At 68.7% G+C, this 57,671-nt stretch carries 49 protein-coding genes and 1 tRNA gene (1 of these 50 only partly in view); 33 read left to right on the top strand and 17 right to left on the bottom strand.

Annotation, left to right across the window (positions count from 1 at the left end; all coding sequences use genetic code 11):
* A protein-coding gene (gene def, locus AAHA49_RS06680; protein ID WP_342037698.1) for a peptide deformylase crosses the window boundary here: on the bottom strand, window positions 1-256 show its start. 317 nt of this gene lie to the left of the window's left edge; 256 of the gene's 573 nt are visible here — the first part of the coding sequence; its start codon is at window positions 254-256; its stop codon lies off the left edge, out of view.
* Window positions 257-781: 525 nt separating this feature from the next.
* On the opposite strand from def, the gene cysK reads away from it, so the two are divergent.
* The 11 genes from cysK (at window position 782) to AAHA49_RS06625 (ending at window position 12,155) form a co-directional block, all read left to right on the top strand.
* Entirely contained in the window at window positions 782-1,711 is a 930-nt protein-coding gene (gene cysK / locus AAHA49_RS06675; protein ID WP_342037697.1) for a cysteine synthase A, read from the top strand.
* A gap of 219 nt (window positions 1,712-1,930) precedes the next feature.
* Window positions 1,931-2,644, top strand: coding sequence for a serine O-acetyltransferase EpsC (gene epsC, locus AAHA49_RS06670; RefSeq protein ID WP_342037696.1), 714 nt, complete (start codon window positions 1,931-1,933; stop codon window positions 2,642-2,644).
* 319 nt (window positions 2,645-2,963) lie between these two features.
* A complete protein-coding gene (locus tag AAHA49_RS06665; protein WP_342037695.1) occupies window positions 2,964-3,917 on the top strand; it encodes a hypothetical protein in 954 nt (317 codons plus the stop codon).
* A 442-nt stretch (window positions 3,918-4,359) separates the two neighbouring features.
* Window positions 4,360-5,562: an LLM class flavin-dependent oxidoreductase gene (locus AAHA49_RS06660; protein WP_342037694.1), complete on the top strand. Its 1,203-nt coding sequence runs from the start codon at window positions 4,360-4,362 to the stop codon at window positions 5,560-5,562.
* Window positions 5,559-6,266 (top strand): CE1759 family FMN reductase, encoded by a 708-nt coding sequence (locus AAHA49_RS06655; RefSeq protein ID WP_342037693.1) that lies wholly within the window; start codon window positions 5,559-5,561, stop codon window positions 6,264-6,266. The genes AAHA49_RS06660 and AAHA49_RS06655 overlap by 4 nt, the downstream gene beginning before the upstream one ends.
* Window positions 6,267-6,268: 2 nt before the next feature.
* Window positions 6,269-6,748, top strand: a complete 480-nt coding sequence (locus AAHA49_RS06650) for a MarR family winged helix-turn-helix transcriptional regulator (RefSeq protein ID WP_342037692.1) — start codon at window positions 6,269-6,271, stop codon at window positions 6,746-6,748.
* A 29-nt stretch (window positions 6,749-6,777) separates the two neighbouring features.
* Window positions 6,778-7,737, top strand: a complete 960-nt coding sequence (locus AAHA49_RS06645) for a 2-hydroxyacid dehydrogenase (protein WP_342037691.1) — start codon at window positions 6,778-6,780, stop codon at window positions 7,735-7,737.
* A 167-nt stretch (window positions 7,738-7,904) separates the two neighbouring features.
* The gene (ilvD, locus tag AAHA49_RS06640) at window positions 7,905-9,617 is read left to right on the top strand and encodes a dihydroxy-acid dehydratase (protein WP_342037690.1); all 1,713 of its coding nucleotides are present in this window, start codon (window positions 7,905-7,907) and stop codon (window positions 9,615-9,617) included.
* A gap of 20 nt (window positions 9,618-9,637) precedes the next feature.
* Window positions 9,638-10,579: a D-2-hydroxyacid dehydrogenase family protein gene (locus AAHA49_RS06635; protein WP_342037689.1), complete on the top strand. Its 942-nt coding sequence runs from the start codon at window positions 9,638-9,640 to the stop codon at window positions 10,577-10,579.
* Between the two features lie 41 nt (window positions 10,580-10,620).
* Window positions 10,621-11,595, top strand: a complete 975-nt coding sequence (locus AAHA49_RS06630; RefSeq protein WP_342037688.1) for an SDR family NAD(P)-dependent oxidoreductase — start codon at window positions 10,621-10,623, stop codon at window positions 11,593-11,595.
* A gap of 2 nt (window positions 11,596-11,597) precedes the next feature.
* Entirely contained in the window at window positions 11,598-12,155 is a 558-nt protein-coding gene (locus AAHA49_RS06625; RefSeq protein WP_342037768.1) for a MerR family transcriptional regulator, read from the top strand.
* A 152-nt stretch (window positions 12,156-12,307) separates the two neighbouring features.
* Here AAHA49_RS06625 and AAHA49_RS06620 read toward each other — a convergent pair whose 3' ends face one another.
* From AAHA49_RS06620 to AAHA49_RS06605, 4 genes are all read right to left on the bottom strand, one after another.
* Window positions 12,308-13,129 (bottom strand): aldo/keto reductase, encoded by an 822-nt coding sequence (locus AAHA49_RS06620; RefSeq protein WP_342037687.1) that lies wholly within the window; start codon window positions 13,127-13,129, stop codon window positions 12,308-12,310.
* Between the two features lie 285 nt (window positions 13,130-13,414).
* The gene (locus AAHA49_RS06615; RefSeq protein WP_342037686.1) at window positions 13,415-13,933 is read right to left on the bottom strand and encodes an adenine phosphoribosyltransferase; all 519 of its coding nucleotides are present in this window, start codon (window positions 13,931-13,933) and stop codon (window positions 13,415-13,417) included.
* A 56-nt stretch (window positions 13,934-13,989) separates the two neighbouring features.
* A complete protein-coding gene (locus AAHA49_RS06610) occupies window positions 13,990-14,550 on the bottom strand; it encodes a hypothetical protein (protein ID WP_342037685.1) in 561 nt (186 codons plus the stop codon).
* Window positions 14,547-14,945 (bottom strand): helix-turn-helix transcriptional regulator, encoded by a 399-nt coding sequence (locus AAHA49_RS06605; protein WP_342037684.1) that lies wholly within the window; start codon window positions 14,943-14,945, stop codon window positions 14,547-14,549. Before AAHA49_RS06605 ends, AAHA49_RS06610 begins: the two co-directional genes overlap by 4 nt.
* Window positions 14,946-14,967: 22 nt before the next feature.
* On the opposite strand from AAHA49_RS06605, the gene AAHA49_RS06600 reads away from it, so the two are divergent.
* Window positions 14,968-15,558 (top strand): protein-L-isoaspartate O-methyltransferase family protein, encoded by a 591-nt coding sequence (locus AAHA49_RS06600; RefSeq protein ID WP_342037683.1) that lies wholly within the window; start codon window positions 14,968-14,970, stop codon window positions 15,556-15,558.
* Between the two features lie 45 nt (window positions 15,559-15,603).
* On the opposite strand, the gene AAHA49_RS06595 is transcribed toward AAHA49_RS06600, so the two are convergent.
* Both AAHA49_RS06595 and AAHA49_RS06590 read right to left on the bottom strand, forming a co-directional pair.
* Window positions 15,604-17,430: an ABC transporter ATP-binding protein gene (locus tag AAHA49_RS06595; protein ID WP_342037682.1), complete on the bottom strand. Its 1,827-nt coding sequence runs from the start codon at window positions 17,428-17,430 to the stop codon at window positions 15,604-15,606.
* A complete protein-coding gene (locus AAHA49_RS06590; protein WP_342037681.1) occupies window positions 17,427-19,286 on the bottom strand; it encodes an ABC transporter ATP-binding protein in 1,860 nt (619 codons plus the stop codon). The genes AAHA49_RS06595 and AAHA49_RS06590 overlap by 4 nt, the downstream gene beginning before the upstream one ends.
* Before the next feature lie 367 nt (window positions 19,287-19,653).
* Between AAHA49_RS06590 and AAHA49_RS06585 the strand changes: the two genes are divergently transcribed.
* The 3 genes from AAHA49_RS06585 to ilvC all read left to right on the top strand — a co-directional run bounded on the left by AAHA49_RS06585 (window position 19,654) and on the right by ilvC (window position 23,282).
* Window positions 19,654-21,591, top strand: coding sequence for an acetolactate synthase large subunit (locus AAHA49_RS06585; RefSeq protein WP_339392618.1), 1,938 nt, complete (start codon window positions 19,654-19,656; stop codon window positions 21,589-21,591).
* Window positions 21,588-22,100, top strand: a complete 513-nt coding sequence (ilvN, locus tag AAHA49_RS06580) for an acetolactate synthase small subunit (protein ID WP_339392617.1) — start codon at window positions 21,588-21,590, stop codon at window positions 22,098-22,100. Before AAHA49_RS06585 ends, ilvN begins: the two co-directional genes overlap by 4 nt.
* A 153-nt stretch (window positions 22,101-22,253) precedes the next feature.
* Window positions 22,254-23,282 carry a ketol-acid reductoisomerase gene (gene ilvC, locus AAHA49_RS06575; RefSeq protein WP_339392616.1) on the top strand — a complete coding sequence of 343 codons (1,029 nt, stop codon included), beginning with the start codon at window positions 22,254-22,256 and terminating at the stop codon, window positions 23,280-23,282.
* A gap of 172 nt (window positions 23,283-23,454) precedes the next feature.
* Here ilvC and AAHA49_RS06570 read toward each other — a convergent pair whose 3' ends face one another.
* The 4 genes from AAHA49_RS06570 to AAHA49_RS06555 all read right to left on the bottom strand — a co-directional run bounded on the left by AAHA49_RS06570 (window position 23,455) and on the right by AAHA49_RS06555 (window position 28,936).
* Window positions 23,455-25,218 (bottom strand): dipeptide ABC transporter ATP-binding protein, encoded by a 1,764-nt coding sequence (locus AAHA49_RS06570; RefSeq protein WP_342037680.1) that lies wholly within the window; start codon window positions 25,216-25,218, stop codon window positions 23,455-23,457.
* A gap of 4 nt (window positions 25,219-25,222) precedes the next feature.
* The gene (locus AAHA49_RS06565; RefSeq protein WP_342037679.1) at window positions 25,223-26,893 is read right to left on the bottom strand and encodes an ABC transporter substrate-binding protein; all 1,671 of its coding nucleotides are present in this window, start codon (window positions 26,891-26,893) and stop codon (window positions 25,223-25,225) included.
* 91 nt (window positions 26,894-26,984) lie between these two features.
* On the bottom strand, window positions 26,985-27,980 hold the full coding sequence (locus tag AAHA49_RS06560) for an ABC transporter permease (RefSeq protein WP_342037678.1): 996 nt from the start codon (window positions 27,978-27,980) through the stop codon (window positions 26,985-26,987).
* Window positions 27,977-28,936 (bottom strand): ABC transporter permease, encoded by a 960-nt coding sequence (locus tag AAHA49_RS06555; RefSeq protein ID WP_342037677.1) that lies wholly within the window; start codon window positions 28,934-28,936, stop codon window positions 27,977-27,979. The genes AAHA49_RS06560 and AAHA49_RS06555 overlap by 4 nt, the downstream gene beginning before the upstream one ends.
* 103 nt (window positions 28,937-29,039) lie before the next feature.
* On the opposite strand from AAHA49_RS06555, the gene AAHA49_RS06550 reads away from it, so the two are divergent.
* The 3 genes from AAHA49_RS06550 (at window position 29,040) to AAHA49_RS06540 (ending at window position 32,882) form a co-directional block, all read left to right on the top strand.
* Window positions 29,040-30,422 carry a GNAT family N-acetyltransferase gene (locus AAHA49_RS06550; protein WP_342037676.1) on the top strand — a complete coding sequence of 461 codons (1,383 nt, stop codon included), beginning with the start codon at window positions 29,040-29,042 and terminating at the stop codon, window positions 30,420-30,422.
* A gap of 134 nt (window positions 30,423-30,556) precedes the next feature.
* On the top strand, window positions 30,557-32,149 hold the full coding sequence (gene serA, locus AAHA49_RS06545; RefSeq protein WP_339392610.1) for a phosphoglycerate dehydrogenase: 1,593 nt from the start codon (window positions 30,557-30,559) through the stop codon (window positions 32,147-32,149).
* A gap of 160 nt (window positions 32,150-32,309) precedes the next feature.
* Window positions 32,310-32,882, top strand: a complete 573-nt coding sequence (locus AAHA49_RS06540; RefSeq protein WP_342037675.1) for a DUF805 domain-containing protein — start codon at window positions 32,310-32,312, stop codon at window positions 32,880-32,882.
* 33 nt (window positions 32,883-32,915) lie between these two features.
* Here the strand turns inward: AAHA49_RS06540 and AAHA49_RS06535 are convergent, their stop codons facing one another.
* Window positions 32,916-33,539, bottom strand: coding sequence for a phosphatase PAP2 family protein (locus AAHA49_RS06535; protein WP_342037674.1), 624 nt, complete (start codon window positions 33,537-33,539; stop codon window positions 32,916-32,918).
* 74 nt (window positions 33,540-33,613) lie between these two features.
* Window positions 33,614-34,465 (bottom strand): HpcH/HpaI aldolase/citrate lyase family protein, encoded by an 852-nt coding sequence (locus tag AAHA49_RS06530; RefSeq protein ID WP_339392607.1) that lies wholly within the window; start codon window positions 34,463-34,465, stop codon window positions 33,614-33,616.
* Window positions 34,466-34,780: 315 nt separating this feature from the next.
* On the opposite strand from AAHA49_RS06530, the gene AAHA49_RS06525 reads away from it, so the two are divergent.
* From AAHA49_RS06525 to AAHA49_RS06475, 11 genes are all read left to right on the top strand, one after another.
* Window positions 34,781-35,821 (top strand): 3-isopropylmalate dehydrogenase, encoded by a 1,041-nt coding sequence (locus AAHA49_RS06525; RefSeq protein WP_342037673.1) that lies wholly within the window; start codon window positions 34,781-34,783, stop codon window positions 35,819-35,821.
* A gap of 123 nt (window positions 35,822-35,944) precedes the next feature.
* Window positions 35,945-37,036, top strand: a complete 1,092-nt coding sequence (locus tag AAHA49_RS06520) for a branched-chain amino acid aminotransferase (protein ID WP_342037672.1) — start codon at window positions 35,945-35,947, stop codon at window positions 37,034-37,036.
* Between the two features lie 222 nt (window positions 37,037-37,258).
* The gene (locus tag AAHA49_RS06515; protein WP_342037671.1) at window positions 37,259-38,767 is read left to right on the top strand and encodes an MFS transporter; all 1,509 of its coding nucleotides are present in this window, start codon (window positions 37,259-37,261) and stop codon (window positions 38,765-38,767) included.
* Window positions 38,768-39,071: 304 nt separating this feature from the next.
* On the top strand, window positions 39,072-40,802 hold the full coding sequence (locus tag AAHA49_RS06510; RefSeq protein WP_342037670.1) for an HNH endonuclease: 1,731 nt from the start codon (window positions 39,072-39,074) through the stop codon (window positions 40,800-40,802).
* Between the two features lie 112 nt (window positions 40,803-40,914).
* A complete protein-coding gene (locus AAHA49_RS06505; RefSeq protein WP_339392602.1) occupies window positions 40,915-41,565 on the top strand; it encodes an N-acetyltransferase in 651 nt (216 codons plus the stop codon).
* Between the two features lie 20 nt (window positions 41,566-41,585).
* Window positions 41,586-43,805 carry a prolyl oligopeptidase family serine peptidase gene (locus AAHA49_RS06500; RefSeq protein ID WP_342037669.1) on the top strand — a complete coding sequence of 740 codons (2,220 nt, stop codon included), beginning with the start codon at window positions 41,586-41,588 and terminating at the stop codon, window positions 43,803-43,805.
* 89 nt (window positions 43,806-43,894) lie between these two features.
* Entirely contained in the window at window positions 43,895-44,974 is a 1,080-nt protein-coding gene (lplB, locus tag AAHA49_RS06495) for a lipoate-protein ligase small subunit (RefSeq protein WP_342037668.1), read from the top strand.
* Entirely contained in the window at window positions 44,953-45,708 is a 756-nt protein-coding gene (locus AAHA49_RS06490; protein ID WP_342037667.1) for a Type 1 glutamine amidotransferase-like domain-containing protein, read from the top strand. Before lplB ends, AAHA49_RS06490 begins: the two co-directional genes overlap by 22 nt.
* Before the next feature lie 52 nt (window positions 45,709-45,760).
* A complete protein-coding gene (locus tag AAHA49_RS06485; RefSeq protein ID WP_342037666.1) occupies window positions 45,761-46,201 on the top strand; it encodes a hypothetical protein in 441 nt (146 codons plus the stop codon).
* A gap of 99 nt (window positions 46,202-46,300) precedes the next feature.
* Complete coding sequence (gene thyX / locus AAHA49_RS06480) at window positions 46,301-47,086, top strand: FAD-dependent thymidylate synthase (protein ID WP_339392597.1); 786 nt, start codon at window positions 46,301-46,303, stop codon at window positions 47,084-47,086.
* Between the two features lie 32 nt (window positions 47,087-47,118).
* Window positions 47,119-47,697, top strand: coding sequence for a CG0192-related protein (locus AAHA49_RS06475; RefSeq protein WP_342037665.1), 579 nt, complete (start codon window positions 47,119-47,121; stop codon window positions 47,695-47,697).
* Window positions 47,698-47,747: 50 nt separating this feature from the next.
* On the opposite strand, the gene AAHA49_RS06470 is transcribed toward AAHA49_RS06475, so the two are convergent.
* The 4 genes from AAHA49_RS06470 to AAHA49_RS06455 all read right to left on the bottom strand — a co-directional run bounded on the left by AAHA49_RS06470 (window position 47,748) and on the right by AAHA49_RS06455 (window position 53,659).
* The gene (locus tag AAHA49_RS06470; protein WP_342037664.1) at window positions 47,748-48,803 is read right to left on the bottom strand and encodes an alcohol dehydrogenase catalytic domain-containing protein; all 1,056 of its coding nucleotides are present in this window, start codon (window positions 48,801-48,803) and stop codon (window positions 47,748-47,750) included.
* A gap of 166 nt (window positions 48,804-48,969) precedes the next feature.
* Window positions 48,970-49,893 (bottom strand): 3-methyladenine DNA glycosylase, encoded by a 924-nt coding sequence (locus tag AAHA49_RS06465; RefSeq protein WP_425286504.1) that lies wholly within the window; start codon window positions 49,891-49,893, stop codon window positions 48,970-48,972.
* Window positions 49,894-49,904: 11 nt separating this feature from the next.
* Entirely contained in the window at window positions 49,905-52,580 is a 2,676-nt protein-coding gene (gene hrpB, locus AAHA49_RS06460; protein ID WP_342037662.1) for an ATP-dependent helicase HrpB, read from the bottom strand.
* Window positions 52,581-52,639: 59 nt separating this feature from the next.
* Entirely contained in the window at window positions 52,640-53,659 is a 1,020-nt protein-coding gene (locus tag AAHA49_RS06455) for an FAD-dependent monooxygenase (RefSeq protein ID WP_342037661.1), read from the bottom strand.
* A 79-nt stretch (window positions 53,660-53,738) separates the two neighbouring features.
* Here AAHA49_RS06455 and AAHA49_RS06450 point away from each other — a divergent pair, with 79 nt between their 5' ends.
* The 4 genes from AAHA49_RS06450 to AAHA49_RS06435 all read left to right on the top strand — a co-directional run bounded on the left by AAHA49_RS06450 (window position 53,739) and on the right by AAHA49_RS06435 (window position 57,636).
* Complete coding sequence (locus AAHA49_RS06450) at window positions 53,739-54,545, top strand: fumarylacetoacetate hydrolase family protein (RefSeq protein WP_342037660.1); 807 nt, start codon at window positions 53,739-53,741, stop codon at window positions 54,543-54,545.
* Between the two features lie 65 nt (window positions 54,546-54,610).
* Window positions 54,611-56,077 (top strand): glutamate--tRNA ligase, encoded by a 1,467-nt coding sequence (gene gltX / locus AAHA49_RS06445; protein ID WP_342037659.1) that lies wholly within the window; start codon window positions 54,611-54,613, stop codon window positions 56,075-56,077.
* Between the two features lie 41 nt (window positions 56,078-56,118).
* Entirely contained in the window at window positions 56,119-57,372 is a 1,254-nt protein-coding gene (locus AAHA49_RS06440) for an alpha/beta fold hydrolase (protein ID WP_342037658.1), read from the top strand.
* A gap of 192 nt (window positions 57,373-57,564) precedes the next feature.
* Window positions 57,565-57,636: transfer RNA gene (locus AAHA49_RS06435), tRNA-Gln, on the top strand.
* The last annotated feature ends 35 nt before the right edge of the window (window positions 57,637-57,671 follow it).

Here is a 57,671-nt window from a genome sequence, read left to right as displayed (position 1 = left end):
GGATCCGTGAGGACACGAGCACCGGGTTGATGAAGGTTCCGCGGCGGCGCACGCCTGCGTCGTCGTCGGCGTGGTAGACGAAGATCCGCTTGCCCACGCCGATCTGCGGTGCCGCAAGCCCGACGCCGTTGCTCGCATCGAGGGTCTCGTGCATATCGGCGACGAGTGTGCGCAGTTCGTCGTCGAAGTCGGTGACGGTCTCGGCGGGACGGTGGAGCACGGGTTCGCCGTAGATGACGATGGGATGAACGGTCATGGACTCCATCGTATCCAGAGAGACGGCGGCAGTCCCTGCCGCCTGCACGTGAGCGTGGCCACCGACACGATGCAGGGCTGCGCGCTGTGCCCCATCCGCGGCTCGCCTCCCCGCCCCGAGACGCTGCCCCGCGCCTCGAGACGCTGGCCTCCCGCGCATCTCAGATTCCGGCGCCGGGAGCCCGCCCCGGCGCCGCGCGGTCGGAACGCGGGCACGGTCGGTGACCCGCCTCGGCGAGGGGTGATTGCTCAGCGGTTCCGGCGTGATCGCGGGGAGGTGCACGCGCCGCCCGAGCCGATGTCGCCCAGGTGACCTGGCGATGACGTGAATGTGTCGCCATGTGTCGAACTATTTCGCCCCCAGCGAACACAGATTGTTGAGCAACCTGTGAGGAGGCGAACGTTCGGGTCGCGTGGTTAAGATGGGCCGTACGACGTCTCGTTCCACGAGATGACAGGGCCACGTGCCGCGGACCGGCGCGCTGGTGCACAGCACCGCAGGCAAGCACACCTGGAAGGACTTGACTTGACCATCTACAGCAACGTCTCCGAACTGGTCGGCCGCACGCCGCTGATCCGCCTCAACAAGGCGAGCGAGCGCACGGGCGCCGAGATCATCGCGAAGCTCGAGTCGTACAACCCCGCGAACTCCGTCAAGGACCGCATCGGTGTGGCCATGATCGACGCCGCCGAGGCGTCCGGTCAGCTCCAGCCCGGCGGCACCATCGTCGAGGCGACCTCCGGCAACACCGGCATCGCCCTGGCCATGGTCGGAGCCTCGCGCGGCTACAAGGTCGTGCTCACGATGCCCGAATCGATGTCGAAGGAGCGCCGGGCGCTGCTGCGTGCCTTCGGCGCCGAACTCGTCCTCACCGACAAGGCCCTGGGTATGAAAGGTGCTGTCGAGAAGGCCGAGGAGATCGCCGCCGACGGCGCCGTCCTCGTCCGCCAGTTCGAGAACCAGGCCAATGCCGCGATCCACAAGGCGACGACCGGACCTGAGATCCTCGCCGACACCGACGGCGACATCGACATCTTCGTCGCCGGCATCGGCACCGGCGGTACGATCTCCGGAGCCGGTGCGGCCCTGCGCGAGGCGAAGCCCGACGTCACGATCGTCGCCGTCGAGCCCTCCGCTTCACCGCTGCTGACCGAAGGCAAGGCCGGACCGCACACGATCCAGGGCATCGGGGCGAACTTCGTGCCCGCGATCCTCGACACGAAGATCTACGACGAGGTCGTCGACGTCGACAACGACGCCGCCTTCGATCGAGCCCGCAACGTCGCCCTCGAGGAGGGCCTGCTCGTCGGCATCTCCTCGGGTGCCGCCCTCGTCGCCGCCGAGGAGGTCGCCTCGCGTCCGGAGAACGCCGGCAAGCGCGTCGTCGTCATCCTCCCGGACTTCGGCGAGCGCTACCTCTCGACGCCGCTGTTCTCCGAGTACCTCGACGACTGAGTGAACGAGGACCCGGGTGCTCGCGTGACCGAGTGCTCGGGCGTACCGGGTGCGTGAACGCGCGGACCGCACCGAGGGGGCGTCGGACTCCGACGCCCCCTCGGTCGTTCGGATCGGTGCTCACCCACGGAAGTGGGGCTCGACCGTCGGGCGGACGGGATCGCTCGCCGAGGCGGTCGCTGGGTAGGGTCGAGAAGAGAGGCGAAGGAGAGAGCTGAGATGAAGGCACTGTGGACGGTGGCGGCGGCAGCGGCAGGAGCGGCGGCCTACGGGTTGAGTCGGAAGGGCGTCCGGGAGGCTCTGCGCGAGGACCTCGATACGGTGCAGCGCCGTGACCCGGCGGCATCGAACGACTTCGTCTCGATCCTCTCCTATCCCGGACTCCATGCGATCTGGGCGCATCGGGGGCTCCACCGGATGTGGCAGCACGATGAGCTCAAGGTTCCCGCGCGCCTCCTCTCCCAGGTCGTGCGCACTCTCACGGGTGTCGAGATCCACCCGGGCGCGACGATCGGCAGACGCTTCTTCATCGATCACGCGAACGGCGTCGTCATCGGGGAGACCTCGGAGATCGGCGACGACGTCATGCTCTACCACCAGGTCACCCTCGGCGGGACGTCGATGGAGAAGACGAAGCGGCATCCGACGCTCGGCAACCACGTCCTCGTCGGTTCGGGGGCGAAGATCCTCGGTCCCGTCGTCGTCGGCGACAACTCCTCGGTGGGAGCCAACGCCGTCGTCGTCAAGGACGTCCCTTCCGACTCAAGCGCGGTCGGCATCCCCGCCACCGTCCGTCCCAAGCGCACCGGTGCCGCGCCGACCTCCGTGCCCACACCGGCGAAGGCCGACACCGAGGCGGGACGCACAGACGCCGACCAGCGCACCTCCGACGAGGCGGACTTCGAGCTCTTCGACCCCGCCATCTGGATCTGAACAGGCGCGTTCTCGCGCGACGACGCGCCCTCGTGCGCGCACGTCGCTTGGTGGAGAATCCGCCTCGCTGAACGGGCCGATTTCAATTCGGATCCTCCACTCATCGCCTGCGCGTTCGCCGACTCATGTGCTGAGAGCCTGTGGACGAGGAGGGGCGCCGGCACCGGTCGTCACGAGCTGATACCGAACCAGCCGCCGGTGAGCGGACTGCCAAGGCATCGCACCCACTCGTGCTCTCCGTGCTGTGGACCGGGCGAGGCTGTCCACAGGCCCCTGATCGGCAGTGGTCACAGGCGGCGATCCGGTGGACGCTTCGCTCATGTGGAACTCACGCAACGGACCGGTGGCCTTGCGCCCCGTGCCGACACCGTTCACCGCGAAGGATCTCCCTCGCAGGGGCGTCACGCATTACGCCCTGTCATCCGAGCCCCGGTACGAGCAGGTCTTCCGGGGCGTGTGGATCGACACCTCGGATGCCGACGCAGTTCCAGTGCCGGCGTGGGCGGACAGCCGATGGAACCGCGCATGGATCGAGCTCCGCAGCATCCGCCTGCTGCATCCTGGGCTCGCCGGGGGCCACGCGACCGCGGCGCGGCTCTACGGGCTGCCGCTGCCGAATCGGATGAACTCAGAGGACCTGCACGTGAGCACCGGCGATATGGCGATGCGTATCGAGCGCCCCGGTGTTCGCCTCCATCGGCGACGTCGCTTCGCATCCGAACACATCGCACTCCTCGACGTCTCGCTGGTGACCGTTCCGCTGCTGCTTGTCGAGCTGGCGCCGGACCTCACGCGCGACGAACTCGTCCAGCTCGGCGACGCGGCGATCGGGCGGCAGGCAGGTGCTCCCTACATTTCGCTCGACGAGCTGAAGCGCAGTGTCCTTGACCATCCGAGACTCCGATCGCGTGACAAGCTCGAGGCAGCGCTCTCGCTCATGCGTCCGACCGTCGATTCACCGCGGGAAACGTGGCTGCGCCTCTGGCTGATCGCCAACGGCTTCCCCGAACCCGCCTTGCACCCGGCCGTGCCGAGTGAGGTCGGGAGGTGCGTCCTCCACCCGGACCTGGGCTACCCGGATCTGCGGATCGCCATCGAGTACGAGGGCGACCACCACCGCACCTCTCCCGATGCCTTCGCCGCCGACATCCGCCGTCGCGAACTCCTCGAAGCCGAAGGGTGGGTCGTTCTGCGGGTGGCCAAGCGAACCGACATGGGCGCGTTCTCACGGTCGCTGTCCACCCACATGGCTCGCCGAGGCGGCATGCGGTGACCGCGTCCCGAACCGGTCGTGCGCGGGCGCACGAGCCTCGGCTCATGCTGCAGTGTTTAGCCGTGCCCGGTCACGAGTTGAGTGGAGGATCCACCGCGAATTCCGGCCGTGGCTCGACGCGGATCCTCCACCTAAGCATCTGGCGGCGCGGGAACGGGGGCCGGAGGCTCGGGATCGGCGTCCCGAATCGTTCGGGCTGCGCACGACTTGAGTGGAGGATCCACCGCGAAATCCGGCCGCTGATCGACGTGGATCCTCCACATAAGCATCTGGAGGCGCGGCCGGGAGCGGTGCTCGGGGCCGCCTCGGCGAAGGAATTCCGACTGCGGGAATACATCCGGAACCTTGACTGTTAAGATTTCAACAAGTTACTTCAAAACTGAAGTTTTAACCACTGTAGGCTGGCCCCACACGAGGCTGACCACAGAGACGAGGAGCAGTCATGGAATTCGGAATCTTCACCATCGGGGATGTCACCACCGACCCGACGAACGGCGAGACCGTCTCGGAGCATCAGCGCATCAAGAACACCGTCGAGCTCGCGAAGAAGGCCGAAGAGGTCGGCCTCGACGTCTTCGCCACCGGTCAGCACCACAACCCGCCGTTCGCGGCACCGGCCAACCCGCCCGTGCTGCTGGCCAACATCGCCGCCCAGACCGAGAAGATCAACCTCTCGACGGCGACCACGCTCATCACGACGACCGACCCAGTGCGCATCGCCGAGGACTACTCGTACGCCCAGCACCTCGCCGACGGCCGCCTCGACCTCATCATGGGCCGTGGCAACACCGGGCCCGTCTACCCGTGGTTCGGCAAGGACATCCGCGCCGGCATCCCGCTCGCGGTGGAGAACTACAACCTCCTCTACCGCCTGTGGCGGGAGAAGAACCTCGACTGGGAGGGCAAGTTCCGCACCCCGCTCAACGGCTTCACGGTCACCCCGTGGCCGCTCGACGACGTCCCGCCGTTCGTGTGGCACGGGTCGATCCGCAGCCCGGAGATCGCGGAGCAGGCCGCCTACTACGGCGACGGCTTCTTCCACAACAACATCTTCTGGCCGACCTCGCACACCGCGCGCATGGTCCAGCTCTACCGCCAGCGGTACGAGTACTACGGCCACGGCACCGCGGAGCAGGCGATCGTCGGACTCGGCGGTCAGGTGTTCATGCGCAAGAACTCGCAGGACGCGATCAAGGAGTTCCGCCCCTACTTCGACAACGCCCCGGTCTACGGCCACGGCCCCAGCCTCGAGGACTTCGCGTCCCAGACCCCGCTGACCGTGGGCTCGCCGCAGGAGGTCATCGAACGGACCCTGAGCTTCCGCGACTGGGCCGGTGACTACCAGCGCCAGATGTTCCTCATCGACCACGCCGGCCTGCCGCAGAAGACGGTGCTCGAACAGCTCGACATCCTCGGCGAGGAGGTCGTGCCCGTCCTGCGCAAGGAGTTCGCGAAGAACCGTCCGGCCGACGTCCCCGACGCCCCGACCCACGAGTCGCTGGTCATCCGGCACCGTGAGGGCAAGGACCCCATCCCCGGAGGCGGCCCCGGTTCGCGTGCCTACGCCGACCGTGAAGCCCGTGCCGCCGAGGCGAAGAAGGCCGAAGAGGCCCAAGCAGCTGAGACAGGAGCGCAGAGCGAATGAAGATCCTCGCAGTCACGACCTCGCTGAGCGAGGACTCGACGACGCAGAAGCTCGCGGACAGGATCATCGAGGCGGCCGCCTCGGCGGGGGAGGCCGCAGGCATCGAGACGACCACGGACAGCATCAACGTCCGCGCCCTGAGCACGGCACTCACGGACATGGCCCTGACCGGGTTCCGGTCCGAGGAGCTCGAGGAGGCGTACCGGAAGGTCGCCGAGGCGGACGCGATCATCACCGTCACCCCGGTCTACAAGGTCGCACCTGTCGGACTGCACACCCTGTTCTGGCAGCTCATCGACGAACAGGTGCTCGCCGGGACCCCGGTGCTCATCGCCTCGACCGGCGGCACCGCCCGCCATTCGCTGGCCGGGGACACCGGGATGCGGCCGATGCTCACGTACCTCAAGGGCATCGTCGTGCCGACCACGGTGTTCGCCGCGACCGACGACTGGGGCAGCGCCGAAGGGGCGCGCGCACTCACCTCCCGAGTGCGGCAGTCCGCGGAGGAGCTCATCGACCTCACGGCGGCCGTCCGCGGGTACACCGGCACCGAGGCGGCCTCCACGGACACCTCCGAGGGCAATGAGGGACCCGACAGTCTGGCCCCGCACCGGATCACGATCGGCCGCGGTGGGAAGCGCGGCGGCAGCGACGAGTTCGATCCCGACCGGATCACCCCGTTCGCGCAGCTGCTCGAGGGCTGAGCGTGTCCGAGACGGCGGCCGCCCCCATCATCCGGTTCGGGCGCGGCCGAGAAGAACGTGCCCAGCAGGCGTGGCGGACGTACTTCGAGACCTCGCAGCGTCTGCGGCAGGTGCTCGACGACCGACTCAAGGAGCAGGCGGGGCTGAGCGTGAGCGACTACAACGCCCTCCTGCTCCTGTGGGAGGCGCCCGAGAGGACGCTGACGATGGGGGCACTGGCCAAACGGCTCGTGTTCTCGCCCTCGCGGCTGAACTACCGCATCAAGGTGCTCGAGGACGCCGGCCTGGTGGAGAAGCTCGCGTGCGCCGAGGACCGGCGGTCCCACAACATCCGCCTCACCGAGGCGGGGGGACGTCGGTTCCTCGACGCCGCCCGACTCCACAGCAGGGCCATCGCCGAGGTGTTCCTCTCCCACGTCGACGACGCGGAGCTCGAGGTCATCGAGACCGTGTTCTCCCGGATCGCGAAAGACCTCCCGTGAGCCTCTGAGACTCGTGTCACAATGGCCCTATGACGGACACCTCGACGATCACGACCATCGCCTTCCCCGACTCCGAGCTGCGCAATCGCGTCATCGCCAGGATCCCCGCGCACCAGCGGGCCAACGTCGACCTGGTCGTCTACTCCGACAAGGAGAAGTCGGCGAAGCTCAGCCGCGATGACGTGGACGTCGTGGTCCTGCCGTACATGGATTCGGCGGGGACGATCGAACTCCTGCCGCAGCTGCCGAACCTCCGGCTCGTCATCACCCAGACGACGGGCTACGACCCGGTCGCGCACCTGCCCGAACAGGGCATCCAGGTCGCCACGGCCTCCGGTGTGCACACGGGCGGGACGGCGGAGCTCGCGCTCGCGCTCACCCTGGCGAGCCTGCGCGGGATCGACGACGCAGTGCGCAGCCAGGTCTCCCGGACCTGGGACCACCGGCGTCACCGTTCGCTGCAGGACCGACGGGTCATGATCATCGGGGTCGGGGAGATCGGGAAGGCCATCGCCGATCGGTTCGCGCCCTTCGAGGTCGAGCTCACCCGGGTGGGCACGACGGCCAGGGAGGACGAGCGCGGCGTCGTCCACGGCGTCGACGAACTCCCCGACCTCCTGCCCCACACCGACGTCGTCGTCCTCATCACCCCGCTCACCGAGTCGACGCAGCACCTCGTCGATGCGGAGTTCCTCCGGCAGCTGCCCGACAACGCGCTCATCGTCAACGTCGCCCGCGGCAAGGTCGTCGACACCGAGGCGCTCGTCGCCGAACTGTCGACCGGCCGACTCCATGCCGCCCTCGACGTCATGGATCCGGAGCCGCTGCCGGAGAACCACCCGCTGTGGGGGACCCCGAACACGCTCATCACCCCGCACGTCGGCGGCGACACCTCGGCGTTCGAGCCTCGGGTCGTCAAGATCCTCGCCGAGCAGGTGCGGCGGATCAACGACGGAGAGCGCCTGCTCAACGTCGTCGTCGAGGACTGAGCGCCGGGGCCTGAAACCGCCCGGCAAGGACCGAAGCCCCACGTCAGCGCCGGTGAGAACCGGCGAGTTCCCGCCCGTGCTCGGGCGGTACAGAGCGGTCCGAAACCCTGGTTCCACGATGCGAGAATGACGCCGACGGATAGCGGACAGGGGCGTAGAGTGCCCCCATGAGCATCGATACCGACACTTCTCGACCGGACATCAAACCCCGTTCCCGCGATGTCACCGACGGACTCGAGAGCACCGCTTCGCGCGGCATGCTCCGGGCCGTCGGCATGGGCGACGACGACTGGGCGAAGCCGCAGATCGCCGTGGCCTCCTCGTGGAACGAGATCACCCCATGCAACCTCTCGCTCCAGCGCCTCGCCGGAGCCGCGAAGGAGGGCGTGCACGCCGCAGGCGGCTACCCGCTCGAATTCGGCACGATCTCCGTCTCCGACGGCATCTCCATGGGACACGAGGGCATGCACTACTCGCTCGTCTCCCGTGAGGTCATCACCGACTCGGTCGAGACCGTGATGAGCGCAGAACGCCTCGACGGCTCCGTGCTCATGGCCGGCTGCGACAAGTCGATCCCCGGCATGCTCATGGCAGCCGCCCGCCTCGGACTCTCGAGTGTGTTCCTCTACAACGGCTCGATCATGCCCGGCACCGCGAAGCTCTCCGACGGCACGGAGAAGGAAGTCACCCTCATCGACGCCTTCGAAGCCGTCGGCGCGTGCCGTGCGGGCACGATGACCAGGGAGGACGTCGACGCCATCGAACGCGCCGTCTGCCCAGGTGAGGGGGCCTGCGGCGGAATGTACACCGCGAACACGATGGCCTCGGCCGCCGAGGCGATGGGCATGTCCCTGCCCGGTTCCGCGGCCCCGCCGGCCATCCACCGCAACCGCACGATCTACGCCCGCCAGTCCGGCGAGGCCGCCGTCAACCTCCTGCGCAAGGGGATCACGACGAAGGACATCATCACGAAGGAGTCGCTGCACAATGCGATCGCCGTGGTCATGGCCTTCGGCGGGTCGACGAACGCAGTCCTCCACCTTCTCGCGATCGCCGCGGAGGCCGGGGTCGACCTCGAACTCGACGACTTCAACCGGATCGGAGACAAGGTCCCGCACCTCGGCAACGTCAAGCCCTTCGGCGAGTACGTCATGAACGACGTGTTCAAGATCGGCGGCGTCCCCGTCGTCATGAAGGCCCTCCTCGACGCGGGTCTGCTCAACGGCGACTGCATGACGGTGACGGGCAAGACCGTGGCGGAGAACCTCGCCGCGATCAACCCGCCTGACCCCGACGGCAAGATCCTCCGGGCCCTGAACAACCCGATCCACGCGACCGGCGGCCTCACCGTGCTGCGCGGAACGCTCGCCCCCGAGGGCGCCGTCGTCAAGTCCGCGGGCTTCGACGCCGACGTCTTCGAGGGCACCGCCCGCGTCTTCGATCAGGAGCAGCCGGCGATGGACGCCGTGCTGAACGGCGAGCTGAAGAAGGGCGACGTCGTCGTCATCCGCTACGAAGGCCCCAAGGGCGGTCCCGGCATGCGCGAGATGCTCGCGATCACGGGAGCGATCAAGGGCGCCGGCATCGGCAAGGACGTCCTCCTCATCACCGACGGCCGCTTCTCCGGCGGGTCGACGGGCCTGTGCATCGGCCACGTCGCGCCTGAGGCCGTCGACGGCGGTCCGATCGCCCTCGTCGAGGACGGGGACAGGATCACCGTCGACATCGCCGCCCGCTCGATCGACCTCCACGTCGACGAGGAGGTCCTGGCCGAACGCCGAAAGTCGTGGACGATCCCGGAGAACCACCGCCTCACCGGCGTCCTCGGCAAGTACGCGAAGCTCGTCCAGTCGGCCTCGACCGGCGCCGTGTGCCGCTGACCGTCCGTCAGGATCGCTCGATGCGCGTCGTCATCCTCGACGACTATCAGAACGTGTCTCGCACGTTCGCGGACTGGTCGACCCTTGACGCCGAGGTCGAGGTCGTCACCCGTCCCATCGTCGACACCGCTGACCTCGTGTCCGTGCTCACCGGCGCCGAGGCGGTCGTCGCGATGCGCGAACGCACCGTCTTCGACGCGGACCGTTTTGGTCGGCTGCCCGACCTGCGGCTGCTCGTGACCACAGGGGCGGCGAACGCGTCGATCGACCTCGAGGCCGCCCGGCAGCATGGCGTCACGGTGTGCGGCACCGAGGCCCCGCGCACCGCCACACCGGAGTTGACCTGGGGGCTCATCCTCGCCGTGCTCCGCCACATTCCTGCGGAGGATGCCAGGCTGCGGGCCGGCGGGTGGCAGGAGACGGTCGGGGGAGACCTCGCCGGGTCCCGCCTCGGCGTCATCGGTCTCGGTCGGCTGGGGTCGCAGGTCGCCCGGATCGGGCAGGCCTTCGGGATGGACGTCGTCGCGTGGAGTGAGAATCTCACTCCGGAGCGCGCCGCCGAGGTCGGTGTGCAGGCGGTGTCGAAAGCCGAGCTGCTCGCCACCTCCGATGTCGTGACGATCCACTACAAGCTGGGCGAACGCAGTCGAGGGCTCATCGGGGCGCCGGAGCTGGCGCTGATGAAGCCGAATGCGATCCTCATCAACACCTCGCGTGCGGGCCTCGTGGACACGGATGCGCTGGTCAGAGCGCTCGAGGCCGGGCGGATCCGCGGGGCCGGCCTCGACGTCTACGACACGGAGCCTCTGCCTGTCGACCACCCGCTGCGCCGCACGCCGCGCACCGTGCTCACCCCGCACCTCGGCTACGTCACCGAGGGAACCTACCGGATCTTCTACCCGCAGGCGCTCGAGGACATCGCGGCGTGGATGGCGGGGGAGCCGATCCGGGTGCTCACGTAGGGCTTGCGTTCGAGCGCGCTCGAACTCGTAGCGTCATCGTCATGACCACGAATGACATGACCCCAGACCCCACCCACACCTCGACCGCAGCGACCACAACCTCGGGCACTATCACCTCGGCGACCGCCACTCGGGACGCCGCACCCAGCCGACCCGCGCGCTGGGCGATCACCGGCGCCTCGCAGGGCTTCGGCCGGGCGCTGACCGACGAGGTGCTGCGCCGAGGACACGACGCCATCGCAGTCGTCCGCTCCCGCGAGTCCCTTGACGACGTCGCCGCCGAGGTCGGCGACCGACTCACGGTCCTCATCGCGGATCTGCGCGACCCGGAAGCGGTCACCGAGGTGGGTGAGGCGATCGCGGCTCGTGATCTCGATGTTCTCGTCAACAATGCCGGGCGGGCGATCGTCGGGGCGGTCGAGGAGATCAGCATCGGCGAACTGCGAGAGCAGCTCGAGCTGAACTTCTTCGCGGCGGCCGCCCTCACACGGGCAGTCCTTCCAACGATGCGGTCGCGGGCCCGCGGAGCGATCGTGCAGATGAGCAGTCAGGGCGGCCGGGTCTCGTTTCCCGCGGCCGGAGCGTACTCGGCGAGCAAGTTCGCGCTCGAGGGCTGGTCGGAGGCGCTTGCCGCCGAAGTCCGGCCGCTGGGCGTCGGCGTGATGCTCGTCGAACCCTCGCGGTTCCGGACCGGGTTCAACACGGCGCATTCGCTTCGCACGGTCGCCGAATCAGGTGCCTATGCCGCCACGGTCGGACCTGCCCGCGCGGACCTCACCGCGGTCGACGGCAGGCAGGAGGGCGATCCCGTCCGTGCCGCCCGGATCATCGTCGACCTCGTCGAGGAGGAACTCGCGAATCGCAGTGAGCTGCCCCTGCGCCTTCCCCTCGGCGCCGAGGCGGTGCGGCGTCTGCGTGCGGCGTACAGTGGGAACGCGGCCGAGGTCGACCGCTGGGCCGAGGTGGCCGCCAGCGGCGACTTCCCGGGGATGCCGCCATCGAGAAGGGCGGTGTGAGCATGGCGACGGACGATCTCATGAGCCGGATCCTCGCCGATCTGGGCGACTTCGCCGAGGTCGACGGGACGCTGCCGGTCGAGGTCATCCACCGCCTCGTCGATTCGGGGGAGAGCGGTGCGCCCATGTCGATCGCCGAGGTGGCCCAGATGCTCGGCCTCTCGGCCCACACCCTGCGGTACTACGAAAGCCAGGGTCTCGTCAGGGTCGACCGTGACTCGGCCGGGCACCGGGTCTACGATTCCGCGGCGCAACGGCGTCTCGTCTTCCTCACCCGGATGCGGCTGTCCGGGATGCCGATGCGCGATCTCGCGCACTACGTCGAGCTCGTCGAGCAGGGAGAGGAGACGGTACCGGAGCGGCTCGACCTCCTGCTCGAACACCGTGACACGGTCCGGCGGCGGATCCGCGAACTCACGCTCTCGCTTGCGGCGACGGAGTACAAGATCGCGACCTACGGCGGACGCACGGGAGACGATCCCGGGCTGGACGAGCCGGCACGGGGTGAACCCGCGCCGCCCGAGCCCCCGGCGACCGAGCCCGCGCCTGAGACCCCCTGAGCTTCTGCGCCCGAGAACGCCGAACGCGGACGATGCCGCAGCATCGCCCGCGTTCTGCGGTTTTCGTCATTTCACCTCGGCGAAGCCTGTCACCTCAGCCGACCTCGGCGAGGATTCACAGCCTCGGCGCGGACAGACCCGAAACGGACCGGTCAGTTCACCTCGGCGGGATCAGCGGAGACGCGACCGCCGTTCTCGAGGGCGTCGATCGAGGCCATCTCGTTCTCGGTGAGCTCGAAGTCGAAGACGTCGATGTTCTGGGCCATGCGCTCGCGGTTGTTCGACTTGGGGAAGAGGATGTGGCCGCGCTGCAGGTGCCAGCGGATGATGACCTGGGCCCACGACTTGCCGTGTGCGGCCGCGATCTCACCGATGGCGGTCGACGCGTAGTCGACGTTGCCCTGGCCGAGCGGTCCCCAGGCCTCGATCTTGATGTCGTTGTCGGCGAGCAGGGGGCGGGTGTCGATCTGCTGGAACTGCGGGTGGAGCTCGATCTGGTCGACGGCCGGGATGATGCCGGTGTCGAGGATCGCCGGCAGGTAGCGGTAGTCGAAGTTCGACACGCCGATCGACCGGGTCAGGCCCGCGTCGCGGTAGCCGGGGAAGGCCTCCCAGGTCTCGACGGCGTTGTTCTGCGCCGGGGTCGGCCAGTGGATGAGGTAGAGGTCGACGTAGTCGAGGCCGAGCTTGGTCAGGCTCTCCTCAAGCGCGCGGCGCGACTCGGCGGCACCGTGGCGGTCGTTCCACAGCTTCGTCGTGACGAAGAGGTCCTCGCGGGCGATGCCGGAGTTCTTCAGGGCGCGGCCCACGCCCTCCTCGTTGCCGTAGACGGCGGCGGTGTCGATGTGACGGTAGCCGACCTCGAGAGCGTCGGTGACGATGCGCTCGGTCTCGGCGGGGTCGACCTTGAAAACGCCGAAGCCGAGCTGGGGGATGGTCTTGCCGTCGTTGAGAGTGAGAGTGGGTACCGACATGGTGTCGCCTTTCGTCACGGATGGGAGTCTGGTCGGCGCCCGCTGGGGCGCTTCGACAGGACGGCTGCCGTTCTCCGGCACCCGTCCGAGCGTACAACGACACAAGGCTCCTGGGGCATTCCCCGATCCAGCCGATTTCTCCAGGTTTTCCGTTGAATGGGAAGAGGTGGTCCTGTCCTCGCCGAGGTGGTCGGTGCGTCCCGTGCCGAACCTCGGCGAGGTGGTTCCTGCGGTCGTCGGCGACGGTTCGGTTCGGCGGTCACCCGGGTCAGTCGGTGGACCTGGTCAGGCGGTGAACACCGTGTGGACGTCTCCGGTGTGGGCGCGGCCGACCAAGTCGGTGAGTTCGAGGACGACGGCTGAGCCAACCACCTCGGCGCCGAGTTCCGTGACGAGTGCCTGGGCGGCGGTGAGCGTGCCGCCGGTGGCGAGGATGTCGTCGACGAGGAGGACACGGTCGCCGGGGTGAAGCACATCCGGGGCTTCGATCGTCGCGGTGCCGTATTCGAGCGAGTAGGACACGGCGGCCGCGGGTTTCGGCAGCTTGCCGGCCTTGCGGATGGGGAGGATGCCGGCGCCGGTCATCGCGGCGATCGCCCCGGCGAAGAGGAAGCCGCGCGCTTCGAGTCCGCCGACGAAGTCGAAGCGCCCGACGAACGGGGCGACGAGCGCCTCGGTGACGGCGGTGAAGGCGGGCCCGTCGGCGAGCAGCGGAGAGATGTCGCGGAAGTTCACCCCCGGCTCCGGGTAGTCGGGGATCGAGGTGATGAGGGCCTGCGCGCGGCCGAGATCTGCGTTCGTCACGGGTCAACCCTACTCGGACGGAATCTTCCCGATGATGCGAGCGGTCCTCACACTGATCACTCGAGCGAAGCCAAATACCGTCTCCGCCGGAGCCGCCAGCCGAAGAATGCCCCGATCGCGGCACCGACGAAGGGGATGATGAGATAGACGTCGAACGACTCGAACTCGAATCGCCACGACCACGGAATCAGGGGGTGGCCGAACGCGGCATTGAAAGCGATGAGACCGGCGACCACACCGATGTAGAGAAGTGAGGCGATGAGCTCGATCGGCCGGGCGGCGTTGCGCGCGAGGCCTGACTGCGACTGGAGCTCGACGCCTCGACGTCGCGCATAGCCGGTCGCGATGAGGCGCGGAATATCGGCGGTGACCATGATGAGCACGGCGGCGAAGAGAAGCCCGGACGCGAGGAGGACGAGCGCAACTGCAAGGGCGATCCAACGGAATGCCGAATAGCCGACGGCCAGAGCTCGAACGATGACCTGTTGCTCGCGTTCGTCGCTCAAAGGCATGTGATCGATGCCGGCGCTGCGTTCGAGAGTGTCGTCGATCCGCGACCACGATGAGCGGCGCCCGCCGGAGGCAGTCTCGTCTGGGTTGCGACCATGCGAACTCATGGGGATCGGTCCTTCCTTGTCGGAGTCGGCGGGTCCTGGGTCGAGAACAGCTCCTCGACGCTCGACTTCAGGGTCGCGGCAATGCGCAGTGCGAGGTAGACGCTCGGTGAGTAGTCCCCGCCTTCGATCGCGATGATCGTCTGTCGGGAGACACCGACCGCCTCGGCGAGGTGGGCCTGAGTCAGGCCGAGCTCACGGCGCCGCGCGCGCAGGCAAGTGAGCATATTCGGCACCTTTTCTTCCGCATTGCCGAGATCGTCAGTTGCGTTGAACAAGTCAAAGATCTTTGACATTGTCACCGTTTCACAGTTCTTGCGCGTCCACAAACAGGCGGCCGTCCCGAGTCCACGAACAGAGGCATTACGCAGGGCGGCATGCAGGAGTATCGTCGTCATCACCGGGTCCGGAGGAGGTCGTATGAATGCTGAGCACGATCCGATCTCCCTCGCCGAGGCGTTCGCGCGGGTGCCCCGGAGACGCTTCCTTCCCGATGATCAGCAGGGGTGGGCTGAGAGCAACATCCCGCTCGAGATCGGATGCAATCAGACGAACTCGCAGCCGAGCACCGTCGCCGATATGCTCACGCTCCTCGACGTCTCTCCGGGGCAGAGGGTCCTCGACCTCGGCTCGGGTTCGGGCTGGACGACGGCGCTCCTCGGTGTCCTCGTCGGTGAGACAGGAAGCGTCGTCGGGGTCGAACGGCTCCGGGAGCTCCTCGACGGTGCGATCGCTGCCTGTGCCGGTCTCGGGATCGAGTCGATCGAGTTCGCCGAGGCGGTTCCCGGGACCCTCGGCCTGCCCGAGCGAGCCCCGTTCGATCGGATCCTCGTCTCCGCCGGTGCCGCCAGCCTGCCTGACAGCCTCGTCGCCCAGCTGGGTGTCGGGGGAGTGATGGTCATCCCGGTCGCAGGCGAGATGCTGCGCGTCGAACGCACCGGCGAGGCCGATGATGCCGTGTCGATCACCCGACATGGCCGCTACCGCTTCGTCCCCCTCATCGTGGAGTGACCGCACTTCGAGCGGCAGGCCACTCGTGGCCCCGCCGGCCCGCCGCTAGACGAGCGAGTCGCGCCACGCGCGGTGGAGCTGCGCGAACCGGCCCGTGCCGGAGATGAGTTCGTCGGGAGTGCCGTCCTCGACGATGCGCCCGGCATCCATGACGAGCACCCTGTCGGCGATCTCGACGGTCGAGAGGCGGTGGGCGATGATGATCGCCGTCCTGCCCTCGAGCACCGTGGCCAGCGCCTTCTGCACGAGCCGCTCGGACGGGATGTCGAGGTGCGCGGTCGCCTCGTCGAGGACGACGATGTCAGGATCGGCGAGGAAGACACGGGCGAACGACACCAGCTGCCGCTGTCCCGAGCTCAGCCGCCCGCCGCGCTTCTTCACATCCGTGTCGTAGCCGTTCGGCAGCCGACGGATGTAGGCGTCGAGGCCGACGGCTGTGGCCGCTGCGACGACCTCCTCATCGGTGGCCTCGGGGTTGCCGATGCGGATGTTGTCCGCGATCGTGCCCGCGAAGAGGAACGACTCCTGGGTGACCATGACGACGCTCGAGCGCAGCTCCGCATCGTCGAGGTCCCGCAGGTCGACCCCGTCGAGACTGACTGTGCCCGCGGAGGGATCGTAGAACCGGGTGACGAGCTTGACCAGCGTCGATTTGCCCGCCCCGGTCGCCCCGACGAGCGCGACGATCTGGCCGGCCGGGATCGTGAGATCGAAGCGGGGGAGCGCATCGGGTCCGTCCGCGTACGCGAAGCGGACGTCGGTGAGTTCGATGGATCGTCCCGTCGCCGAGGCGGCACCCCCGGCCGCCGGATGCGCGGGTAGGTGCTTCGGCGAGGTCGGGGGCGGCACGCCCGGGTCGGTGTCGAGGACGGCGGCGATCTTCTCGAGCGCCGCCGAGGCCGACTGGTAGAGGTTGAAGGACTGGACGAGTTCGTCGAGCGGACCGTAGAAGCGGCGCAGGTAGAGGATGAAGGCCGCGAGCACGCCGACCTGCGTCCACCCTTCGATGACGAGCCACGCGCCGACGACGATGATCACCGTCTGCGTGAGGTTGCCGACCAGGCGCGTCCACCCGGCGAACCACGCGACTCCCCGCAGAGCGTCGGTGTTGGCATCCCGGTACGCCGAATCCTGCTCCCGCAGCGTGCCCCGCCGGTCGGGCTGGCGCCGATAGGCCTGGACGGCGCGGATGCCGCCCATCGTCTCGACGAAGTGGACGATGACCTTCGCGATCGACGTTCGGGTGCGCCGGTAGGCGGCCCGCTGCGTCGAATGCGCGGCCTTCGTGATGAAGAACAGCGGCACGAACCCGGCGAAGACGACGATCGCCAAGGGCACATCGAGGACGATGAGCGTGACGGCGATGAAGAGCATCTGCAGCACCGCGAGCGCGGTCTCGAAGAGCGAGTACGAGAGGAACTGCTGCACCGACTCCATGTCCGAGGTCTGCCGGGACACCAGCCTGCCCGAGGTCGACTTCTCGTGATAGCCCAGGTCGAGCCGCTGGACATGCGTGAAGACCCGCGAGCGCAGCGCGAAGAGGATCTTCTGCGCGGTGATCCCGACCAGCCGGGTCGCCGTGAACGAGCACAGGGCCGCAGCCACCGCCGAGGCGACGAAGAGCACGACCGCCCGCACGAGCGGTCCCGTGTCCCCGTCGACGGCGGCCGGGATGCCCGTGTCGAGGGCATCGGCGATGAAGATGGGCCCGGCCACGAGCGCGGCCGAGGTGAGCACGACGATGACGAGGAGGAAGATCGCCATCGGCAGGTGCGGGCGCACGAGCGAGAACAGCAGCGCCCTGGCCTTCGCCGCGATGTCCGGCGGCAGCGCCTCGACCTCGTCGTCGGCGGCGAGTCGCGGAGCGCTCATGCCCGGCCCCCTTCCCTGCTGTCGCTGCCCCCGCCAAGACTGTCCCCGGGCAGGTCGGCACCCGCCGGGCAGCGTCCCGCCGAGGCGGTCGCTCCGGTGCCCCGCGCCGAGGCGGTCGCCTGCATTCCCGCCCCCATGAGTTCGCGGTAGAGGTCGGAGGTCTCGAGCAGCTCCTCGTGCGTGCCCTGGGCGACGATGCGCCCGGAGTCGAGGACGGCGACGACATCGGCGAGTGCCGCCGTCGAGGGGCGGTGGGCGATGATGAGTGTCGTCGAATCCGGAAGGATCTCCCGCAGCGCCTGCTGCACCCGGTCCTCGGTGTCGACGTCGACGGCCGAGAGCGGATCGTCGAGGACGAGGATGCGCGGCTTGCCGATCACCGCTCTCGCGAGCGCGAGCCGCTGTCGCTGACCGCCGGAGAGGGAGAGCCCCTGCTCGCCGACCTGCGTGTCGAGTCCCTCGGGCAGACGGGAGACGAAGTCGGCGGCCGCGGTGATCTCGAGCGCCTCCCGGACCGCGTCGTCATCGGCACCGGGGGAGCCCATGACGACGTTGTCGCGCACGCTCGCGGAGAAGAGGATCGGATCCTCGAAGGACACGGACACGAGGTGACGCAGCTCGTTGACGGGCAGGTCGCGGATGTCGGTGCCGTCGATGCGCACGGCCCCGGACGTGACGTCCTGGAGGCGGGGGACGAGAGAGGCGAGCGTCGTCTTGCCCGACCCCGTGGACCCGACGAGCGCCAGGGTCTGACCGGGAGCGATGCGCAGATCGAGGTCCTCAAGCGTGAGCCGGTCGGTGTCGGAGAAGTGGAAGGAGACGTCGTCGAAGGTCAGCTCCCCGCGGAAGCGGCCGACGTCCGGGTCGTCGTCGATGCCGCCGCCGGAGTCGGTGATGTCATGGCGGATGTCGATGACCTCCCAGTACCGGCCGGCGGCGGTGATCGACATGAGCGCATCGGCGAGGAGGAAGCCGAGCATCTCGATGGGCATCCGCAGGACCATCGAGATCGTCACGCCCGCGACGACCGTGCCGATCGTCGTCCACCCCTGGACCACACCCCACGTCCCGACGCCGACGATCCCTGCCTGCCCGAGCGTGGGCAGGAGGATGAGGACGGCCCAGAACCACGAGTCGAGCTTCGCCTTGCGCACCTCGAGGCCCTGGAACCTCCGGGAGAGGAGGGCGAAGCGCTCGGCCGCCCAGGGCGAGCGGCCGAAGGACTTGAGGATCCTGATGCCCTGGATCGACTCCTCGACGTCCGTCGTGATCTCCCCGACCGTGTCCTGCGAGAGGCGCGAGGCCTCCCGGTACCGGCGTTCGAACATCGCCGCCGAGACGATCGTCGGCACCGCCATGGCGATGACGATGATGCCGAAGACCGGCTGGAGGGCGAAGAGCATGATCGTGCCGACGAGGAGGACGACCGGGGTGGCCAGCAGGAACGGCAGGCCGAAGGCGAAGAACCGCCGCAGCTGCGAGAGGTCGTTCGTCGCCCGCGAGAGCAGCTGACCGGACTCCCACGAATCGTGGATCGCCACCGAGGTGTATTGGAGGCGATCGAAGAGCCGGGCCCGCCACCGGATCTCCCAGGCGGAGACGACGGGGGCGACGATCATCCGCCGCGCCCACATCGCCACCGCCTCGGCGATGCCGATCGCCAGGACCCCGAGCACGGGCAGCCACAGTCCCGAGAGGTCGCCCTCGGTGATCGGACCGTCGATGATGTAGCCGGTGATGACCGGGACGACGAGCTGGATGCCGTTCGCGAGCAGGGTGAGCACGAGGACGACAGCGTAGATGCCGATCCGCGATCGCAGATCGGGCCAGAAGCGGAAGAGGGGGCGCACGGACATCAAGCCTAGTCCCGCGGAACCCCTGCGTCTATGGTCTCGCGATGCGGAATTCGGGCCTCCTGAAGTGCGGTTTTATTTATCCGCAGGAGACGGCGGACGGCCTCGCCGAGGTGGTCGCCGGGTCCCGATCTCACCAGACAGGCGCTCGATGTCCCAAGATGTGAGACATTCGTTTCTGCAGTTTGACTCACTGAGAGGGGCGGTGAACCATTGAGGCATGACTCACCTTCTCGTCGTCGTCATTAGCCAGCGCGCGGATCATCCGTAGCCTGTCATCACGACACGTTCCGCGCGCCCCTACCGAAACCGGAGGGGCTTTTTTCATGCGGGGAACGGTGCGAGCGGGTCAAACCAGGAAGGAAACGAGATGGCAGCCACGCCCCCGGCCCAGAAAGCGGCCGCCGGGACTGCGCAGAGCGCAGCGCCTGCGAAGCCGACCCCGTCCAGCGTGCGAAGGAACTCGGCCCCCGAGGTCCTCACCGGAGCGCAGGCGATCGTCCGCAGCCTCGAGCGCCTCGGCGTCGACACCGTCTTCGGCCTGCCCGGCGGAACCATCCTTCCGACCTACGATCCGCTGTTCGAGACCGACAAGATCCGCCACATCCTCGTCCGCCACGAACAGGGTGCCGGCCATGCCGCCGAAGGGTACGCGGCCGCCTCGGGGAAGCTCGGCGTGTGCATCGCGACCTCCGGTCCCGGGGCGACGAACCTCATCACGGCGCTTGCCGACGCCCACATGGACTCGGTGCCCGTGCTCGCGATCACCGGTCAGCAGTCGTCGAAGCTGCTGGGCACCGACGCCTTCCAGGAGGCCGACATCGTCGGTATGACGATGCCGGTGACCAAGCACAGCTTCCTCATCACCAAGCCTGAGGACATTCCCGCGGCGATCCTCAACGCCGCCCACATCGCCACGACCGGCCGGCCCGGCCCCGTGCTCGTCGACATCACGAAGGACGCCCAGACCGGCACGGCCCCGTTCGTCTGGCCCGAAGAGGCCCAGCTGCCGGGCTACCGGCCCATCCTCAAGCCGCATGCGAAGCAGATCCGCGAGGCCGCGCGCCTCATCTCCGAGGCCCATCGCCCCGTCTTCTACATCGGCGGCGGCGTCATCCGCTCGGAGGCGGAGAAGGAGCTGCTGCGCCTGGCCGAGGCGACGAACATCCCCGTGGTCACCACGCTCATGGCTCGCGGCGCCTTCCCCGACTCCCATCCGCTCCACTTGGGCATGCCGGGCATGCACGGCAGCGTGCCCGCGGTGACCGCGTTCCAGAAGGCCGACCTGCTCATCGCCATCGGGGCCCGCTTCGATGACCGGGTGACCGGCAACCTCGACTCGTTCGCCCCGCACGCGCAGGTCATCCATGCCGACATCGACCCCGCGGAGATCGGGAAGAACCGGGCCGCCGAGGTCGCGATCGTCGGCGACGCCCGTGAGGTGCTCTCGGAGATCCTCACCGAGCTGCGCGGCAAGTACCCGCAGGCCCTCGATCGCCAGCGCGAACCGTGGTGGCGCTTCCTCTCCCGCCTCAAGCGCACGTACCCGCTCGGCTACGAGAAGCACGGCGAACTCTGCGATCCGCAGTACGTCATCTCCCGCATCTCGGCACTCACCGGCCCCGAGGCGGTCTACGCCGCCGGCGTCGGCCAGCACCAGATGTGGGCGGCGCAGTTCGTCGAATTCGAACGGCCCCGCTCGTGGCTGAACTCCGGGGGACTGGGCACGATGGGGTACTCGGTGCCCGCGGCCATGGGCGCGAAGGTCGCCGAACCCGACCGGGTGGTGTGGGCGATCGACGGCGACGGCTGCTTCCAGATGACCAACCAGGAGCTCGCGACCTGCGCCCTCGACGGCATCCCCATCAAGGTCGCGATCATCAACAACTCCTCCCTGGGCATGGTGCGCCAGTGGCAGACCCTGTTCTACGACGGCCGCTACTCGAACACCGACCTCAACACGGGACATGAGACGATCCGGATCCCGGACTTCGTCAAGCTCGCCGAGGCGTACGGCTGCTTTGCGCTGCGCGTGGACAGCAACGACGACGTCGATGCCGCGATCCAGCAGGCCCTCGAGGTCAACGACCGGCCCGTCGTCCTCGACTTCACGGTCCCGCCCGATGCGATGGTGTGGCCGATGGTCGCCGCCGGGGTCTCGAACGACGAGATCGAATACGCCCGCGGCATCCGCCCCGAGTTCGACGGCGACGGGGACGAGCCCGTGGAATCGGTCATCGAAGAGGGCGATCCCGAGGACAATGACACGCTGCGCTCCGTGGCTCAGATCGAAGGAGGCCTGGAATGAACAGCCGGCACACCCTCTCCGTGCTCGTCGAGAACAAGCCGGGCGTGCTCACGCGCTTCACCGGGCTCATCGCCCGCCGCGGCTTCAACATCCACAGCCTCGCCGTGGGCGTGACCGAGCACGACGAGCTCTCCCGGATCACCGTCGTCGTCGACGTCGGCGACGTCCCGCTCGAGCAGGTGACGAAGCAGCTGAACAAGCTCGTCAACGTCATCAAGATCGTCGAACTCGAACCCGCCTCCTCGGTGCGCCGGGCCCACGTCATCTACAAGGTCAAGGCCAACGCCGCGACCCGGCCGCAGGTCGCGGCCGCCGTGGAGATGTTCCGGGGCTCGATCGTCGACGTCTCGACGGACTCCGTGTGCGTCGAGGCCACCGGTGAGCTCGGCAAGGTCGAGGCCCTGCGCGAGGTGCTCGAGCCCTTCGGGATCAAGGAGATCGTCCAGTCGGGCACCGTGGCGATCGGCCGCGGACCGAAGTCGATCACCGACCGTGCCCTCCGCAGCTGAGAATGCCCTGCGCGGCTGAGCGCGGCCGGCACCGCCGCGGCACCGAGTCCGCGTTCCATTCCGTGGAACGACAGTCGTCTCATTAAATGAACATCTGTACCGAACTGTGAAACAATGGGGTCATCACCCCGAAACCTCGAAGGAGCACGAACCATGGCAGAACGCTTTTACGACGACGATGCCGACCTGTCCCTCATCCAGGGCAAGAAGGTCGCCGTCATCGGCTACGGCTCGCAGGGCCACGCCCACGCACTGAGCCTGCGCGACTCCGGCGCAGAGGTCCGCATCGGACTCAAGGAGGGGTCGTCGAGCCGTGACAAGGCCGCCGCCGAAGGGCTCGAGGTCGGCACCCCCGCCGAGGTGGCCGCCTGGGCCGATGTCATCACCATCGCCGCCCCCGACCAGGTGCAGGCCGAGATCTTCGAGAACGAGGTCAAGGATCAGCTCACCCCGGGCAAGGCGCTCGTGTTCATCCACGGCTTCAACATCCGCTACGGCTACATCAAGGCCCCCGAGGGCGTCGACGTCGTCATGATCGCCCCGAAGGGCCCCGGTCATGTCGTCCGTCGTGAGTACGTCGACGGCCGCGGTGTGCCCGTGCTCGTCGCTGTCGAGGTCGACGCGAGCGGTCAGGCGTGGCAGCTCGCGCTCTCGTACGCGAAGGCCATCGGCGGTCTGCGCGCCGGCGGCATCAAGACGACCTTCACCGAGGAGACCGAGACGGACCTCTTCGGCGAGCAGACCGTGCTCTGTGGCGGTGTCTCGCACCTCGTCCAGTACGGCTTCGAGGTCCTCACCGAGGCCGGCTACCAGCCGGAGATCGCGTACTTCGAGGTCCTCCACGAGCTCAAGCTCATCGTCGACCTCATGGTCGAGGGCGGCATCGCCAAGCAGCGCTGGTCGATCTCCGACACCGCCGAGTACGGCGACTACGTGTCCGGTCCCCGGGTCATCACGCCCGAGGTCAAGGAGAACATGGAGAGCGTGCTCGTCGACATCCAGAACGGCACCTTCGCCGAGCGCTTCATGACCGACCAGAAGAACGGCGGCACGGAGTTCAAGGAGCTGCGCGCCAAGGAGGAGAAGCACCCGATCGAGGCCACGGGCCGTGAGCTGCGGAAGATGTTCGCGTGGCTCAAGGACACCGACGACGACTACACCGAGGGCACCGCCGCTCGCTGATGAGTCGCCGGTGATCGGCAGCCGCTGATCGGCAGCCGCTGATCGGCACTGTCCGAACCGAGGCCGAAGGCGCCGATGGATTCCATCGGCGCCTTCGTCATGTCCTGGCATCGTTCGGCCACCGACGGCAGCCGCGCGCGGGGCGCCACCGGCGAGCGCCGGCCGCGGGCCCCTACGCCGCGAGCCGCGCCGCCCGCCTGGCCGCTTGGATCCGCGGGTCGGGCACGGGCGCGGACTCGATGAGCTCCCGGGTGTAGGCCTGTCTGGGGTCGGTGAGCACCGTGAGGCTCGGGCCCTCTTCGACGATGCGCCCGTCCCGGAGGACGACGACGCTGCTCGCGAGCTGTTCGACGACGGCGAGGTCGTGGCTGATGAACAGGCACGCGAAGTCGTGCGCCTCATGGAGGTCGGCGAGCAGGCGGAGGACCCCGCGCTGGACAGACACGTCGAGGGCCGAGGTCGGCTCGTCGGCGATGAGCAGCTTGGGGTCGAGGACGAGCGCTCGGGCGATCGCCACCCGCTGCCGCTGCCCGCCGGAGAGCTCATGCGGGTAGCGCTCGGCGAAGTCGGCGGGCAGCTGGACGTCGTCGAGCAGGGTGCGCACCCGGGCCTCGATCTCCCGGTTGGGGAGATCGGTGTGGACGCGCAGGGGTTCGGCGATCTGGCTGCCGACCGACCGCCGCGGATTGAGCGAACCGCGCGGATCCTGGAAGACGACCCCGACCTCGGCGCGCAGTCTCCGCTGCCGCCGGTTCGGTCGCGTCGACACCCGAGTTCCGGCGACGAACGCCTCACCCGAGGTCAGCGCCTGACCGCCGGTGAGGACGTTCGCGATCGTCGACTTCCCGGACCCGGATTCGCCGACGAGACCCATGATCGTGCCCGCCGGGATGCTCAGGCTGACATCGTCGAGGGCGACGACCTGCCGGCCTGAGGTGCGGTGGACGACCGTGGCGTTGCGAAGCTCGGCCGCAGGGACCGGTTCCGAGCCGGTGGTCGACTCCGCGCCGGCGCGGGACCCGGCGTCACCCGAGGACCCAGCGTCCGCCTCGGCGGGGGAGGACTCACCGCGGTCGACGACGGCCGAGAGCCGGGGGACGGCGGCGAGGAGCTGACGCGTGTACTCGGTGCTCGGGTGGTCGAAGACCTCCGTGACCGAGCCGGTCTCGACGATGCGGCCGTCCTTCATCACGGCGACGCGGTCGGCGATGTCGGCGACGACGCCCATGTCATGGGTGATGAGGAGGACCGCCTGCCCGGCCTGCGCCTGAGCCAGCAGGAGGTCGAGGATGCCGGTCTGGACCGTGACATCGAGGGCGGTGGTCGGTTCGTCGGCGATGAGGACCTGCGGGTCGTTGATCGTCGCCAGCGCGATCATCGCCCGCTGGAGCTGACCGCCGGAGAGCTCGTGCGGGTAGGCGCGGGCGATCTGCTCGGGATCGCTCAGCCCCACGGTGCGCAGCTGCGCGAGCACCCGCTCCCGGACGTCCGCGGACGACCCCGACCGGCCCGCCGACTCCGCGGCCCGACCGCCAGAGGACCCAGCGCTCGCGGCATGCGCCCGGACCGCCTCGGCGATCTGATGACCGATGCGGAACATCGGGTTGAACGCACTCATCGGCTCCTGGAACACCACGCCGATCCGCTCCCCGCGGATCGGACGCAGCGCCTCGGCGTCGAGGCCGACGAGCTCGATCGCGCCCCCTGCCGGGGTGGGACCGACCGGATCGCGCAGGAGCACCGACCCCGCCTGGCTCGCCCCGGGGACGAGACCGAGCGGGGCGAGCGCGGTGACGGACTTCCCCGACCCCGACTCGCCGACGAGCGCGAGGATCGAACCGGGGACGAGGTCGAAGGAGACCTCCCGGGTGACCTGGCGCGCGCCGAAGGCCACCGAGTAGTCCCGGTAGCTGAGCGCGGGGATCGGTTCGCTCATCGACTCAGCCCTTCAGGGAGGCCTTGAAGTACACCGGGTAGGCCGGGAACTCGCCGATGATGAAGTTCTCGACGTTCGAGCCGTGGAGGAACGAGTTCCTGTTGTACGTCAGCGGCACGACGGGAGCGTCCTCCATGATCCGCCTGTCCGCTTCGGCCCACACCTTCTGCGCCTCGGCCGGGTCGACGGTCTCGGTCGCCTTCCTGATGAGGGCGTCGACGTCCTTGTTCGAGTAGCGGGAGATGTTGTAGTTCCCGCCGCCGATCTGCGAGGAGTCGAAGAGCGGCTGGATGTTGCCGTTGGCCGAGGGGAAGTCCGGCTGCCAGGATCCGAGCGCAAGATCGTAGTCGCCCTGGTCGTCCGTGGCGTCGGCGGAGTACGTGTTCGAGTCCACGGACTTGATCTTCACGTCGATGCCGGCGCGTTTCAGTCCCTGCTGGATGGCCTCGGCCTGGGCGACGAAGGTCGCGGAGTTCTGCGTGAGCAGGGTGAGCGTGCCGAGGTCGGCCCCTGACTCAGCGAGCAGGGACTTCGCCTTCTCGACGTCGCCTGCTGGTTCGGCCGGGTAGAGGTCGTAGTCGACGCGGCCGGGGATGCCCGGGGTGATGAGCGTGGTTGCGAAGTCACCGGAGATCTCCCCGCCCCCGGCGATGCGGAACGTGTTCTTGTCCACCGCGTAGTTGATGGCCTGCCGGACCTTGACGTCTTTCAGCGCCCCGCGCTGCGTGTTCATCGCGAGGTAGGCGAGCGCACCGGGACCCGAGGTCACGAGCCGCGACTTCGCGTTCGGGTCGCCCTGGACCTGCGCGAGCTGGGAGGCGGGGACGAAGCTGGCGGAGAAGCCGTTCTTCGCATCCCCGGAGTCGGAGATGAGCGCCTGCGAGGTCACCGAGGCGTCCTGGCCGAGCTTGAACACGACGGAGTCGGGTCCGGCGGTGCGCACAGGATCGGTGTCCTGGTTCCACTGGTCGTTGCGGGTGAGCACCGCCTCGGCGCCCGAGCGGTTCGATTCGACCTTGTACGGGCCCGAGGCGATCGGATCGAGACCGTATCTGCTCGGATCGTCCTTGTCCTCGGGCACGGGGGAGAACGCCGGCATCGAGACGATCCACGGGAAGTCGCCGAAGGACGAATTGAGCCTGAAGACGATCGTCTTGTCGTCCGGGGTCTCGATCGACTTGAGGTCCTCGCCCTTGAACGGTCCCTGGTATTCGGCACCGCCTTCGAGGAGCCCCTTGTGGTAGCTCAGGCCGCCGGAGAGCTCGGTGGAGAAGGAGCGTTCGATGCCGTACTTGATGTCCTTCGTCGTGATCGGATCACCGGTCTCGTACTTGAGTCCGTCCTTGAGCGTGAACGTCCACGTCTTCCCGTCGTCGCTGACCCTGCCGGTGTCCGTGGCGAGGTCGGGCACGACCTTGCCCGGCTTGTCCGGCTGGATGTCCCACGTCGTCAGACGCCGGTGGACGAGGGAGAGCGAGGTGATCGCCAGGCCCTGGCTCTTGCCGGGGTCGAAGTCGATGTCGGGGTCCTCGGAGAAGATGTTGAGCGTGCCGCCCTTCGTCGTCTCGCCCAGCGTGTTGCCCTGCGAGTCGTCGTTCAGCCCCGGGTTGGCGTTGCATCCGGTGAGGACGAGGCCGAGGGCGAGGGTGGCGGCGGCGAAGCCGATGCGTTTCATGATGGTCCTTTGCGTGGAGTGGGGTCTGAGGTCGTCGGAGGCTGGGGGCGCGGACATCGGCGCCGGTCGGGGGCGCGTCGAACCTGAGGTCTCATCGTGCGGCCCCGATCCGCGGGTCGAGGAGCGAGTAGCTCAGATCAGCGAGGAGGTTGGCGATGATGACGACGGCCGCGGCGAAGAGCGTGACCCCGACGATGACCTGGATGTCGAGGGCGGAGACGGATTCGAGCAGCAGCGTGCCCACCCCGCCGAGGGCGAAGACCTTCTCCGTGATCACCGCCCCGCCCAGCAGACCGCCGATGTCGATCGCGAACAGCGTGGTCAGGGGCACGACGAGGTTGCGCAGCCCGTGCTTGCCGACGACGACCGTCTCGCTCAGTCCCTTCGCCCGGGCCGTGCGGATGTAGTCCTGGCTGAGCACCTCGAGCATCTGCCCCCGCGTGAGCCGGGCGTAGATCGCCCCGTTGGCGATCGCGAGCACCACCCACGGCAGGATGAGGTGGAAGGCCCACAGCGCCGGGTTCTCCGTGAGCGGGACGTACCCGCCGATCGGCAGGACGTTGAGGGTGAAGCCGAAGAGGAGCACGCCGAGGAGGCCGAGCAGGTACGTCGGGGCCGAGATCCCCGTGATCGCCGCCCCCATGACCGCGGAGTCGGTGAACGTGCCCCGCTTCAGCGCCGCGATGAGGCCCGCGGCGATGCCGCCGATCGCCCACAGCACCGCGGCGCCGAGGGTGAGCGAGAGCGTCACCGGCAGACGCTGGATGATGAGGTCGGTGACCGAGTCGCGCAGCCGGAACGAGTACCCGAAGCACGGGGCGTTGCAGTGGATGGCGGTGGTGCCCTCACCGAAGGTGCGCCCGCCGATGATGCCGGCGAGGAAGTCTCCGAGCTGCTTCCACCAGGCCTGGTCGACGCCGAGGTAGCGCTCCACCTCGGCGAGGCGCTCCGGGGAGCAGGGTTTGCCGCACGAGAGCTGGGCGGGGTTGGTGGGCATGAGGTAGAAGATCGCGAAGCACGCGGCGGCGATGAGGATGAGGACGACGAGCGCCCCGAGGATCCGGGAGACGATGAAACGCAGCTTCACGGCTGACCTCCCGCGCTCATGGGGTCGATCCGGGCGGCCTCGCCCGTGCGGTTCTCGGCGGGGTCGAGGGCGTCGCGGAGGCCGTCGCCGAACATGTTGAACCCGAGGGTGACGAGGAAGAGCGCCATGCCGGGGAAGATGAGGTACATCGGGTCGACCTGGACCCAGGAGATCGCATCGGAGATCGACCGACCCCACGACGGGGTGGGCGGGGAGACGCCGACGCCGAGGAAGGACAGGGCCGCCTCGGCGCCGATCTTGCCGGGGATCGAGACGGTCGTGAAGACGATGACGGTGGCGACGATGTTCGGCAGGATCTCCCGGACGATGATCCGCGCGCTGCCGGTGCCCTGGGCGGCCGCGGCCCGGACGAAGCCGCGTTCGCGCAGGGACAGGGTCTCGCTGCGCACGACGCGGGCCACCGGCGGCCAGCCGAAGAACCCGATGACGAGGATGAGCAGGAGCGGACGCGGGAAGCTCGCGGGCACCGTCGCCGAGAGCGCGATCGCGAAGATGAGGAACGGGAAGCCGAAGACGATGTCGGTCAGCCGGGACAGCAGCCGGTCGGCGAGGTGACCGTAGAAGCCGGCGATGAGTCCGATCGCCACGCCGACGATGACGGAGACGACGGTCGCGGCGAGGCCGATGAGCAGGGAGACCTGCGCGCCGTAGCTGACGATCGCGAAGAGGTCGCGTCCCGTGCGCGGTTCGACCCCGAACCAGTGCTGAGCACTCATCCCGCCCAACGGTCCCGCGGGAGCCGTGTCGGGGCCGAGCAGCTCGGGGTTGTAGGCGTACGGGCTGTTGCCGGTGATGGCCGCGAACACCGGGGCGAGGAGTGCGAGGAGGACGAAGACGACGACGAGTCCGAGGCCGATCATCGCCGGCCGGGAGCGCTTGAGCCGCGACCATACGCCGTCTGCGCGGCGGCTGCGGCCGGGTAGGGCTGTCGTCATCGTGGTCCTTCGATTCGTGGTCGCTCGGACGGTCGGTGGGCGTGCGTCCGGGATCGCCGAACTGCTCAACAATTATGCGCCTGATCGTCCTCTGTGCAAAGTCATGAAGTTCCGTGACAAGGTCCAGGTCAGCGTGCCGGTGCTAGAGTCGCAGGCAGGGAACGGCAGGCCGGTCGACGAGGAAGGCGACATTGTGACGAACTACCGCTTCGAGAGCTTCACCCCCGCCTTCGACGCCGCGACCGGCGAACCGGACGAGCGGACGAAGGGCTACTTCGCCTCGACGAGCGTCGGCTTCCACGACTCCCGGTCCACCGAGGCGGCGCTGAAGAACCGCGTCCAGCGCGCGATCGACGACGGCCGGCATCTCACCGCGGTCTATGCGGACAGCGAATACGAGTACGCGCTGGGCGCCGATATCCCCGTGGCGACCTTCGCGTGGTTCGACAAGCTCGTCAACGTCGGCGGCGGCCGGCTCGTCCCGGCCCACCTCATCACGTGGGTGACGGTGCGGCCCACGCACCGCAGGCGCGGTCTGCTGCGGTCGATGATGACGACCGACCTCGCCGAGGCGAAGGCCGCCGGCTACCCGTTCGCCGCACTCACCGCGACCGAGGGCGGCATCTACTCCCGGTACGGCTTCGGGGTCGCGACGTGGTCGCATGCGATCGAGGTCGACACCTCGCCGGGCTTCCAGATGATCCGCGAACCCGACCGGCGGGTCGAGATGTGCCTGCCGAGCGTCCTGCGCGAGCTCGCCCCGAAGATCTACGGCGAGTTCATGCGCACTTCGCCCGGGGCCATGGAACGGCAGCAGACCTACATCGAACGCGCCACCGGCGATCTCAACCCGGAGACCGGGGAGGCCGACCGCGGGGTGCGGGCGGCCCTCCACTTCGGTGAGGACGGGGAACCCGACGGCTATGTGTCCTACAAGTTCGCCGGCTGGTCGGTCAAACCGCCGACGATCGAGCTCATCGACTTCGTCGCCGCCACGGATGCGGCCTATGCCTCCCTGTGGTCGTTCCTCGCAGCGATCGACCTCTCGAGCCGGGTGACGTTCGGCGAATCCGCCGAGGACTCGCCGCTGCCGTGGCTGCTCACGGACTCCCGGCGGGTGCGCACGACGTCGACGGAGGACAACATCTGGATCCGCATCCTCGATGTCAAGGCCGCACTCGAGGCCAGGCCCTGGTACGTCGCGGGCGAGCTTGTGCTCGAGATCGACGATCCGCAGGAGCTGGCCGGAGGGAAGTTCCGGATCACCGCGGACGGGGAGAACGCGATCGTCGAGACCGCCTCGGAGTCGACGCCGGCCGACCTCAGCCTCGGCATCGCCGAACTCGGCTCCCTCTACTTCGGCGGCGCCGACCCCGTCATCCTCGTCCGCGCCGGACGCATCGAGGAGAACACGCCCGGGGCCGCCGTGCAGGCGAGCGCGATGTTCAGCCTCGGCCGGATGCCGTACTCGCCCAACGGGTTCTGAGGGACGCGCGCGGAGAGCGCGGGGAGGACCACTTCTCTCGGCTCCCGGACGACGTTCCCAGATCCTGAGACTTTGTGAAAGCTTTCACTCACTCTCATAGGATGAACCCGTCCCGGATCCCTAAGGAGTAACCAGTGCCCAAGCCCATTGTGCTCATCGCCGAAAACCTGTCACCGGCCACCATCGACGCACTCGGAGGCGACTTCGAGATCCGTCACACCGACGGCGCTGACCGCTCCCAGCTTCTCTCCGCCATCGCCGACGCCGATGCCATCCTCGTCCGCTCGGCCACCCAGGTCGACGCCGAGGCGATCGCGGCAGCCAAGTCGCTCAAGGTCATCGCGCGCGCCGGAGTCGGACTCGACAACGTCGACGTCCCCGCTGCCACCTCGGCGGGCGTCATGGTCGTCAACGCCCCGACGTCGAACATCATCTCCGCCGCCGAGCTGACGATGGCCCACATCCTCGCCTCCGCCCGGTACTTCGGCGCCGGCAACTCCTCGCTCAAGGCGGGGGAGTGGAAGCGCTCGAAGTTCACCGGCGTCGAACTCTACGAGAAGACGCTCGGCATCATCGGCCTCGGCCGCATCGGCGGACTCGTCGCCGAGCGGGCGAAGGCCTTCGGGATGCGCCTGGTCGGCTACGACCCCTACATCACGCAGGCCCGCGCCGCGCAGATGGGCGTCGAGGTGCTCGACCTGCCGGGTCTGCTCGCGGTCTCCGACTTCGTCACCGTGCACATGCCCAAGACGCCGGAGACCCTCGGCATGATCAGCACCGAGCAGTTCGCGCAGGCCAAGCCCGGTGCCCGCTTCGTCAACGTCGCCCGCGGCGGCATCATCGATGAGGAGGCCCTCGCCGAGGCGGTCGCCGCCGGCACCGTGGGCGGGGCCGGCATCGACGTGTGGAATGTCGAACCGCCCGAGCACTCGACGCTCATGGAGCTCGACGCCGTCAACGTCACCCCCCACCTCGGCGCCTCGACTGCCGAGGCCCAGGAGAAGGCCGGCGTCGCGGTTGCGAAGTCCGTGCGCAAGGCGCTCGCCGGGGAGCTCGTGCCCGATGCGGTCAACGTCGCCGGCGGTGCGATCCACGAGGACGTCCGTCCGGGCATCCCGCTCGCCGAGCGTCTCGGGCGCGTGGTCAACGCGCTCGCGGAGTCCTCGGTCACGCACTTCAAGGTCGAGGTCAACGGCGAGATCGCGGACAAGGACGTCTCCGTCCTCAAGCTCTCGGCGCTCAAGGGACTGTTCAAGGACGTCGTGTCCGACCAGGTCTCCTACGTCAACGCCCCGCTGCTCGCCGAGGAGCGGGGGATCGGCGTCGAGCTCACCACGGATCCGTACTGCGAGTCCTTCCGCAACATCACCCGCCTGACCGCGACGACCGGCGACGGTCAGCGGATCACGGTCGCGGGCACCGTGACGGGGCCGAAGCTCGTCCAGAAGCTCACCGAGGTCGACGGCTTCGACCTCGAGATCGAGCTCACCGACAACCTGCTCATCTTCCGCTACGAGGACCGTCCCGGCATCATCGGCCAGCTCGGCCTCGCGCTCGGGGCGAACGAGATCAACATCGCCGGCATGCAGGTCTCGCCGTCGGACGAAGGCAATGAGGCGCTCTCGGTCATGGCCGTCGACTCGGCTGTGCCCGAAGAGGTCGTCCGGACCGTGGCCGGGGCCGTCAACGCCTCGGCGTTCTCCGCGGTCTCGCTGCAGGAGGACTGAGCGGTCTCAGTGCAGGAGGACTGAACCGCGCGGGTCACCGCTCAGGCGCGGGTCACCGCCTATGATGGTCTGCGCACGACGATCGTCGTGCGCAGACCATCGCCGGTCCGGTGATGTGCGTGCGCGTCACCGCGCCTGCGAGCACACCACGGAGGAACCCATGACCGACTCAGCACCGTCCCCTCAGTCCTCGACCGCACCGACCCGCCGTTCCGCCAACGGCCTCGGCGACCTCTCCCAGCCGCTGCCGGGCGCGAGCCTCAAGCAGGCCGCCGGACGGTTCTTCAAGAAGTACACGACCTTCACCGGTCGGGCATCGCGCAGCGAGTTCTGGTGGTCCTACCTGCTCGTCGCCGTGCTCACGCTCGTTCCCTACATCCTCGTCATCGTCGGCGTGTCGATCGGCACCGCCTGGGCGGCGGCCAACCCGAAGGTCACCGAGCTCGGCGTCGATGCGAACGGCGAAGCGGTGACCTTCGAACAGTCCCCGGGCATCATGAACCATGCCCCTGCGGCGACGCTCATCATCATCGGCCTCGTCCTGCTGTTCCTCGTCTTCCTCGCCGTCATCGTGCCCTTCCTCGCCGTCACGGTGCGCCGCCTCCACGACGCGAACATGCCCGGGCCGATGATCTTCCTCATCCTCATCCCGTTCGTCGGTTCGCTCATCGTGCTCATCCTCATGTTCTTCGCCTCGAAGCCCGAAGGCGCGCGCTTCGACGTCCGGAGCTGAACAGGCCGGACGCGCCGAGCCGCCGCCGCCGAACTACCGGCGCAGGGCGGGCAGCCGGGTCCGCGCGGCGATGACCGTCCAGAACGCATCGGCGAGGACGACGACGGTGAGCCCGAGCAGCACCCCGGCGATCGTGTCGGTGAGCCAGTGGACCTGGAGAGCTGTGCGCGACCACATCATCGCCAGGATCCACACCGCCGCCAGCGCGAACGGCCAGCGGAACCTCCACCGGGTGGGATCGGCGCTGCGGTCCATGTGCGCGCGGGTTGCGATGAGCGCAAGGCTCATCGCGAGCGCCGTCGCCCCCATCGCATGCCCCGACGGGTAGGAGAAGCCGAGCGAGTCATAGAGCTGGTCGTGCGGTCTGGGCCGCATGACCAGCGCTTTGATGATCTCGGACAGGGCCACGCCGAGGAGCATCGTCGTCACGAGGACGACCGCGGCGCGGAAGCGGCGCAGGAGGACGAGCAGGGCGGCAGCCAGACCTGTGCAGATCATGGCACCGTTGGCCCCGCCCACCTCGGCGAGGGTGACGGCGATCCAGTACGGCACGGAACCGACGTCGAGGCCGACGAGGTGGAGCCAGCGTTCGTCGACGACGGTGCCCGCGGTGCCGCTCAGGCGCAGCCACAGGCCGAAGCCGAGGACCACCGTCATGGCCGGCAGGGTCGCCCACAGCGTCCAGCTGGGCAGGGGGACGATGGGGCGAGAGGAGTCTGCGGGCGGGCGGATCAGGCGTTCCAGAGACCGTAGGTGTCGGCGAGCGAGGCGATCTTCTTCGCCCTGGCCAGACGCGGCAGGTACGAGCCGTCGGTGATCTCGGTTCCGCCCTCGGCGGCGGCGAGCATCTGGCGGGCCCACGTGCGCTCGTCCTCGCTCGGGCTCATCGCCTCGTTGAGCGCATTGACCTGGTCGACGTTGAGCACGAGCTTGCCGGTCATGCCCATCATGTGGGTGACGTCGGCGTCCTTGCGGACCTGCTCATCGCTGGCATCGGCGGCCGAAGGGCCGTCGATGGCGCCGGGCAGACCGCCCATGCGCGAGGCGATGGTCAGCCGCGAGCGGGCGTAGGCCAGTGCCATCGGATCGCCGGAGAAGCCGGTGTCCTTGCGGAAGTCGTTCGTGCCGAAGGCGAGGCGGAAGGTGCCCGGCGCCTCGGCGATCTTCGTCGCGTTCTCCACTCCGCGGGCGGATTCGAGGAGGGCGATGACGGGCAGGCCGGCCTTCGCGCGCATTGCGGAGTACGAGACCTGCTCGGGGCGCTCGGTCTCGGGCAGCATGACGCCGCGCAGCCCCGGCAGGGTGGCGACGGCGGCGAGGTCGTCGTCCCAGAACTCCGATTCCATCTTGTTGATCCGCACCCAGGCCGACATGCCGGATTCGAGGGCGCGCACGACGTTGTCGCGGGCTTCGAGCTTGTTGTCCTCGGCGACCGAGGCCTCGAGGTCGAAGATCACCGAATCGGCCTCCGAGGCCTGGGCCCGCGCGAAGATGTCCGCCTTCGCCGCGTTGACGAGCAGCCACGAGCGGGAGAGTTTGGCGGGAAGGGAAGCGGCGCGACGATTGCGGATCGTGTCTGTCAAGGATCGACTTTCTCTCGGAAGCGGTGAGTCGGCGAGTCAGCGGTCGCGATCGACCGGCAGAGCGACCGCGGCGGCTGAGAGTCGACCGCGGCCGGAGCGACCGCGGCGGCTGACCTCCATTTTCGTCGGTCGACCGAGGATTGTGTAGTCGGAGTCCAAGATTGGGACGTGAAATTGTCCACGTCGCAGTGTGTGGCATCATCGATCCGCCGAGGCGGTCCGCAGGTCCTGCGCACGCTGCCTGCCCCGCCCCGCCGCTTGTCCATATAGTAGGACGGCGTAGTTGCATAATGAGATGAGCTCTAGTCTGGCGGCATGAAGACGTTCTCAATTGCGGTCATGCCCGGCGATGGAATCGGCACCGAGGTCGTCCCCGAAGGGCTCAAGGTCCTCCAGCGGGCGATCGAGGTCTCCGGGGAGCCTGTCGCACTCGAGCTCACCGACTACGAGGTCGGCGCGAAGCGCTGGCATGCCACCGGCGAGACGCTCACCGACGAGGAGCTCGAATCGCTGCGCAGCCATGACGCGATCTTCTTCGGCGCGTGCGGCGACCCGAGCGTGCCCTCCGGGGTGCTCGAGCGCGGCGTCATCCTCAAGATGCGCTTCGGCCTCGGCCATGCCGTCAACCTCCGGCCGGCGAAGCTCTTCGCCGGTGTCGAATCCCCGCTCGCGGCGCGACCGGACATCGACTTCGTCGTCGTCCGCGAAGGCACCGAGGGTTCGTACACGGGCATGGGCGGATCCGTGCGCACCGACACCCCGCACGAAGTCGCGACCGAGGTCTCGGTGAACACGTGGTACGGCGTCGAACGCGCCGTCCGCGACGCCTTCGAACGCGCGCAGTCGCGGCGGAAGAAGCTCACCTACGTCCACAAGCACAACGTCATGGTCCACGCCGGCCACCTGTGGCGCCGGGTCGTGGAGAAGGTCGGCGAGGAGTTCCCCGAGGTCGCCGTCAACTACGAGCACACGGATGCGTGCACGATCTACATGGTCACCGATCCGCAGCGCTACGACGTCATCGTCACCGACAACCTCTTCGGCGACATCCTCACCGACCTCGCCGCCGCCGTGACCGGGGGCATCGGGCTGGCCGCCTCGGGCAACCTCAACGTCGAAGGCACCGCCCCGAGCCTCTTCGAACCCATCCACGGCTCGGCCCCGGACATTGCGGGCAAGCAGATCGCCGACCCGACGGCCTCGATCCTCTCCGGTGCCCTCATGGCCGCCCACCTCGGCCTCGACGACGTCGCGAAGTCGATCGAAGCCGCCGTCGAAGCCGACCTCGCCGAACGCGGGGACGCGAAGCGGTCCACCGCCGAGGTGGGCGACGCGATCGCCGCGCGACTGGGGTGAGGCGGCGGCCGCCTCGGCGAGGGAATGCGCAGGCGTCGGGAAGGCGGACCCCCGGTGCGCGCGGGCGGAGGGGATCGACTACCCTGAGACGTGTTACGCCTCACACACGTCGAAAGAGCACTGATGACTGAATTCGCCATCCTCAAGAACATCCAGCCGCAGCCCGAGCTGGTGCGCGAGGACATCAAGAAGGATCCCGGTTTCGGGCAGTACTTCACCGACCACATGGCGCACATCCGGTACACGAACGAAGACGGGTGGCAGGCGCACCAGGTCAAGCCGTACGGTCCGCTCGTGCTCGATCCCGCGGCCGCCGTGTTCCACTATGCGCAGGAGATCTTCGAGGGCCTCAAGGCCTACCGTCACGCTGACGGCTCGGTGTGGACGTTCCGTCCCGAGCGCAACGCGACGCGGATCAACCGCTCGGCCGAGCGGCTTGCGCTGCCGCAGATCTCCGAAGAGGACTTCATCAACTCGCTGAAGGCCCTTGTGTCGACCGACGAGGCCTGGGTTCCGACGCCGGGCACCGACGGCGACGAGTCGAGCCTCTACCTGCGTCCGTTCATGATCGCCTCGGAGCGGTTCCTCGGCGTGCGGGCCAGCCATGAGGTCGACTACTACGTCATCGCCTCGCCGGCCGGACCGTACTTCGCCGGCGGCATCAAGCCGGTGTCGATCTGGCTCTCGAAGCGCCTCAACCGTGCCGGTTCGGGCGGAACGGGCTTCGCGAAGTGCGGCGGCAACTACGCCTCCTCGCTGCTCGCGCAGAAGGAAGCCGCGGACAACGGCTGCCAGCAGGTGCTCTTCACCGATGCCGAGGAGCACAAGTACATCGACGAGCTCGGCGGCATGAACCTCATGCTCGTGACCAAGGACGGGCAGCTGCTCACCCCGGCGCTCAGCGACACGATCCTCGACGGTGTGACCCGCCGCTCGCTGCTCGACCTCGCTCCGGAACTCGGCCTCGAGCCGGTCGAGCGTCAGCTCACCATCGACGAATGGCGTGAGGGCGCGGCCAGCGGCGACATCGTCGAGGCCTTCGCGTGCGGCACCGCCGCCGTCATCACCCCGATCAGCAAGCTCGTCTCCGACGACTTCACGATCGACCACGGGGACACCCCGGGGGAGAAGACGATGGCCCTGCGCAAGGCCCTGCTCGACATCCAGTACGGCCGGGTCGAGGACACGCACAACTGGCTCGTCCGCCTGGCCTGAGGTCTGTGGGGCGGGTGGCCGGAAGCTGACGTTGCCGCGCGCTGTGCGTCGGCGCCGGTGGGTGACGCTGCGCTGTGACGTTGCCCCGACCGCCTCGATGGTGGGTTGTGCTCGAATGATCGCCGATACTCGAGCGGAACCCACCATTCTGCTGTTCGGATGCACTTACGCTAGAAGCAATGTTTTTGCGCGGAAGTGCGTTAAACGTTGTAATGTGTGCTCGTGACTGCAGCCTCCTCGACCTCGACGCCCACCGCGTCCGACGTCATCGCCAACCTGCCATGGAAGTGGAACACCCAGGGTGCGATCTTCATCATCGGCGGCCTCGGCTTCATGTTCGACGCCTGGGACGTCGCGCTCAACGGGTTCCTCATCCCGCTGCTGAGCGAGCACTGGAACCTCAGCCTGGGCCAAGCCGCGTGGATCGCGACGGCCAACCTCATCGGCATGGCCCTCGGCGCGTTCATCTGGGGTGGTATCGCCGACGTCATCGGACGCAAGAAGGCCTTCACCCTCACGCTGCTCGTCTTCTCGATCTTCACCGTCGCCGGGGCGTTCTCGCCCGAGTTCACGTGGTTCATCGTCTTCCGCTTCCTCGCCGGATTCGGGCTGGGCGGCTGCATCCCCGTCGACTACGCCCTCGTCGGGGAGTTCACTCCCAAGCGCCACCGCGGCCGCGTGCTCACCGCGATGGACGGCTGGTGGCCGATCGGCGCCTCGCTGTGCGCCTTCGTCTCCGCCTGGCTGCTGACCATGGGGGACTGGCGGCTCATCATGCTCGTCATGATCGTTCCGGCCCTGCTCACGGTCGCCGTGCGCTTCGGGATCCCCGAATCCCCGCTCTACCTCGCCTCCGTCGGCAGATACGCCGAGGCGGACGCGATCATCTCCCGGCTCGTCGAACGCACCGGGGCTGACGTGCGCGAATGGACGCACGACGCTCCCGCCTCGGCGGGACCGCTGACGGCGGACAGCCTCGGCGAAGCGGGACCGCTGACGGCCGACAGCCTCGGCGAAACGGGACCGCCGACGGCGGACAACCTCGGCGCAGGCAGCACTCCTGTCGGTTCCTCTGGTGGTGTCATCACCTCCGTCAATGGGCAGCTGCGGGCTGCCAGCGGTCAGCTCGTGCAACTCTGGCAGTACTCGGCGAAGACGACGCTGGTGTCGTGGGCGCTCTTCGTCTCCGTCCTCCTTGTCTACTACGCGGCACTGACATGGCTGCCGGGGATCCTGAAGAAGCAGGGGCTCGGCGATCAGGCGGCGTTCCTCGTCACCGGGTCGATGACAGCGGTCGGCATCCTCGGCGTCATCGTCTCCGCACTCGTCGTCGAACGGTTCGGCCGGAAGTGGGTGCTCGGGGTCACTGCGATCGCCTCGGCGGTGCTCCTCGTCTGCGTGGCCGTGTTCATCGAAGCCTCGGGTTCGGAGCTGAGCTTCGCTGCGAAGGCGAGCGTCATCGGCTTCGGCTTCGTCATCCAGATCGCGATTCCCACGCTCTACACCTATGTCTCCGAGCTCTACCCGACGCGGCTGCGCGGATCCGGGTTCGGCTGGGCGTCGGCGGCGTCGCGGATCGCCACCGGCATCGCCCCCTTGGTCTTCGGCGCCTACATGTGGCCGGTGCTCGGGCTCGTGCCGACCTTCGCGCTCACCGGGGTGCTCGTCGTCGTCGCGGTCGTGCTCATGGCCGTGCTCGCACGAGAGACGACCGGGGAGAAGCTCACCTGAGGAATTGGTGCGGCGGAGCCGGACCCGAACGTCCGGCCCCTGCCCCGAGCGACGCGGCCGCGGGCTGCGTCGGCTGCTTCGTCTGACGTCGCGTCGTACGTCTGGCGGAGAACCGTGCCGAATGACGACTGGGCACCTCCTCAGGAACCCCGCCACTCGAGTTCTTCGCGTGACGCATTCCTCGGTGCTTCAGCATTCGGCTCAGAGATGTTTCAGCCGAGTGACCAGGGACGATCCGCTTCGAACTGCGTCGGAGGACCGCGTTCGAAATCTCGTGTCAGTGCCGAGGTCTAGTGTGAGTGTCATGGAAGCAGAGTCGGTTTCAGACGTCATCGCGGACATCGTCCGCTGGCGCGACGCGCTGGCCGATCTGCCTCCCGCACGCACCGAGTCGGAAGCGATCGACCGCATCACGGCGCTCGAGGAGCTCACCTCCGCAGCCGCAGCCGCCCAGGCGCGCGAAACCCTCACCTTCGACATGCACCGGCGCAACCGCGAAGCCGAGGACGGGGTGCCCAGCGACAAGCAGGGCCGCGGCGTCGGAGCGGAGATCGGACTCGCCCGCAAGGTCTCGCGGGCGCGCGGAGCGAAGCTCGTCGGATTCTCGCGTGCTCTGCTCATGGACCTGCCGCGCACCTACGCGGCACTGTCCGCCGGATCCATCTCCGAGGAGAAGGCCCGGACGGTCGCGACCGAGTCCTCGTGGCTGCCCCGCGAGAAGCGGCAACAGCTCGATGAGCGCATGTCCGACCGCCTCGCCGAGGTGGGTGTCCGCCGCCTCGGCAGCGAAGTCCGAGCCCTGGCGCAGAAGCTCGACCAGGTTGCCGCAGTCAAGCACCTCGACCACGCCACGACGGAACGGTGCGTGAGCGTGCGACCGGCACCCGGCAACATGGCCTACCTCACCGCCTTCCTGCCGATGCCGCAGGCTGTCGCCGCCTATGCGAATCTCTCGAAGGCTGCTGCCGCACGCGTGGGAACCGGCGAGTCGAACGGCTGCACGCAACAGCAGAGCATGGCTGATCTCCTCGTCGAGCGCATCACCGGTCAGGACAGCGCGTCGGCGATTCCGCTCGAAGTCCTCCTCGTGATGAATGACGAGACCATGTTCGACGACGGCGACGAACCCGCTTGGCTGCCGGGCTTCGGGTCGATCCCCGCCGGGTCGGCGAAGTCGCTCATCTCCGACAACGACAGCGCCGAGTTCCTCCGGCGGCTCTACACACGACCCACCGACGGCCAACTCGTGAAGATGGACTCGCGCAGTCGCGAATTCACCGGACTGCTCCGACGCATGATCACCGTGCGCGACGACGTCTGTCGCACACCCTGGTGCGAGGCGACGATCAGGCACGTCGACCACGCCACGCCCAGCGCTGCCGGCGGGGCGACCAGCTGGGACAACGGTTCCGGTCTGTGCGCAGCATGCAACCTCCTCAAGGAGCTGCCCGGCTGGCGGCACCGGGCCACCGCGACCCGGCTGTCGGTCACCACTCCGACGGGTCACCGCTACACCGTGAACACGCGCCCGATCGACTCCCGGCCCGGAGATGCGCGATGGACCGGCACCTCTCGGGATGCCTCGTTGTCGGACGCCCCGGCTCGAGCTCCGGGAGACCGCCGGCCCGACGAACGGGAACCCGAGGAGAGCTCTGCGCTCTCTCGCCCGCCGGACCGACACGATCCGCCCGCATCGTCCTCTGATGACGTCGACGATCAGCACACTGACGGCGCCGAGGACCAAAGCGGTGTTGGCGTCGACGATCAGCACTCCCGGCCGGTGGTCGTCCTTGCGGAGACGACGTCCCTACCGCACGATGCTCGAATTCTCATCGATGGATCGATGCTCGGAATGCACCTCCGGCACCGCGCGGAACCCTCGGCGTCAGCTCGACCGGCTCGATCCGCCCGAGGTCAGCGATCCGGAGGCGGTTTCCGCAGACGACGCGCCGGAAATCGTTCAACTCGACCACATACCGACGACGACAGTCCCGTCGAGCTGCGACTGCGGAGCGAGCTCGCTGCCGCCGACTGACAGTGAGAGTGCGCGCCCCATCGGGACCGGCGGAGTGCATCGTGAGGAATTCCACGGCACCAGTTCGCCTTCTGTTCAGTGATTCGACTACCCAAGTCGTTAAGCTGGACATATGAATGACCATTCCGGGGCCGGCACCAACAGGGCCGTGGACATGATCCAACCGGTCGAACTCGTCTGGGGACTTCCCGGCGGGCTCGGCGACCGTTGGGAACCGGTCGAATCGGCGGCCGGGGTGTACGGTGTCCTGCCGCCGCCGTCCGAGGTCGGCGACCTCTACGGCGCAGCTGCCGCAGAGCCGCCGCTCAACGAAGACCGGAAGTACGCACTTCTCTTCGCCGACGTCTACGAAGCCTCCGTGCGCAAAGGCCAGGTGCTCGCCGCCCTCGCCCGCTCGACGGCCGACGGACGGCTGCGCGCCCTCGCCTACGGACACTTCTGGGCATGGGCCGAACAGGACTACGACTGGGCCTACGAACTCAAGGACCGCCTCGGCGACACCGCCCCCGTCATCGAATGGACGTTCGCGCTCAACCTCCTCGCCCGGGACCCGAACCTCCGAACTGCCGGACTCGGTCGCCGCACGCTGGAGACCTGGCTGAGCGGCATCTCCGGCTACGGCTGCTGGCTCCAGACCGACGACATCGACAGCCCGGCCAGGCGACTGTACGAAAGCCTCGGCTTCACGGCGATCGGCCACGGCCCGCAGGCACCCAACGGGGAACCCGGGCTCGTCATGTACCGCCCGCCGCAGCAGACCTGACGACCTGGCAGGATGGGATCATGCACAGCGCTTCGGCAGAATCCCATGACCAGGCACCCGACCTCGACGACGAGTTCCTCTGGCTCGAAGACATCAACGGCGACGCCCCACTCGACTGGGTCCGGGAGGAGAACGCGGCCACGCTCGCCCGCTTCCGCGACGACCTCTTCGAGCAGATGTCCGAGGACATCCTCACCGCACTCGACTCCGACGACCGCATCCCGATGGTCACCAAGCGCGGGGACCACCTCTACAACTTCTGGCGGGACACATCGCACCCGAAGGGACTGTGGCGCCGCACGACCTGGGACAGCTACGTCACCGACAGTCCCGACTGGGAGATCCTCCTCGACGTCGACGACCTCGCCCGCTCCGAGGACACACCATGGGTGTGGGCCGGTGCGACCGTGCGCCGCCCCGACCACACCCGTGCGCTGATCTCGCTCTCCCCGGACGGCGGTGACGCCCACCGCGTCCGCGAATTCGACCTCGAGACGAAGACCTTCGTCGACGGCGGCTTCGACATCCCCACCGCGAAGACCCGGCTCGCGTGGATCGACGACGACACCATCCTCGTCGCCACCGATACCGGACCGGACTCGCTGACCACCTCGTCCTATCCGCGTCAGGCCCGCCTCCTTGGGCGCGGCCAAGTCATCGACACCGCCCCCATCGTCGCCGAGGTGCCCCGCGACCACGTCGCCGTCTTCGTCGGCAGCGACGTCGGAGCGCCGAACGGCCGCACCCGAGACCGTGTCGTTGCCGTCGACGCCATCGACTTCTTCAACTCGCGGACGAGCTTCATCGAACTCGACGACCTGCGCGCTGCCGACGGCACCCTGCCGACCACCGCCTCGGCGTGGGAATCCGCGTGGATCGACATCGACGTCCCCACCGACGTCTCGGTGGGCATCGATGACGACTTCGTCCTCTTCCGCCCGCAGTCGGCATGGGACGCAGGCGACATCGTCGTCCCCGCCGGCGGTCTCGCCGCAGCCCCCACCGCCGAGGTGAAGGCCGGCACCATCCGCCCGCAGCTGATCTTCTCCCCGGACGCCCACACGGCACTGCGCTCATGGTCGTGGACCCGCGACCACCTCGTCCTCGAACTCCTCACGGACGTCCAGTCCGAGCTCCTCGTCCTCGACCCCCAGCAGGACTTCGCCTCCACCCCGCTTCCCGGGGTCCCCGCGAACCACATGGTCGGCTTCGGCCCGGTCGACCCCGACGACGACGCCACAGCCAACGACTTCTGGCTCGTGAGCACCGGCTTCCTCACCCCGTCGACCCTCTCCTATGGCAACCTCGGCGGGTCGTCCGACAGCCTCGATGAGGCTTCCGAACCGGGCGAGACGACCGTCATCAAGACCTCTCCCGCGCTCTTCGACGCCGACGGGCTCACCGTCGAACAGCACTTCGCCACCAGCGCCGACGGCACCCGGATCCCCTATTTCCAGATCGCCGAGGCGGGCCTCACCCTCGACGGCAACAACCCGACCCTGCTCGACGGCTACGGCGGTTTCGAGGTCAGCCGCACCCCGGTCTACTCACCGGTCGTCGGCCTCGGCTGGCTCACCCGCGAGACGAAAGGCCGCGGTGTCGGCCGCGGTCACGACATCCCCGCCGGCAGACGCGGGGTCTATGTGCTCGCCAACATCCGCGGCGGCGGCGAGTACGGACCCGAATGGCACACCTCGGCGATGCGGGAGAACCGGATGCGCGCGTACGAGGACTACGCGGCCGTGGCACGGGACCTCATCGACCGCGGGGTCACCCGCACCGAAGACCTCGGGTGTGCGGGCGGATCGAACGGGGGCCTGCTCGTCGGCAACATGCTCACGCAGTACCCGGAGCTCTTCGGCGCCGTCTCCTGCGGGGTGCCGCTGCTCGACATGCGCCGGTACACGAAGCTCAGCGCAGGGTACTCGTGGAAGGCCGAGTACGGTGACCCGGACGTGCCCGAGGACTGGGCGTTCATCCAGCACTTCTCGCCCTACCATCTGCTCAGGCGCGACGTCGACTATCCGCCGGTGCTGTTCTGGACCGCGACCTCCGACGACCGCGTGGGACCTGTCCAGGCACGCAAGATGGCCGCACGCATGCAGTCGATGGGCGTGCCCGACGTGTGGTTCTTCGAAGACACCGAGGGCGGGCACTCCGCGGCCTCGGACAACAAGCAGGCCGCGTTCGTCCGCGCGCTCAGCTACCGCTTCCTCTGGAACGCCCTGACCGGGGAGTGAGGCCGCAGATCCGCCGGCGTGCGCAGGCCCTGACAGGGGAGTGAGCAGGTTCACTGGCAGGGCTCCTGGCGGCGGCGTAGCGTGGAGCCATGACGAATGAGACCCAGGACTTCCACGCCGAATACAAGGTCATCGGCGGCAAACTCGTCGTTGCCGACGTCGAGACAGACGGCCAGGTCATCACCGATCTGAAGATCTCCGGCGACTTCTTCCTCGAACCCGAAGACGCCTACTTCGATCTCGCGCCCGCCCTCATCGGCGCCAGTGTCACCGCGGACAACACCCAGCTGCGCGACCGCCTCGACGCAGCCCTGGCGAAGTACGGTTCCGAGCTGGCGATGCACGGCTTCTCCACCGCCGACGTCGCCACCGTCGTGCGGCGCGCGCTCGGCTCGGCCGCGGACTTCACCGACTTCGACTGGCAGATCATCCGCGGCGAGGTCCTGCCCACGCAGGTCAACGTCGCCCTCGACCAGGTCCTCCTCGAAGAGGTCTCGGCGGGACGCCGGGCGCCGACCCTGCGGTTCTGGGAGTGGGACGACACCGCCACCGTCATCGGCGCCTTCCAGTCCTACGTCAACGAGATCCGGCCCGAAGGCGTTGAGAAGTACGGCGTCGAGGTCGTCCGCCGCATCTCCGGCGGAGGAGCGATGTTCATGGAAGGCGGCAACTGCATCACGTATTCGATGTTCGTCCCGCCCTCCCTCGTCGCCGGACTCGACTACCAGGAGTCCTACGTCTTCCTCGACCAGTGGGTGCTCGCAGCCCTGAAGAGCCTCGGAGTGGAGGCGTTCTACAAGCCGATCAACGACATCTCCTCGACCCAGGGCAAGATCGGCGGAGCCGCCCAGAAGCGGCTGCGGGACGGGACGCTGCTCCACCACGCAACGATGAGCTACGACATCGACGCCGACAAGATGGTCGAGATCCTCCGCATCGGCCAGGCGAAGATCTCCGACAAGGGTGTGGCGAGTGCGAAGAAGCGAGTCGACCCGCTGCGCAGCCAGACAGGCGAGTCCCGGGCCGACATCATCGAGACCATGGCGACGACGTTCATCGATCGCTACGGTGCGAGCCCGGACACCTACACGGACGCTGAACTCGACCGTGCCCGCGAACTCGTCGCGGAGAAGTTCGGCACCGAGGCATGGACCCACCGCGTGCCATGACCGGGGCGATCCGCGGCACGATCGTCGCCCTCGGCGGCGGTGGATTCTCGATGTCGGAGACCGGCGAGTCGGCGGTCGACGACTGGCTGCTCGACCTCGCGGGTCGCCGGGCGGCAGCCGCACATCCTCACCGTCCGGCTCCGCCGCGCGTGTGCTTCGTCCCGACTGCCTCGGGCGACAGTCGTGACTACAGCGAACGCTTCGAGTCCGCCTTCGCCGGGCGTGCGCAGACGCATGTCCTCTCCCTGTTCGGGCAGAGTCCCTGGGCGTATGCGGACCCGTCGATGCTGCTGAGCATGGACCTCGTCTACGTCGGCGGCGGCTCGACGGTCAACCTCCTCGCCCTGTGGCGTCGGCACGGGGTCGACCGGACCATGCGCGAGGCCGCGGCACAGGGCACGGTCCTGGCCGGCATCAGCGCGGGCGCGAACTGCTGGTTCGAGGGGTCCTCGACCGATTCCTTCGGACCGCTCGCCCCACTGCACGACGGGCTCGGGTTCGTCCCCGGCAGCGCGTGCCCGCACTTCCACAGTGAGGAGGGCCGCGCCGAGTCCTTCCGGGACTGGATGCGAACCGGGGCACTGCCCTCACCGGGACTGGCCATCGACGACGGCGCCGCCGCCGTCATCGAGGACGGGACAGTCACCTCGGTGATCGCCGAGGCGGCGGGAGCCCACGCCTCCCTCATCACGGGGGAGACGGAGACGACCCTGCCGACGACGTCGCTCACCTGACCCGGCCGCTCACCTGACGGGCGCTCACCCGAGTCCGACTATGCTGGGCGCCATGGTCGGCAAGCGGAACCGTCGCAGTCCCGCACAGCGTCGTGCCCGCAGTGAGCTGCGCAGCGCGCTCGCCCTCATCATCGTCTCCTCCGTCTTCGTCGTCCTCGGCGCGATGCTCGCGCTCACGGGCGAGCTGTTCGCGATCGTCGTGGTCCTCTTCTTCGGCGCGTGTCTGCTCGCCGGGCTGATGCGGCTGCCGTCGATGAGCATGCGAGTTCGCCTGCGCCTGCTCATCATCGGCTGTCTCGCCTTCGCCGCAGCGTGCGCGGCGATCGTCGGCTTCGCGATCATGGGGGTGCAGATCGGCTCGACGCTGGTGCCGCCGTCCGTGCTCACCGTCCTTGCCGCCGTCGGCGTCGTGTTCTTCGGCGGCGGTGGCGTGCTGCTGGCACTCCGGATGCGGCCGAACCGGATGCCGCCCGAGGAATCGGAGCCCGAGTAGGAGGACCAGGGAATATCAGGGAGCAAGGGGGACTCGGTGGGAGCACCCGGGACTCTGTAGGATTGGGACGCACACCCTCACCGTCCTCCAAGGAGAGCCATGCGCCAGGTCGAACCGTCCGTTGAACTGCTCGCCAAGCCCAGCATCGATTGGGAGGCGATGAGGGCGTACCTCGACGAGGTCGGCGGCACCTCGTGGGCGGACAGGGTCGAGGAAGCGGAGTCCCCGGACGCCGAGGATCTCCTCGAGTTCTCCGGCCGCATGTGCTACCGGTCGTGGGAGCCGGGACTCAACCCGAACGTCTCCCGGGTGCGCACGGATTCGGCGTCCTACCTCGGCAACGTCATCTCCTCCCAGCACGGCTCCGTCCTCGAGCATGCGAACTTCACGTTCGTCCTCCACAACGTCTCCCGTGTGCTCACCCACGAACTCATCCGCCACCGCGCCGGATCCGCGTTCTCGCAGGAATCGCTGCGCTACGTCCGCCTCGCCGACATCCCGTTCTGGTTCCCCGAGTGGGCACGCGAGGATCCCGAGCTCATGGAGCGCTCGCTGTCCGTCCTCGACACCCTCGAAGAGCACCAGAAGTGGATGGCCGATCACTTCGGCCTCGACGAGGAGGGCACGAAGTTCGCGCACAAGAAGCACATGACCTCGTTCATGCGCCGCTTCGCCCCCGAGGGCCTGGCCACGGGCATCGTCTACACCGCGAACCTCCGCTCCCTGCGCCACGTCATCGAGATGCGCACCGCGAAGGGCGCCGAGGAGGAGATCCGCCTCGTGTTCAACAAGATCGGAGAGATCATGCAGGCCGAAGCGCCCGCGATCTTCGCCGACTACGAGATCGTCGACGGGGAATGGATCCCCGGCACCCGCAAGGCGTAAGCCGCAGCGAACCCAGGAAGGCGCGAGACGACATGGCTGACATCTACGACGCAGAGCTCACCCCAGGCAAGCTCGAGGTGATCGCCGACTGGCTGCGCAGCCAGGACTGGGCGGCCGACATCGACCTCGACGCGACCCCGCTCGAGAAGGTCTCCGCCTACCGCTTCGACGACCCCGCCGGCGAGGTCGGCCTCGAAGTCCACATCGTCCGGGCCGGCGATCGTGTCCTCCAGGTCCCGCTGTCCTACCGCGGTGCCCCGCTCGAGAGCGCCGAGGCGGCCCTCGTGTCGACGATGGAGCACTCCGTCCTCGGTCGACGCTGGGTCTACGCCGGCATGGGCGATCCCGTCTTCCGGCAGCGGCTCGACCACACGATCGCCACCGCCGGCACCTCCGCCAAGCAGTACCGCGTCGACGACGAGGGCAACCGGATCGACGAGATCGCCGAGGTGGCCCATGCCGTGGGCACCGGCCCCCTGCCCGGGGCCGGGGACGTCGAGATGCTCCGTGAGCTCACCCTCGACTCGACCCCGGCAGCTGCTGAGGCGGGACTCCTCCTCGGCCGCTGGCCCGGGCAGGAGACCTCGGTCGTCCTCGCCGTCATGGTCTGAGACGCTCAGGTCACGTCCCGAGGTCGGAGGTCACCGGCCGTGGTCGGACGTCACCGGCCGAGGTCGATGATCGTCATCCCCGGCGCCTGCCCGGGAGCATCCATCGCAAGCATCGCGGCGGGCGCCTGAGCGAGGCCGATCGTGTCGGTGACGAGATCCTGCGGGGCCAGATTGCCGTCCGCGACGAGATCGACGAGCTCCCCGTAGTCGGCCGCCGGCATTCCGTGGGAGCCGAGCACGGACAGCTCGAGCGCGATGACCCGGGAGAGGTCGAGCATCGGCGGCACGGTGAGCAGCCCGATCTGGACATGCCGACCCAACGGGGCGAGCGAACCGATCGCCGCGGCGACCGTGTCCTCGAGACCGAGCGCATCGACGGTGACGGCGACCCCGGCCGGGGAGATCTCTGCGGCCCGGGCGACCACCTCGGCGGAGAGCTCCGCAGGTGAGGTCCCTGATGCGCTCACGCACACGTGCGCCCCATGCTCTCGGGCGCGCTCGAGAGCCGCGTCGCTGATGTCGACGGCGACGACCCGGGCGCCGAGGGCGCGGGCGATCATGATCGCCGACAGCCCCACCCCGCCGCAGCCGAACACGGCCGCCGTCTCACCCGGCATCAGCCGGGCCCGCACACGCAGTCCGTGGAAGGCTGTGGCGAACCGGCAACCGAGTCCGACGAGTGCGGCGGCGGGAAGGTCCTCGGGGACCGCGACGAGGTTGGCGTCGGCATGGTGGACGACGACCTCCTCGGCCCACGAGCCGTTGTGGGTGAAGCCCGGCTGCGTCTGGTCGGGGCAGACATGCGCATTGCCGGAGGTGCACCACCGGCACGTCCCGCACCCGCACACGAAGGGCACCGTCACCCGCTGACCGAGAGTGAAGTCTGTGACCTCCGACCCCGCCGAGGTGATCCGTCCGACGAACTCATGACCGGGCACGTACGGCAGGCTCACCGTCGAATCATGGCCTGACCAGGCATGATGATCGCTGCGACAGACCCCGGTGGCTTCGACGGCGATGACGACCCCATGGTCGGGGGCACCTGGTGAGGGAAGGTCCCGCAGCTGCGGACGGGCGGAGAACTGATCGACGATGATTGCGCGCACCCGGGCATCCTAGCGGTGGTGACCAGGTGTTTCGCAGCTGACCGAGTCGTGGACTCCGGGCTTCGGCGTGTGACGGAACCGTCGCCGGCCGGGCTGTCGTCGGCTGGGGCCGTTGCCACCCGAACCGTCGCCGGCCGGAACACTGGGCGTGCTCAGGCGTCCACCTTCAGGCAGGGTGGACGTTCGCGGCCGCGAGCGCCGCGAGGAGACGCCGGCGCAGTGCCTGCGCGCGGTGGGAGAAGTTCTGCTGACGTTCCATGTACTCGGCCTTGCCCGCCGCCGTCTCGATCGCGACGACCCCGTAGCCCCAGCCGCGCAGATCGTAGGGCGAGGCCTCCATGTCGAGGGTGCGGATGTCGAGGGCGAGGTCGAAGCAGTCGACGACGAGCGCCGAGGGCGCGATCGGGCCGATCTTCATCGCCCACTTGTAGAGGTCCATCCCGGCGTGCAGGCACCCGGGCTGTTCGGCCCCGACCATGCCCTCCCGGGTCGGCTGGAGGGTGTTGCGCGGACGGGCCGCGGCGGTGAAGAAGCGGAAGGCATCATGGTGGGAGCACTGGATGCGGTGGCGTTCGACGACGGCATCGGTCTCCGCGGGGCTCAGCCGCAGCGGCACCTGCTGGTGCCGGCGTTCGTCCTCGCTCATCCGGTAGACCATCGCCCATTCGTGAAGGCCGAAGCACCCGAAGTTCGCCTCCCGGTCGAGGGTCGAGGCGAGCAGCGAGGCGATGAACCTCGCCCCATCTCCGCGGTCGGTCGACCAGGACTCAAGGTCCACCTCGGTGAGGTTGCCGGTCGTGCGATACCACCGGCGGTCGACGTAGGCGCGGTCCTCGTCGGTCTCGAGTTCGAGTCGGATCCCGGCTCCGGGATTCCATTTCTTCAGCTGCCCGGTCTTGAACGGGTAGTACGTGAAGAGGAAGTCCTCGACGGGGTGCTTCTGCCCGGCCAGCCGCCGGGCCGCATGGGCATCGGTGCGCTGCCCGATCTGCGTCTCATGGTCCGCGACGAGCCCGCGCCATACGGCGGCGGGCAGCACGGTCCCGCGGTCGGCGGCCGGGTCAGGACCTGCCGCACGGTCGGCGGGCATGAGGGTCGAAGTCACCGTCCCATTGTCCCAGACCGCTTCGTGCCGCGCATCGCGGGCGCGGTGAGCGGATCCTCGGGCCACGGATGCTTGGGATAGCGGCCGCGGTTCTCCGCCCGCACCTGCGGGTAGGCGTTCACCCAGAACGAGGCGAGGTCGCTCGTCACCGCGAGCGGTCGGCGTGCGGGGGAGAGGAGGTGGAGGACGATGGGCACTCTGCCCTCGCAGACGCGGGGTGCCTCGGTCCACCCGAAGACCTCCTGGAGTTTGACGGCGAGGACGGGAGGAGCACCGTCGGCCGCATCGGGATCAGGGTAGTCGAGGCGGATGCGCGAACCGGTGGGGACCTCGATCGCTTCGGGCACGAGCTCCTCGAGCCGGGACGCCTGCGGCCACGGCAGCAGGGACCGCAGGGCCCCGACGAGGTCGACGGCACCGGGATCGGCTCCGCGCGCGATCCGGTCGAGGGCCTCGGGACACCACTGCGGGAGAGTGTGCGCCAGATGCGACCACCGCACGTCCGGCCACGGCTCCCCGTAGACCTGCCGGAGCAGTCCGAGTCTCGCCCGCAGCTGCTCGAACGCGGGACTGGGCGTCAGCACCTCGCGGGCTCCACGCTCCTCGACCGACCGGGCGATGGCCTCCCTCGCCAGCTCCGGGCTGGCGGTGATGGGGGTCGAGGTGAGGGTGATCCCGCCGAGGCGGGTCTCCCGCACCGCGCGCACCTTGCCTGCGAATGTCGCGGTCTCCGTCGTCGTGAGCAGGCCGGCACCGGCGAGTTCGGCCGTGTCCGCATCGATCGGGACGGCCGCGCGGATGATCGGGCGCCCGTTCGCGAGCCCCACCTCGGCGATCGCGAGCCACTGACTGCCTGCGAGGGAGGAGTTCCGCGGCAGGGAGGCGGCCGTGCCGGAGGCGAGCAGGTAGTCTGCCTCGGCGTCGCTGCGCCGCCGGGCGATCTGGTGAGGGAAAGCGAGGGCGACGACGAGCCCGAGGTCATCGGCGCGCAGGCGCTCGCCCGCGCGCTGGCCGGCGCTGGCGGCCTCCGCAGGCCCGCTGTGATCGAGCGCGATGCGGGTGAACCGGTCGACGTCCTGGGCGAACCGGCGGTCGCGGGAGGTTCGGAGGTCCCGGAGGACCGTGGTGAGGTCGGCGCCGGGGGAGCGGCGGTCGGATTCGATGACGGCGACCGCCTCGGCGGCGGCACGAGGCCCGAGCATTGCCGCACCGTCGAGGAGCCCGCGCGCCGACCACACGGAGGCCGGAACCCGGGCGATCGCGCGCCCGAGTTCGGTGACGGTGAGATCGCTGAGCCGGACGTCGCCGATCAGGCCGTCCGAGCCATCGACGGCCGCGACCTCGACGGCCCCGAGCCCGACGAGGTTCGACACCGCGAGGCGCAGGGCGACGGGAGGCATCGGATCGGGCAGGAGGGCCGGATCGCCGCCCCAGACGAGGACGTCGAGGAGTGCCGATGTGAGGTCGGAGCTCGCGATCTCAGCCGGTGCCGCCTCGGGCAGGGACGCCCAATCGGCCTCTGACATGCAGCGATATGCCACCCCGGGGCCGAGCCTCGCCGCCCGCCCCGAGCGCTGGATGCCGGCGGCCTTCGATTCGCGGGAGGTGACGAGTCCCGACATGCGCCGTTTCGCATCGAGCCGAGGACCCCGCGCGAGACCCGAGTCGACGACGATGCTCACTCCCGGCACCGTGAGCGCCGACTCCGCCACCGAGGTGGTGACGATGACTCGCCGACCGGGATCGATCTCGCCGGAGCCGGCACCGTGGGGCCGGAGGATCTCGTCCTGCTCCTTCGCAGGGGTGCGCCCGGTGAGCGTATGCACGCTCACCTCGTCCCCGGTCCGCGTGAGGAGTGACGTGATCCGTGCCGCGATCTCCTCGACCTCGCGGGCCCCGGGGGCGAAGACGAGGACGTCCCCGGCCGTTCCCGTATCCGCCGGCGCCGTCTCGAGTGCGCGCACCGTCGTCTGCGCGAGGTGGTCGAGGAAGTCCCGGCGCACCCCACGGGCATCGAGGGCGCGGTCACGCGGAGGCGCCCAGGCGATGCGCAGCGGATGGGTGGCCGCGGTCAGGGCGAGCACGGGTGCCGGCCGGTCCGGGGTGCCCAGTCGGGCGGCCCAGTCGGCGGCGTCGAGGGTCGCGGACATGACGACGAGGCTGAGATCCTCGCGCAGCTCGGTCAGCTCCCGGCACATCGCGAACGTGAGGTCGGTATCGAGGTGGCGTTCGTGCACCTCATCGAGGATGACGCCGGAGACCCCGGCGAGTTCGGGATCGGCGAGCATCCGCCGCAGCAGCACCCCGGTCGTGACGAACTCGATCCGGGTGCGGCCCGAGGTCGTCGACTCCCCGCGGACCGTGAAGCCGACCTCCTCGCCGAGGCGGGTGCCCGTCAGTTGGGCCAGGCGCCTCGCCGCGGCGCGGGCGGCCATCCGTCGGGGCTGGGTGACGATGATCCGGCCCGACCCTGCGTCAGGGCCGGCGGTCGCGCGCAGATGCCCGGCGGTCATGCGCAGATGCTCGGCGATGAGCGGGGGCACGAGCGTCGTCTTCCCGGTGCCCGGCGGGGCTTCGACGACGAGGCGCGGGAACGGGTCGGCCGGCAGGCGGTCGATGAGCGCCGCGGCAGGGAGTCCGGCGCCGATCGCCTCAAGGTCGAAATGGTCCATGACCCCAGTCTCTCAGGACGGCCCGGCCCGTCGGCGGCCTGGCCCACCGGCGCCCCGGATCAGCTGCGAGCGATCGTCGTGAGCACCCGGTTACGCAACCGGGCCGCGCGTCCGCCGGCGAGGGCCACGTGCGAGAGGACGCCGGCGGCCTCGCGGATGAGCTGCGGGGTGAGGAGTCGGCGGCGACGGTAGAGGGAGAGCGCGCGCTCCGGTGGATGAGAGTTGAGGAGTTCGGCGAGCGCGGCGGCATCGATGATCGACTCGCACGCGCCCCGTCCGAGGTTGGGCTGCATCGCGTGGGCGGAATCGCCGATGAGCACCGTTCGACCGCGGACGAAGGAGGGCAGGGGGCGGGAGAGGTGGATGCCGCTGATGACGGACTGCTCGACGGTCGCGGCATCGACGACGGCGGTGACCCGGTCCGGGAGGACCCGAGCCGCCGTGCGGAGATGGTCGAGGCCGTCGGCGACGGAGGCGAAGCGCTGTTCCGGGAACGCCGTGAACCAGTTCGTCCGCCCACCCGGCAGCGGTGTGATGCCGAAGAGCATGCGTTCGCCCCAGTATTCGGTGACCGAACCGTTCGAGAGGTCGGCGTCGACGACCCCGCGGATGACCGTGAGCGGCGGGCGACGGGGAGCCGACCTGGCACCCCAGGTCGTCCGGCGGACCATGCTGCGAGCACCGTCGGCTCCGACGAGGACATCGGCGTCGAGGTCCTCTGGAGCGTCCACCTCGCCGAGGTTGAACACCGTCGAAGCCGGACGGGCGGCGGACAGAAGCGAGTGGAGGCGGGCGCGTCCGATCATGAGCGCGCCGAGCCGGGGAGGCTTCAGAAGCGGTCGGCCCTCGGCGGTGAGGATCTGTGCGGCGTCGATGCGGACTCCCGCCGCTTCGACCGCCGGGCGGAGGCCCGACGGCTGCAGGGCCCGGAGTGCCTGAGGGAAGAGAGCGAAGGCTGTGTCGAGGTCGGTTCTCTGCGCGCGGCGTTCGTGGACGGTCACCGTCCAGTCGGGACGCTTGAGAGTCGCCGCCAGAGTCGCACCGGCGATGCCGCCGCCGATGATCCGCACCGTGGTCATGCTGTCACGATAGCGCGAGCCGATCGCAGCCTCGGCACGCTCGCACTCGGGGAGCACGGCGACCACTAGACTGGGCACCATGCGTATTGCGAGATTTGTGCACAAGGACGAACCCGCCTACGGAGTCGTCGAAGGCGATGTCCCCCCGATCGAGGACGGGGAGTGGGACACCTCCGGGCTCAGCCTCGCCGTCCTCGACTCCGACCCCTTCTTCGCGCCCGCCCAGTCGACGGGGGAGCGGCTGAAGTTCGACGATGTCCGCCTCCTCTCGCCGATCCTGCCGCGCTCGAAGGTCGTCGGCGTCGGCCGCAACTTCGCCGACCACGCCGCCGAGCTCGGCAACGAGGTCCCCGTGACCCCGGTGACGTTCTTCAAGCCGAACACCGCGGTTATCGGCCCCGGCGACCCCATCCGCCTGCCCGCAGTGAGCGAACACGTCTCCTATGAGGCCGAACTCGCCGTCATCATCGGCCGAGTCGCGAAGGGCGTGAAGGCGGAGGACGCGTTCGACTACGTCCTCGGCTACACCTCGGCGAACGACGTCACGCTGCGCGACCTGCAGAAGTCGGACACCCAGTGGACCCGGGCCAAGGGCTTCGACACCTCGTGCCCGCTGGGGCCGTGGATCGAGACCGAACTCGACGTCGACGATGTGAGCATCCGCTCGTGGGTCAACGGCGAGATCAAGCAGGACGGATCGACCGCCGACTTCATCTTCGACATTCCCACCCTCATCGAGCACATCTCCGAGACGATCACCCTGCTGCCCGGCGACGTCATCCTCACCGGCACCCCCGCCGGTGTCGGGAAGATCGTCGCCGGCGACCGCGTCGCGATCGCCGTCAGCGGCCTCGGCGTGCTCGCCAACCCCGTCATGGACGCCTGAGCTCTCGTCAGCCCCGGCACGTCCGCCCCGAATATTCACCACCACTCCTTGGAGCCGATCACCACATGAGCGTCAAAGTCCGCTTCTGCCCCTCTCCCACCGGAACCCCGCACGTCGGGATGGTCCGCACCGCCCTGTTCAACTGGGCCTACGCCAAACACACCGGCGGCACCTTCGTCTTCCGCATCGAGGACACCGACGCCGCCCGCGACTCCGAGGAGAGCTTCTCCCAGGTCGTCGAGGCGATGAAATGGCTCGGCCTGGACTGGGATGAGGGCATCGAGGTCGGCGGACCCGACGGCCCCTACCGCCAGTCGCAGCGGGGTGACATCTATGCACGCGTCATCGACAAGCTCAAGGACGCCGGACACATCTACGAGTCCTACTCGACGAACGAGGAGGTCGAAGCCCGCCACACCGCAGCCGGCCGCGACCCGAAGCTCGGCTACGACGGCTTCGACCGCGACCTCACCGCCGACCAGATCGCCGCGTTCCGCGCCGAAGGCCGCGAACCCGTGTGGCGTGTGCGCATGCCCGATGAGGACATCACCTTCACCGACCTCGTCCGCGGGGACATCACCTTCAAGGCCGGCACGATCCCCGACTTCGTCGTCGTCCGTGCGAACGGTCAGCCGCTCTACACCCTGGTCAACCCCGTCGACGACGCGCTCATGGGCATCACCCACGTGCTGCGCGGCGAGGACCTCCTCTCCTCGACCCCCCGCCAGATCGTCCTCTACGAGGCGCTCAAGGACATCGGCATCGCGACCGCGACCCCCGAATTCGGCCACCTGCCCTACGTCATGGGCCAGGGCAACAAGAAGCTGTCCAAACGCGACCCCGAGTCGAACCTCTTCCTCCACCGCGAGCACGGCTTCATCCCCGAAGGCCTGATCAACTACCTCGGACTGCTCGGCTGGTCGATCGGCCCCGACCGCGACGTGTTCACCGTCGAGGAATTCACCGAGGCCTTCGACGTCCACGACGTCCTGCCCAACCCGGCCCGCTTCGACATCAAGAAGGCCACCGCGATCAACGCCGACCACATCCGGATGCTCGCCCCCGCCGACTTCGCCTCCCGCCTCGTCCCGTACCTCCAGGCCGCCGAGGTGCTCCCGGCCGAACCGACGGACGCCCAGCTGGCCATCCTCGCCGAGGCGGCACCGCTCGTCCAGACCCGGATGAACCTCCTCGGCGAAGCCCCCGACCTCCTCGCGTTCCTCTTCACCCCCGATGCGGAGCTGACGATGTCCGAGGACGGGCTGAAGACGCTCAAGGACTCCGCGCCTGAGGTGCTCGCCGCCTCGATCGAGGTCCTCGAGAACGTCGAGGACTGGAGGACCGAGACCCTGCAGGCAGCGCTCGAGGCGAAGCTGGTGACCGAAATGGAGATCAAACCGCGCCTGGCCTACGGTCCGCTGCGCGTGGCCGTCTCCGGCCGTCGGGTCTCCCCGCCGCTGTTCGAATCCCTCGAGATCCTCGGCAAGGAGTCCTCGCTCACCCGCCTGCGCGCCCTGGCGGCACAGCTGTGAGCGCCGAGCCGCTGACTTCTCAGACGTGGAGTCGCGGGGGAGTGCACTTCCGCGATGTGACGTTCGAGGCACCGCTCGATCATTTCTCCCGTCTCGACGCTGACTCGGCGGCCGCCTCGGCGCGGATCGAGGTCTTCGCCCGGATCGTCGCGAGCGAGGCCGACAGCGACAAGCCCTACCTCGTCTTCCTCCAAGGAGGACCCGGATTCGAGGCCCCGCGCCCGACGACCCCCGTCGGGGCGGGATCCTGGCTGGCCCGCGCGCTCGAGGAGTTCCAGGTCGTCATGCTCGACCAACGGGGGACCGGGAAGTCGAGCCCGATCGGCTCCGTCGAGGGCCGGATCACGGGACTCGACCTCGCCGGGGACGATCCGCAGGCCATCGCAGAGGTGCTCAGCTGCTACCGTGCCGACTCGATCGTCGAGGACGCCGAACTCCTCCGGGAGCACCTCGGCGTCGACCGGTGGTCGGTGCTCGGGCAGTCCTTCGGCGGCTTCACCGCACTGCGCTACGTCTCCGCGCATTCGGGCTCGCTCACCGAGGCGTACTTCACCGGCGGACTGCCGGCGATCGGAGTCGACCCCGTCGACGTCTACCGGACGACGTGGGCGACGATGATGCGCAAATCGCAACGCCACTACCGGGCGTTCCCCGGCGACCGCGAGAAGATGGCCGGACTGGCAGCGCTCGCCGCCGATGCGGGGATCGCGCTGCCGGGAGGAGCACGGGTGGGAACCGAGCGTCTGCGCCTGCTCGGGCACTACCTCGGCGCCTCCGACGGTCCTGAGGCCCTGCACTACCTCCTCGACCTCGACCCCGCCGCGGCGGGACTGCGCCACGACCTCGCCGGTGCCCTGCCGTTCTCGGGACGCAATCCGCTCTACGCGGTCATCCACGAGTCCTGCTGGGCCGACGGCACCGTGACGAACTGGGCGGCGCGGCGGGCCATGCCCGATGAGGTGCGGGCGGATCCGACCCTGCTCGCCGGAGAGCATGCGGGACCGGAGTCCTTCGTCGAGGATCCGGAGCTCGCTCCCTTCGCCGAGGTGGCCGAGCTCATCGCCGCCCGCCCGTGGCCTGCGCTCTACGACGTCGACGCGCTGCGGTCCTCCCCGGTGCGCGGGGCCGCGGCCGTGTACTTCCACGACGCGTACGTTCCGTGCGAGTACTCGCTGGCCACAGCGGAGCTGCTCGAGGGGGTGCAGCCGTGGGTGACGAACGAGTACGAGCACAACGGACTGCGCGCCGACGGCTACCGAGTCCTCGACCGGCTCATCGCGCTCGCCCGGGGCTGAGTTCTCGGTCGAGTTCATGCTGGTGCGGGCCCCGATTCGGGCCCGCACCGCTGTGCGGAATCAGCGCCGCCGCGGGGTGTTAAGAAGGTCACACGAAAAGTGGCCGTCTGGATTTGTCGGCGGGGGCGAGGCTCGTATAGAGTTGTATCTCGTTGCTGAGGGGAATTCCTCCAGGGAAGTCCCGCATAGCAGTGGGGTATGGTGTAATTGGCAGCACGAGTGATTCTGGTTCACTTAGTCTAGGTTCAAGTCCTGGTACCCCAGCGGACAGCTTCAGAGCGATCTGAGGATCTGTTCAT

This window comes from Brevibacterium ammoniilyticum (genome assembly GCF_038429965.1).
GTDB lineage: Bacteria > Actinomycetota > Actinomycetes > Actinomycetales > Brevibacteriaceae > Brevibacterium > Brevibacterium ammoniilyticum.
Note: the sequence above shows the minus strand (reverse complement) of the source record. Positions and strands in the feature narration are given on the sequence as shown.

Excerpts from the sequence above, each read along its gene's own strand:
- AAHA49_RS06505 (WP_339392602.1), top strand. The coding sequence starts at position 40,915 with ATGAATGACCATTCCGGGGCCGGCACCAACAGGGCCGTGGACATGATC.
- AAHA49_RS06635 (WP_342037689.1), top strand. The coding sequence starts at position 9,638 with ATGCGCGTCGTCATCCTCGACGACTATCAGAACGTGTCTCGCACGTTC.
- AAHA49_RS06590 (WP_342037681.1), bottom strand. The coding sequence starts at position 19,286 with ATGTCCGTGCGCCCCCTCTTCCGCTTCTGGCCCGATCTGCGATCGCGG.
- AAHA49_RS06660 (WP_342037694.1), top strand. The coding sequence starts at position 4,360 with ATGGAATTCGGAATCTTCACCATCGGGGATGTCACCACCGACCCGACG.
- AAHA49_RS06620 (WP_342037687.1), bottom strand. The coding sequence starts at position 13,129 with ATGTCGGTACCCACTCTCACTCTCAACGACGGCAAGACCATCCCCCAG.
- AAHA49_RS06555 (WP_342037677.1), bottom strand. The coding sequence starts at position 28,936 with ATGACGACAGCCCTACCCGGCCGCAGCCGCCGCGCAGACGGCGTATGG.
- AAHA49_RS06565 (WP_342037679.1), bottom strand. The coding sequence starts at position 26,893 with ATGAAACGCATCGGCTTCGCCGCCGCCACCCTCGCCCTCGGCCTCGTC.
- AAHA49_RS06625 (WP_342037768.1), top strand. The coding sequence starts at position 11,598 with ATGGCGACGGACGATCTCATGAGCCGGATCCTCGCCGATCTGGGCGAC.
- gltX (WP_342037659.1), top strand. The coding sequence starts at position 54,611 with ATGAGCGTCAAAGTCCGCTTCTGCCCCTCTCCCACCGGAACCCCGCAC.
- ilvD (WP_342037690.1), top strand. The coding sequence starts at position 7,905 with ATGAGCATCGATACCGACACTTCTCGACCGGACATCAAACCCCGTTCC.
- AAHA49_RS06525 (WP_342037673.1), top strand. The coding sequence starts at position 34,781 with ATGAAGACGTTCTCAATTGCGGTCATGCCCGGCGATGGAATCGGCACC.
- AAHA49_RS06465 (WP_425286504.1), bottom strand. The coding sequence starts at position 49,893 with ATGCCCGCCGACCGTGCGGCAGGTCCTGACCCGGCCGCCGACCGCGGG.
- AAHA49_RS06645 (WP_342037691.1), top strand. The coding sequence starts at position 6,778 with ATGACGGACACCTCGACGATCACGACCATCGCCTTCCCCGACTCCGAG.
- AAHA49_RS06450 (WP_342037660.1), top strand. The coding sequence starts at position 53,739 with ATGCGTATTGCGAGATTTGTGCACAAGGACGAACCCGCCTACGGAGTC.
- AAHA49_RS06485 (WP_342037666.1), top strand. The coding sequence starts at position 45,761 with ATGGTCGGCAAGCGGAACCGTCGCAGTCCCGCACAGCGTCGTGCCCGC.
- AAHA49_RS06600 (WP_342037683.1), top strand. The coding sequence starts at position 14,968 with ATGAATGCTGAGCACGATCCGATCTCCCTCGCCGAGGCGTTCGCGCGG.
- AAHA49_RS06585 (WP_339392618.1), top strand. The coding sequence starts at position 19,654 with ATGGCAGCCACGCCCCCGGCCCAGAAAGCGGCCGCCGGGACTGCGCAG.
- AAHA49_RS06510 (WP_342037670.1), top strand. The coding sequence starts at position 39,072 with ATGGAAGCAGAGTCGGTTTCAGACGTCATCGCGGACATCGTCCGCTGG.
- AAHA49_RS06540 (WP_342037675.1), top strand. The coding sequence starts at position 32,310 with ATGACCGACTCAGCACCGTCCCCTCAGTCCTCGACCGCACCGACCCGC.
- AAHA49_RS06520 (WP_342037672.1), top strand. The coding sequence starts at position 35,945 with ATGACTGAATTCGCCATCCTCAAGAACATCCAGCCGCAGCCCGAGCTG.
- epsC (WP_342037696.1), top strand. The coding sequence starts at position 1,931 with ATGAAGGCACTGTGGACGGTGGCGGCGGCAGCGGCAGGAGCGGCGGCC.
- AAHA49_RS06605 (WP_342037684.1), bottom strand. The coding sequence starts at position 14,945 with ATGACGACGATACTCCTGCATGCCGCCCTGCGTAATGCCTCTGTTCGT.
- AAHA49_RS06630 (WP_342037688.1), top strand. The coding sequence starts at position 10,621 with ATGACCACGAATGACATGACCCCAGACCCCACCCACACCTCGACCGCA.
- AAHA49_RS06550 (WP_342037676.1), top strand. The coding sequence starts at position 29,040 with ATGAAGTTCCGTGACAAGGTCCAGGTCAGCGTGCCGGTGCTAGAGTCG.
- lplB (WP_342037668.1), top strand. The coding sequence starts at position 43,895 with ATGACGAATGAGACCCAGGACTTCCACGCCGAATACAAGGTCATCGGC.
- AAHA49_RS06665 (WP_342037695.1), top strand. The coding sequence starts at position 2,964 with ATGTGGAACTCACGCAACGGACCGGTGGCCTTGCGCCCCGTGCCGACA.
- hrpB (WP_342037662.1), bottom strand. The coding sequence starts at position 52,580 with ATGGACCATTTCGACCTTGAGGCGATCGGCGCCGGACTCCCTGCCGCG.
- AAHA49_RS06570 (WP_342037680.1), bottom strand. The coding sequence starts at position 25,218 with ATGAGCGAACCGATCCCCGCGCTCAGCTACCGGGACTACTCGGTGGCC.
- ilvC (WP_339392616.1), top strand. The coding sequence starts at position 22,254 with ATGGCAGAACGCTTTTACGACGACGATGCCGACCTGTCCCTCATCCAG.
- AAHA49_RS06535 (WP_342037674.1), bottom strand. The coding sequence starts at position 33,539 with ATGACGGTGGTCCTCGGCTTCGGCCTGTGGCTGCGCCTGAGCGGCACC.
- AAHA49_RS06490 (WP_342037667.1), top strand. The coding sequence starts at position 44,953 with ATGGACCCACCGCGTGCCATGACCGGGGCGATCCGCGGCACGATCGTC.
- AAHA49_RS06610 (WP_342037685.1), bottom strand. The coding sequence starts at position 14,550 with ATGAGTTCGCATGGTCGCAACCCAGACGAGACTGCCTCCGGCGGGCGC.
- AAHA49_RS06655 (WP_342037693.1), top strand. The coding sequence starts at position 5,559 with ATGAAGATCCTCGCAGTCACGACCTCGCTGAGCGAGGACTCGACGACG.
- ilvN (WP_339392617.1), top strand. The coding sequence starts at position 21,588 with ATGAACAGCCGGCACACCCTCTCCGTGCTCGTCGAGAACAAGCCGGGC.
- thyX (WP_339392597.1), top strand. The coding sequence starts at position 46,301 with ATGCGCCAGGTCGAACCGTCCGTTGAACTGCTCGCCAAGCCCAGCATC.
- AAHA49_RS06455 (WP_342037661.1), bottom strand. The coding sequence starts at position 53,659 with ATGACCACGGTGCGGATCATCGGCGGCGGCATCGCCGGTGCGACTCTG.
- AAHA49_RS06475 (WP_342037665.1), top strand. The coding sequence starts at position 47,119 with ATGGCTGACATCTACGACGCAGAGCTCACCCCAGGCAAGCTCGAGGTG.
- AAHA49_RS06595 (WP_342037682.1), bottom strand. The coding sequence starts at position 17,430 with ATGAGCGCTCCGCGACTCGCCGCCGACGACGAGGTCGAGGCGCTGCCG.
- AAHA49_RS06500 (WP_342037669.1), top strand. The coding sequence starts at position 41,586 with ATGCACAGCGCTTCGGCAGAATCCCATGACCAGGCACCCGACCTCGAC.